The sequence below is a fragment of the Microcella sp. genome, assembly GCF_030645145.1.
Lineage (GTDB): Bacteria > Actinomycetota > Actinomycetes > Actinomycetales > Microbacteriaceae > Microcella.
Map to the genome: position 1 here is coordinate 1 of NZ_JAUSMI010000087.1, position 53,078 is coordinate 53,078.

50 protein-coding genes and 1 pseudogene are annotated in these 53,078 nt (G+C 71.8%); 27 read left to right on the forward strand and 24 right to left on the reverse strand.

Annotated features, from left to right (window positions below):
* Positions 1-44: 44 nt before the first annotated feature.
* From Q7T15_RS05630 to Q7T15_RS05640, 3 genes are all read right to left on the reverse strand, one after another.
* Entirely contained in the window at positions 45-941 is an 897-nt protein-coding gene (locus tag Q7T15_RS05630; protein ID WP_304694144.1) for a DMT family transporter, read from the reverse strand.
* Between the two features lie 110 nt (positions 942-1,051).
* Positions 1,052-1,477 (reverse strand): hypothetical protein, encoded by a 426-nt coding sequence (locus Q7T15_RS05635; RefSeq protein ID WP_304694146.1) that lies wholly within the window; start codon positions 1,475-1,477, stop codon positions 1,052-1,054.
* Between the two features lie 171 nt (positions 1,478-1,648).
* Positions 1,649-3,028, reverse strand: coding sequence for a deoxyribodipyrimidine photo-lyase (locus Q7T15_RS05640; protein WP_304694148.1), 1,380 nt, complete (start codon positions 3,026-3,028; stop codon positions 1,649-1,651).
* Positions 3,029-3,076: 48 nt separating this feature from the next.
* Between Q7T15_RS05640 and Q7T15_RS05645 the strand changes: the two genes are divergently transcribed.
* The gene (locus Q7T15_RS05645) at positions 3,077-4,081 is read left to right on the forward strand and encodes a hypothetical protein (RefSeq protein ID WP_304694150.1); all 1,005 of its coding nucleotides are present in this window, start codon (positions 3,077-3,079) and stop codon (positions 4,079-4,081) included.
* On the opposite strand, the gene Q7T15_RS05650 is transcribed toward Q7T15_RS05645, so the two are convergent.
* Positions 4,078-4,506, reverse strand: coding sequence for a MarR family winged helix-turn-helix transcriptional regulator (locus Q7T15_RS05650; RefSeq protein WP_304694152.1), 429 nt, complete (start codon positions 4,504-4,506; stop codon positions 4,078-4,080). The two genes, Q7T15_RS05645 and Q7T15_RS05650, sit on opposite strands and share 4 nt — an antisense overlap.
* Positions 4,507-4,730: 224 nt before the next feature.
* A complete protein-coding gene (locus Q7T15_RS05655) occupies positions 4,731-5,597 on the reverse strand; it encodes a hypothetical protein (protein WP_304694154.1) in 867 nt (288 codons plus the stop codon).
* A 215-nt stretch (positions 5,598-5,812) separates the two neighbouring features.
* Here Q7T15_RS05655 and Q7T15_RS05660 point away from each other — a divergent pair, with 215 nt between their 5' ends.
* Positions 5,813-7,180 carry an APC family permease gene (locus Q7T15_RS05660; RefSeq protein ID WP_304694156.1) on the forward strand — a complete coding sequence of 456 codons (1,368 nt, stop codon included), beginning with the start codon at positions 5,813-5,815 and terminating at the stop codon, positions 7,178-7,180.
* On the opposite strand, the gene Q7T15_RS05665 is transcribed toward Q7T15_RS05660, so the two are convergent.
* A complete protein-coding gene (locus tag Q7T15_RS05665; RefSeq protein ID WP_304694158.1) occupies positions 7,177-7,869 on the reverse strand; it encodes a winged helix-turn-helix domain-containing protein in 693 nt (230 codons plus the stop codon). The genes Q7T15_RS05660 and Q7T15_RS05665 overlap by 4 nt on opposite strands.
* A 250-nt stretch (positions 7,870-8,119) precedes the next feature.
* Entirely contained in the window at positions 8,120-8,755 is a 636-nt protein-coding gene (upp, locus tag Q7T15_RS05670) for a uracil phosphoribosyltransferase (RefSeq protein ID WP_055896778.1), read from the reverse strand.
* 24 nt (positions 8,756-8,779) lie between these two features.
* Here upp and tadA point away from each other — a divergent pair, with 24 nt between their 5' ends.
* Positions 8,780-9,247, forward strand: coding sequence for a tRNA adenosine(34) deaminase TadA (gene tadA, locus Q7T15_RS05675; RefSeq protein WP_304694163.1), 468 nt, complete (start codon positions 8,780-8,782; stop codon positions 9,245-9,247).
* Between the two features lie 29 nt (positions 9,248-9,276).
* On the opposite strand, the gene Q7T15_RS05680 is transcribed toward tadA, so the two are convergent.
* Both Q7T15_RS05680 and Q7T15_RS05685 read right to left on the reverse strand, forming a co-directional pair.
* Entirely contained in the window at positions 9,277-9,636 is a 360-nt protein-coding gene (locus Q7T15_RS05680) for a hypothetical protein (protein ID WP_304694165.1), read from the reverse strand.
* Between the two features lie 23 nt (positions 9,637-9,659).
* Positions 9,660-10,019, reverse strand: coding sequence for a hypothetical protein (locus tag Q7T15_RS05685; protein ID WP_304694167.1), 360 nt, complete (start codon positions 10,017-10,019; stop codon positions 9,660-9,662).
* Between the two features lie 62 nt (positions 10,020-10,081).
* Here Q7T15_RS05685 and proC point away from each other — a divergent pair, with 62 nt between their 5' ends.
* Positions 10,082-10,909, forward strand: coding sequence for a pyrroline-5-carboxylate reductase (gene proC / locus Q7T15_RS05690; RefSeq protein WP_304694169.1), 828 nt, complete (start codon positions 10,082-10,084; stop codon positions 10,907-10,909).
* A gap of 369 nt (positions 10,910-11,278) precedes the next feature.
* On the opposite strand, the gene Q7T15_RS05695 is transcribed toward proC, so the two are convergent.
* The gene (locus Q7T15_RS05695; protein WP_304694171.1) at positions 11,279-11,950 is read right to left on the reverse strand and encodes a TrkA family potassium uptake protein; all 672 of its coding nucleotides are present in this window, start codon (positions 11,948-11,950) and stop codon (positions 11,279-11,281) included.
* Positions 11,943-13,391 (reverse strand): TrkH family potassium uptake protein, encoded by a 1,449-nt coding sequence (locus tag Q7T15_RS05700; RefSeq protein WP_304694173.1) that lies wholly within the window; start codon positions 13,389-13,391, stop codon positions 11,943-11,945. Before Q7T15_RS05700 ends, Q7T15_RS05695 begins: the two co-directional genes overlap by 8 nt.
* 71 nt (positions 13,392-13,462) lie before the next feature.
* On the opposite strand from Q7T15_RS05700, the gene Q7T15_RS05705 reads away from it, so the two are divergent.
* From Q7T15_RS05705 to Q7T15_RS05715, 3 genes are all read left to right on the forward strand, one after another.
* Entirely contained in the window at positions 13,463-13,963 is a 501-nt protein-coding gene (locus Q7T15_RS05705; RefSeq protein ID WP_304694175.1) for a helix-turn-helix transcriptional regulator, read from the forward strand.
* 106 nt (positions 13,964-14,069) lie between these two features.
* Positions 14,070-14,264 carry a helix-turn-helix domain-containing protein gene (locus tag Q7T15_RS05710; protein ID WP_304694177.1) on the forward strand — a complete coding sequence of 65 codons (195 nt, stop codon included), beginning with the start codon at positions 14,070-14,072 and terminating at the stop codon, positions 14,262-14,264.
* 130 nt (positions 14,265-14,394) lie between these two features.
* Positions 14,395-14,493, forward strand: coding sequence for a 30S ribosomal protein bS22 (locus Q7T15_RS05715; protein WP_003792170.1), 99 nt, complete (start codon positions 14,395-14,397; stop codon positions 14,491-14,493).
* A gap of 76 nt (positions 14,494-14,569) precedes the next feature.
* Here the strand turns inward: Q7T15_RS05715 and Q7T15_RS05720 are convergent, their stop codons facing one another.
* Positions 14,570-15,358: an HAD family phosphatase gene (locus Q7T15_RS05720; protein ID WP_304694179.1), complete on the reverse strand. Its 789-nt coding sequence runs from the start codon at positions 15,356-15,358 to the stop codon at positions 14,570-14,572.
* Between the two features lie 35 nt (positions 15,359-15,393).
* Here Q7T15_RS05720 and Q7T15_RS05725 point away from each other — a divergent pair, with 35 nt between their 5' ends.
* From Q7T15_RS05725 to Q7T15_RS05735, 3 genes are read left to right on the forward strand one after another with little or no spacing between them, the layout of a single operon-like run.
* Entirely contained in the window at positions 15,394-15,645 is a 252-nt protein-coding gene (locus Q7T15_RS05725) for a glutaredoxin family protein (RefSeq protein WP_304694181.1), read from the forward strand.
* Entirely contained in the window at positions 15,642-15,941 is a 300-nt protein-coding gene (locus tag Q7T15_RS05730) for a Dabb family protein (RefSeq protein ID WP_304694183.1), read from the forward strand. The genes Q7T15_RS05725 and Q7T15_RS05730 overlap by 4 nt, the downstream gene beginning before the upstream one ends.
* A gap of 23 nt (positions 15,942-15,964) precedes the next feature.
* Complete coding sequence (locus tag Q7T15_RS05735) at positions 15,965-16,711, forward strand: SOS response-associated peptidase (protein WP_304694185.1); 747 nt, start codon at positions 15,965-15,967, stop codon at positions 16,709-16,711.
* A 226-nt stretch (positions 16,712-16,937) separates the two neighbouring features.
* Here the strand turns inward: Q7T15_RS05735 and Q7T15_RS05740 are convergent, their stop codons facing one another.
* A complete protein-coding gene (locus Q7T15_RS05740; protein ID WP_304694187.1) occupies positions 16,938-17,543 on the reverse strand; it encodes a thermonuclease family protein in 606 nt (201 codons plus the stop codon).
* 67 nt (positions 17,544-17,610) lie between these two features.
* Here Q7T15_RS05740 and Q7T15_RS05745 point away from each other — a divergent pair, with 67 nt between their 5' ends.
* Positions 17,611-18,120 (forward strand): hypothetical protein, encoded by a 510-nt coding sequence (locus Q7T15_RS05745; RefSeq protein WP_304694189.1) that lies wholly within the window; start codon positions 17,611-17,613, stop codon positions 18,118-18,120.
* A gap of 15 nt (positions 18,121-18,135) precedes the next feature.
* On the opposite strand, the gene Q7T15_RS05750 is transcribed toward Q7T15_RS05745, so the two are convergent.
* Genes Q7T15_RS05750 through Q7T15_RS05760 form a run of 3 tightly spaced genes read right to left on the reverse strand, consistent with a single transcriptional unit; the run spans position 18,136 to position 24,236 of the window.
* On the reverse strand, positions 18,136-18,963 hold the full coding sequence (locus Q7T15_RS05750; protein WP_304694191.1) for a DNA-formamidopyrimidine glycosylase family protein: 828 nt from the start codon (positions 18,961-18,963) through the stop codon (positions 18,136-18,138).
* A 23-nt stretch (positions 18,964-18,986) separates the two neighbouring features.
* Entirely contained in the window at positions 18,987-23,543 is a 4,557-nt protein-coding gene (locus Q7T15_RS05755) for a DEAD/DEAH box helicase (RefSeq protein WP_304694194.1), read from the reverse strand.
* 45 nt (positions 23,544-23,588) lie between these two features.
* On the reverse strand, positions 23,589-24,236 hold the full coding sequence (locus Q7T15_RS05760) for an alpha/beta hydrolase (RefSeq protein WP_304694196.1): 648 nt from the start codon (positions 24,234-24,236) through the stop codon (positions 23,589-23,591).
* A gap of 52 nt (positions 24,237-24,288) precedes the next feature.
* Here Q7T15_RS05760 and Q7T15_RS05765 point away from each other — a divergent pair, with 52 nt between their 5' ends.
* Entirely contained in the window at positions 24,289-24,831 is a 543-nt protein-coding gene (locus Q7T15_RS05765) for an NUDIX hydrolase family protein (RefSeq protein WP_055857345.1), read from the forward strand.
* A gap of 31 nt (positions 24,832-24,862) precedes the next feature.
* Here the strand turns inward: Q7T15_RS05765 and Q7T15_RS05770 are convergent, their stop codons facing one another.
* The 6 genes from Q7T15_RS05770 to Q7T15_RS05795 form a co-directional block, all read right to left on the reverse strand.
* The gene (locus tag Q7T15_RS05770) at positions 24,863-25,399 is read right to left on the reverse strand and encodes a GNAT family N-acetyltransferase (RefSeq protein WP_304694200.1); all 537 of its coding nucleotides are present in this window, start codon (positions 25,397-25,399) and stop codon (positions 24,863-24,865) included.
* A gap of 274 nt (positions 25,400-25,673) precedes the next feature.
* Positions 25,674-26,162 carry a GNAT family N-acetyltransferase gene (locus tag Q7T15_RS05775; protein ID WP_304694202.1) on the reverse strand — a complete coding sequence of 163 codons (489 nt, stop codon included), beginning with the start codon at positions 26,160-26,162 and terminating at the stop codon, positions 25,674-25,676.
* Positions 26,163-26,268: 106 nt separating this feature from the next.
* Entirely contained in the window at positions 26,269-27,876 is a 1,608-nt protein-coding gene (locus Q7T15_RS05780) for a DEAD/DEAH box helicase (RefSeq protein ID WP_304694205.1), read from the reverse strand.
* A gap of 376 nt (positions 27,877-28,252) precedes the next feature.
* Positions 28,253-28,876, reverse strand: a complete 624-nt coding sequence (locus Q7T15_RS05785; RefSeq protein WP_304694207.1) for a bifunctional 2-polyprenyl-6-hydroxyphenol methylase/3-demethylubiquinol 3-O-methyltransferase UbiG — start codon at positions 28,874-28,876, stop codon at positions 28,253-28,255.
* On the reverse strand, positions 28,873-29,526 hold the full coding sequence (locus tag Q7T15_RS05790) for a DUF1684 domain-containing protein (protein ID WP_304694209.1): 654 nt from the start codon (positions 29,524-29,526) through the stop codon (positions 28,873-28,875). Before Q7T15_RS05790 ends, Q7T15_RS05785 begins: the two co-directional genes overlap by 4 nt.
* Complete coding sequence (locus tag Q7T15_RS05795; protein WP_304694211.1) at positions 29,523-30,023, reverse strand: hypothetical protein; 501 nt, start codon at positions 30,021-30,023, stop codon at positions 29,523-29,525. The genes Q7T15_RS05790 and Q7T15_RS05795 overlap by 4 nt, the downstream gene beginning before the upstream one ends.
* A gap of 35 nt (positions 30,024-30,058) precedes the next feature.
* Here Q7T15_RS05795 and Q7T15_RS05800 point away from each other — a divergent pair, with 35 nt between their 5' ends.
* Together Q7T15_RS05800 and Q7T15_RS05805 are read left to right on the forward strand one after the other, a co-directional pair.
* On the forward strand, positions 30,059-30,628 hold the full coding sequence (locus Q7T15_RS05800) for a hypothetical protein (RefSeq protein ID WP_304694213.1): 570 nt from the start codon (positions 30,059-30,061) through the stop codon (positions 30,626-30,628).
* 52 nt (positions 30,629-30,680) lie between these two features.
* Positions 30,681-30,983: a DUF427 domain-containing protein gene (locus Q7T15_RS05805; protein ID WP_304694215.1), complete on the forward strand. Its 303-nt coding sequence runs from the start codon at positions 30,681-30,683 to the stop codon at positions 30,981-30,983.
* Positions 30,984-31,017: 34 nt separating this feature from the next.
* Here the strand turns inward: Q7T15_RS05805 and Q7T15_RS05810 are convergent, their stop codons facing one another.
* A complete protein-coding gene (locus Q7T15_RS05810; protein WP_304694217.1) occupies positions 31,018-31,473 on the reverse strand; it encodes a SprT-like domain-containing protein in 456 nt (151 codons plus the stop codon).
* A gap of 181 nt (positions 31,474-31,654) precedes the next feature.
* On the opposite strand from Q7T15_RS05810, the gene Q7T15_RS05815 reads away from it, so the two are divergent.
* A complete protein-coding gene (locus Q7T15_RS05815; protein WP_304694219.1) occupies positions 31,655-32,062 on the forward strand; it encodes a group 1 truncated hemoglobin in 408 nt (135 codons plus the stop codon).
* A gap of 18 nt (positions 32,063-32,080) precedes the next feature.
* Here Q7T15_RS05815 and Q7T15_RS05820 read toward each other — a convergent pair whose 3' ends face one another.
* Complete coding sequence (locus tag Q7T15_RS05820; RefSeq protein ID WP_304694221.1) at positions 32,081-32,941, reverse strand: spermidine synthase; 861 nt, start codon at positions 32,939-32,941, stop codon at positions 32,081-32,083.
* Between the two features lie 292 nt (positions 32,942-33,233).
* Between Q7T15_RS05820 and rpoB the strand changes: the two genes are divergently transcribed.
* From rpoB to Q7T15_RS05880, 12 genes and pseudogenes are all read left to right on the forward strand, one after another.
* Positions 33,234-36,728, forward strand: a complete 3,495-nt coding sequence (rpoB, locus tag Q7T15_RS05825; RefSeq protein WP_304694223.1) for a DNA-directed RNA polymerase subunit beta — start codon at positions 33,234-33,236, stop codon at positions 36,726-36,728.
* 51 nt (positions 36,729-36,779) lie between these two features.
* The gene (rpoC, locus tag Q7T15_RS05830; RefSeq protein WP_304694225.1) at positions 36,780-40,628 is read left to right on the forward strand and encodes a DNA-directed RNA polymerase subunit beta'; all 3,849 of its coding nucleotides are present in this window, start codon (positions 36,780-36,782) and stop codon (positions 40,626-40,628) included.
* Between the two features lie 118 nt (positions 40,629-40,746).
* A complete protein-coding gene (locus Q7T15_RS05835; RefSeq protein WP_304694226.1) occupies positions 40,747-41,979 on the forward strand; it encodes an RDD family protein in 1,233 nt (410 codons plus the stop codon).
* A gap of 70 nt (positions 41,980-42,049) precedes the next feature.
* Positions 42,050-46,537, forward strand: coding sequence for an FtsK/SpoIIIE domain-containing protein (locus Q7T15_RS05840; protein ID WP_304694228.1), 4,488 nt, complete (start codon positions 42,050-42,052; stop codon positions 46,535-46,537).
* Between the two features lie 105 nt (positions 46,538-46,642).
* Positions 46,643-46,930, forward strand: coding sequence for a WXG100 family type VII secretion target (locus Q7T15_RS05845; protein ID WP_304694230.1), 288 nt, complete (start codon positions 46,643-46,645; stop codon positions 46,928-46,930).
* A 100-nt stretch (positions 46,931-47,030) separates the two neighbouring features.
* Positions 47,031-47,360 carry a hypothetical protein gene (locus Q7T15_RS05850; protein WP_304694232.1) on the forward strand — a complete coding sequence of 110 codons (330 nt, stop codon included), beginning with the start codon at positions 47,031-47,033 and terminating at the stop codon, positions 47,358-47,360.
* Between the two features lie 15 nt (positions 47,361-47,375).
* Entirely contained in the window at positions 47,376-48,716 is a 1,341-nt protein-coding gene (locus tag Q7T15_RS05855) for a hypothetical protein (protein WP_304694234.1), read from the forward strand.
* Positions 48,713-49,315 carry a hypothetical protein gene (locus Q7T15_RS05860; RefSeq protein WP_304694236.1) on the forward strand — a complete coding sequence of 201 codons (603 nt, stop codon included), beginning with the start codon at positions 48,713-48,715 and terminating at the stop codon, positions 49,313-49,315. Before Q7T15_RS05855 ends, Q7T15_RS05860 begins: the two co-directional genes overlap by 4 nt.
* On the forward strand, positions 49,312-49,860 hold the full coding sequence (locus Q7T15_RS05865) for a hypothetical protein (RefSeq protein ID WP_304694238.1): 549 nt from the start codon (positions 49,312-49,314) through the stop codon (positions 49,858-49,860). The genes Q7T15_RS05860 and Q7T15_RS05865 overlap by 4 nt, the downstream gene beginning before the upstream one ends.
* Positions 49,857-50,732 (forward strand): hypothetical protein, encoded by an 876-nt coding sequence (locus Q7T15_RS05870; protein ID WP_304694240.1) that lies wholly within the window; start codon positions 49,857-49,859, stop codon positions 50,730-50,732. The genes Q7T15_RS05865 and Q7T15_RS05870 overlap by 4 nt, the downstream gene beginning before the upstream one ends.
* 173 nt (positions 50,733-50,905) lie before the next feature.
* Entirely contained in the window at positions 50,906-52,639 is a 1,734-nt protein-coding gene (locus Q7T15_RS05875; RefSeq protein ID WP_304694242.1) for a GspE/PulE family protein, read from the forward strand.
* A gap of 40 nt (positions 52,640-52,679) precedes the next feature.
* A pseudogene (locus tag Q7T15_RS05880) lies at positions 52,680-53,078 on the forward strand (hypothetical protein); the annotation flags it as partial.

Genomic DNA, 53,078 nt, shown 5'->3' on the forward strand with positions numbered 1-53,078 from the left:
CGACTTTCCGCCTCAGCCGCGGCCGGCTCGGGCCGAGGGGTCGCCTACCGTCGCTGCGCCGACGCGACCGCGCCCGCGCTCGCCGCGATGACGAGAGCGATCGCGGCGAGCTGCATGAACGACAGCAGCTGCCCGAGCACGATGAGCCCCGCGAGGGCGGCGACGACGGGCCCGAGGCTCGAGAGCACGCCGAACACTCGCGTCGGCATGGTCTTGAGCGCGATGAACTCGAGCGCGTACGGCAGCGCCGACGTCATGAGCGCGATGCCGGCGAAGACCGCGAGCAGCACCGGTTCCGCCACGACGGCCGCCGTCGCCGATCCCGCCCCGAACGGCACGACGATCACGGCCGCCACGACCATCGCGACGGCGAGCCCGTCGACTCCGCGCACGCTCGTGGCCCCGAGCCTGGCTGAGGCGAGGATGTAGAGGGCCCAGAAGGCGGCGGCCCCCGCGGCGAGGACGATGCCCGCGATCGCGACGGCACCCTGCGAGTCGAGGGCGAGCATCCCGACCCCGATGCCCGCGAGCACGACCCACAGCAGGTCGCGCGGTCGGCGCGTGCCGGCGACGGCGACGGCGAGCGGGCCGAGCAGCTCGACCGCGACGGCCACGCCGATCGGCACGCGCTCGATCGCGAGGTAGATGAGGCTGTTCATGCCCGCGAGACCGATGCCGAGGGCGACGACGCCGATCCACACGCGGCGGGTCCAGCCGCGCACCGAGGGTCGCAGGACGACGAGGAGGATCCCCGCCGCGAAGAGCAGGCGAAGGGATGCGGCGCCGAGGGCGCCGACCTCGGCGAACGTCGTGCCGGCGACGGCGTTGCCGAACTGCACCGAGACGATCGCGGCGATGGCGAGCGGCAGCGGGCCGATGCGCGGGCGTCGCGCGTGCGGGGCGGTCGCGCCCGGAGCGGTCGCGGCGGCGTCGGGGGTCACTCGTCGAGTATGCCGCCCGCGCGCAGAACCGCCCCGCTCCGTGAGGGAGCGGGGCGGTTCCGGGGTGCGTCGGCGACGCCCGAATCGCGCCGACGCGGGTCAGGCGGCGACTAGTCGGAGCTGCCCGGGGAGGCGACCGAGGCGGCCGAGGCGACCGACGCGGGCGAGGCGGGCGACACCGGCGACGCGACCGAGACCGGCGAGGCCGGGCTCACGGGCGAGGCGGGCGACACGGGCGACGGCACGCTCACCGGCGAGGCGACCGAGGCGGGCGACACGGGGGTCGCGGGCGAGATCGGCGAGACGGGGCTCGCGGTCGTCGCGGGCGAGGGGGTGACGATGCTGTCGCTCGAGATGTCGAAGGTGACGTCGGCACCGGGCGTCGCGGCCGACGAGCCGGGGCTCGTGAGTCCGGGGACGGACGTGTCGTCGCTCGTGAGGCCCATCTCGCTGGCGGTCGCGACGGCTCCACCGGCGATGACGCCGAGGCCGAGGGCCGAAGCGGCGCTGACGGCGATCCAGGTCTTCTTCTGCATGATGCTCTCCTTCATTCGGTTCGGGTCTGTGGGGGGAGGGGGCTGGCCTCCCGATGACTCAAGACTCGGGGCCGCGAATGAGACGCGAAGGAGACGCGGGTGAGAGGGTTCTCATCCACGGGACGCGGTCGCCGACCGTCGCGCGCCGTCAGCGCAGGGCGTCGCGCGCCGTCAGCGCAGGGCGTCCCGCGCCTGCTTGGCGGCCTTGACGGACTCGTACGCGTCGAGCGCCGCCTGCCGCGACTCGCGCAGGTCGACCATCGGCTCGGCGTAGTCCTCCGTGCCGGCCTCCGGAACCCACCGGTGCACGTACTCGCCGCGCGGATCGAACTTCTTCGCCTGCAGTTCGGGGTTGAACACGCGGAAGTACGGCGCCGCATCGGCCCCCGACCCCGCGACCCATTGCCACGACGCGGCGTTGCTCGCCTCATCGGCGTCGACGAGCGTGTCCCAGAACCACTCCTCGCCCGTGCGCCAGTCGACCTGCAGGTTCTTCGTGAGGAAGCTCGCGGTGATCATCCGCACCCGGTTGTGCATCCAGCCCGTGCGCCACAGCTGCCGCATCCCCGCGTCGACGATCGGGATGCCCGTCCGCCCGTGCCGCCACCGGTCGAGCTCGTCGTCCCCGGGCGTCGTCCACGGGAACGCGTCGAAGTCCGCCCGGTAGTTGCGCGTCGCGAGGTCGGGGTGGTGGAAGAGGATGTGGTAGCTGAACTCCCGCCAGCCGATCTCGCTCAGGAACTTGTCGCGGTTCTTCCGCGCCGCCGCGTCGAGACCGCCCCGCATCCGATGGCACACCTCGAAGGGGCTGATCTCGCCGAAGCGCAGGTGCGGGCTGAGCATGCTCGTCGCCCGCAGGCCCGGCTCGTCGCGGCGGTGGTAATCGGCGAGCACGTCCTCGGCGAACTCCTCGAGCCGCGCGTGCCCGCCCGCCGACCCGGGGGTCCAGGTCTCGCGCAGCCCCTCGGCCCAGTCGGGGCGGGTGGGCAGCAGACTCCACGTCTCGAGGTCGTCGCCGCCGGGCGCGAGGCCGTCGATGCGCGTCGGTGCCGGCAGGGGCTCGCGCGGCTCGGGGCGGCTGAGGCACGCCTTCCAGTAGGGGGTGAAGACGCCGTAGGGGCCGCCGGCGCCGGTCGTGATGGTCCACGGCTCGAACAGCAGCGAGGCCAGGAAGCTCGTCGCCTCGAGACCGTCGTCGGTCAGGCGCGACTTGAGAGCGGCATCCGTCTGCTTCGCCGCCCCGTAGCGGCGGTTCCAGTAGACGGCGTCGGCGCCGGTCTCCTCGATCAGCGAGCGGATGCTCGGCTCGGCCGCCCCGCGGCGCAGGGTCAGCGCGCCACCGAGGTCGGCGAGCTCCTCGCCGAGCCGCTCGAGCGAATGGTGCAGCCACCACCGGCTCGCGCCGCCGAGCGGGCGCACGCCGGGCGACTCCTCGTCGAGGAGGTAGAGCACGATGACGGGCCGGTCGCGCTCGACGGCCGCCGTGAGCGCCGGGTTGTCGGCGATGCGGAGGTCGTCGCGCAGCCACACGATGCTCGGTGCGCCTGACATGGTGATCAGGCTAGGGGGATGCAGGATAGCCTCACTGAGAGGTCACCGATGGTTTCACAGACACCGCCCTCCCCGGGCGCTTCCGCCGACGAGCGGCCGCCGAGCGAGCCGCATCCCGGCGCCGCGGAGCAGGCGGAGCCGGGGCGCGGCGCCCGCGGCCCCGACGTCTACCGGTATCCGGAGCCCGACACCGCGGAGCTCGCGGCGCGGCATGCGTGCATGACCGAGGTGGTCGACCTCATCGACGAGCTGGGCATCCGCGCCCTGCTCGCCGGGAACATCGTCTTCCCGCCGAACGGCTTCGGCGCCCCGGTGCTGCGGGCGGCCTTCAATCTCGTCGTCGATCCCGCGACGTGCCTCGAGCTCGCGGAGGCGCTCCTCGCCCGCGGATGGGTGGCCGCGCGCGTCCGCTGGTTCGGCATCCTGCCGCCTGCCGTCATCGCCCTGCAGGAGCCGCGCTCGGGCACGCTCCTGAACCTCTTCCCCCTCATCCCGGGGTTCTTCACCGACCCGCAGACGGTCTTCGAGCACGCGTGGGGGTACCGCTGCGAGATGATCGTCTTCGATCGCCGCGTGCCGATCACCGACCGCCTGCTGACGATGGTGCTCTCGGTGCACGACAACCTCGGCCCGCGCGCCGCGGCGCCGAGACCGGAGTCGGAGACCGGCCCGCTCATCGATCGGTTCGCCGCGCTCATCACGAACGACGAACTCGAGCGACTGCCGCGCCTCGTCCGCGGCGTCGGGGCGGAGGGCGTCATGCGCCGGCTCTTCGACGGGCTCGGCCTCCCGCCCGCGGCGACGCGACTGCCGTCGCGGAACTACGCGCGCGCCCGGTACGGGATCCCGGGCGCGGGAGTGCTTTCCCGCCTCCTGCTGCGCGCGATCGAGTCGAGCCCGGGGTACCCGGGCCTCGTGACGCGCGACGTCTGGATGGCGCGGCGATGGGCGCTGCTGCGGCTGCCGAGCGAGATCGCGGGCGCCGCGGTGTTCATCGCTCGGGCGCGACGCGCGCGACGCCGCCTCCTGCGCTCGCGCCTCGTCGCGGGCTAGCCCCGCAGTCGGCGGCAGAGGTCGGCGAGCTGCGCGAGCTCGCCGGGAGCGAGCGATGCGCCCACGCGGCGCGCGATCGAGTCGGCGTGGACGACGGCGACGCGCTTGAAGAGCTCCCACCCCTCGTCGGTGAGCGCGACGATCGTGCCGCGCGCGTCCGACTCGTCGGGCAGCTTCTGGACGAGCCCGCGCACGGCGAGCCGGTCGATGAGCCGCGAGACGCTCGGCTGGCTCAGCAGGAGGTGGGGGATGAGGTCGCGGATGCGCATCCGGCGCTCGGGGGCGCGGCTGAGATTGAGCAGCACGTCGTACTCGGTGAACGAGATCTCGGTGGTCGGGAACTCCGCGGTGAGCTGCCGCAGCACCGAGACCTGGGCGCGGAAGAGCGCCTCCCAGGCGTCGATGGCGAGCGACTTGTCGGTCATGGCTCAACTCTATGCACACGCATGCTCGTGCGGGTCGACGACATGACAAAGGCCCGGCCGCCGAGGCGAGCGACCGGGCCTTTCCCTTGCACCAAGAGTGTCCTGCAATCACATTCCGCGGTAGCTGCCACAGCAAACAACTAACGCTCGATCAATGTATAACGGTGAGGTAACGGTGTCTAGTTATCTGTTCGTTATTTTTCTGCGAGATTACCCAGAGCGGCTCAGGGGCGCTGCGTCGGGGTGGTCGGGTCGACCGGGGGGAGCTTCTGCGTCGGCTCGGCGGCGCCGGTCGTCGTCGGGCGCGTGGCCGTCGTACCGGTGGCCGAGCGCGGCGGAGTCGAGCTGCTCGACGAGCCGGAGCGGACCTCGTCGGCCTTCGCGCGCAGCTGCTCCTTGGCGCTCGGGCTCGAGCTCGCCTCCTCCTTGATGCGGGGCGCCTCGGCCTCGGCCTTCGACAGCCAGCCCTCCCAGCGCGCCTGCATCGGCTTGATGAGGCCGCCGCCGGCGCCGACGATGATGACGCCGCCGATGATCGCGAGCACCGTGATGAGCACGGGCGTCGTGACCGTCGTGGCGATCTCGACCTGGTTGAGCGCGGCCGTGATGCCGAGGAAGAGGATGAAGATGCTCGCGATGTTCGCGATGACCTTCCCGTACGAGAGCCCGCCGAGCATCCCCTGGATCAGGGTCTTCGCGCCGGCCGCGATGGCGGCCGCGACGATGATGATGATGATCGCGACGATCACGCGCGGCAGGAAGGCGATGATGCCCTCGAGCAGGTCGCTCACCGGGTTCGGCCCGAAGACGCCGAAGGCGAACTGCAGGACGAAGAGGACGAGCGTGTAGTAGACGATCTTCGCGATGATGTCGCTCGCGTCGAACTTGGATCGGTCGAGCGCCTTCTTCACGCCCCCGCGCTCGACGAGGCGATCGAACCCGACCCGCTCGAGCAGCTTCTCGAGGCCCTTCGCGATGAGCTTCGCGACGATGAGGCCGACGACGAGGATGATGATGAAGAGGAGGAGCTTGGGCAGGAAGTCGATGACATTCGCGAGCCCGTCTCTGACGATGACGTTGACGTCGTTCATGGAGGAAGCCTTTCGATGAGTGCTGTGCTCATCGAGAGTGCCCCTCGGCCGGGGGTGCGGTCAGGGGCTTGCGCTCCGGCTCGGAGTGGCTCACTATTGCGCGCGCGCCGCGGCTGCTGCTTCCCGGAGAGTGCGGCTGAGCGAGACGGCTAACCCACGCTCGCGGTCGGGTCAAGCCCATGCCGTGGCGCCTCGCGCCCTTTTACCGTGCTCGAATGCCCACCACCCCTGCCTCATTCGAGATCGACGACCAGAGCGGCCTCCCAGCCACACGACTGCGCCGGGCGATCACCGGTCCGCTGCTCTTCCTCTTCATCCTCGGCGACGTGCTCGGCGCCGGCATCTACGCGCTCACGGGGGTCCTCGCGAGCGAGGTCGGCGGCGTCATGTGGGCCTCGCTGCTCATCGCCCTCGCTCTCGCGCTCCTGACCGCCGGCTCGTACGCCGAGCTCGTGACGAAGTATCCGCGCGCCGGTGGCGCAGCGGTCTTCGCCGAGCGCGCCTTCGGTCGCCCCGTGGTGTCGTTCCTCATCGGCTTCTGCATGCTCGCGGCCGGCGTGACGAGCGCGGCCGGGCTGTCCCTCGCCTTCGCCGGCGAGTACCTGCAGGAGTTCGTGCCGGTTCCTGCGTGGATCACGGCCCCGCTCTTCCTCATCCTGGTCGCGCTCCTCAACGCGCGCGGCATCCGCGAGTCCCTCCGCTCGAACGCCGTCATGACCGTGATCGAGCTCACGGGTCTCCTCATCGTGATCGTCGCGGGCGCCGTCCTCCTCGGCGGCGGCGGGGGCGACCCCGCGCGACTCACCGAGTTCCCCGACGGCACGATCCCCGGGCTCGCCCTGCTCGGCGGCGCGATCATCGCGTTCTACTCCTTCGTCGGCTTCGAAGTGTCCGCCAACGTCGCCGAGGAGATGCGGAACCCGCGCCGCGACTATCCCCGCGCCCTCTTCGGAGCCCTCGCCACGGCCGGCGTCGTCTACGTCCTCGTCGCCGTCGCCGCGGGGGTCGCCACCCCGCCGAGCGAGCTCGCGGGCTCCACCGCCCCGCTCCTCGACGTCGTCGAGGCGACGGGATTCGGGATCCCCTCCTGGCTCTTCAGCGCGATCGCCCTCGTCGCGGTGGCGAACGGCGCGCTCCTCACGATGATCATGACGAGCCGGCTGGCCTACGGGATGTCCGAGCAGCGTCTGCTTCCGGGCTCGCTCTCGCGAGTGCTCCCGCAGCGGCGCACCCCCTGGGTCGCCATCATCGCGACGACGGCGGTCGCGATCGTGCTCACGCTCATCGGCGACCTCGCACTGCTCGCCGAGACGGTGGTGCTCCTCCTGCTCGTGGTGTTCATCTCGACGAACGTCTCCGTGCTGGTCCTCCGCCGTGAGCGCGTCGAGCACGAGCACTTCCGCGTCTGGACCCCCGTGCCCGTCCTCGGCATCCTGTCGTGCGTGCTGCTCATGACGCAGCAGGCGCCGCGAGTCTGGCTCACGGCGGGCATCCTGCTCGCCATCGGCGCACTGCTGCACCTCGGCGCCCGAGTCGCCGCACGTCGTCGCCCGGCACCGTCCGACGACGACGCGCGGCGCTAGAAGAAATCGGGCGAGGGCGTCGAGGAGTAGGTGATCGACACGTCGGCGTGGCGGTCGAAGCGGTAGCCGGCACCGCGGACCGTCCGCACGATGTCCTCGTAGCCGCCGAGCTTCGAGCGCAGGCGGCGGACGTGCACGTCGATCGTGCGCTCGTTCGGCACGTCGCCGTCGTCATCGGCGCCCTCCGCCCACAGCGACGAGATGAGCTCGCTGCGGTCGATCGTGCGGCCCTCGCGCAGCACGAGGTACTGCAGGAGCTCGAACTCCTTGTACGTGAGCGGAGCGGTCTCGCCGTCGAGGACGACGCGCTTGCGCGAGATGTCGATGACGACGCCGGGGACGACGCGCTCGGCTGGCGCGTCGCTGCGGCGGTAGCGCGCGAGTGCCGCAGGGTCCTGAAGGGCCAGTCGCACGACGTCGACGTCGCGACCGCCCGCACCGGTCGGAGCGAGGGCGACGGCCGCGTGGGTCTCGGAGCCCGGGGCGAGCTCGGCCGTCACGCGCTTGAGCTCGCTGACGAGACGCCCGAGCTCGATGCCGGCGGCGGCGGCCTTGCGCTCGTCGAGGCCCACGTAGAGCACGAAGCCGCGGGCCTCGCTGCCTGAGGGCATCGCGCGCGGCCGCGCACCCTCACCGGTTGCGGGCCGGGCGGTCTCGGCGGAGTCGAAGGGCTCGTGCGTGTCGGTCATCGGATTCCGATGCGGGAGTCGATCAGCGGACGGTGGTCGGCGGTCACGCGCGCGGTCGACGCGGATCGTCCGTGCGCGGCGGCATCATGCCGGCGTTCCCGAGGGCCTCGAGGGAGGTCAGGGGCAGCGCGTGGACGGTCATGCCCGCCAGTATCCTCGCCGCGCTCGCGCGCGGTCAAGGCGCCCCGCCGCCGCGCGACACACGCCGACACACGCGAACCTGGTTCGCGATCGAGGGGGCGGAAGGCGCTCAGCCGACCGTTCCGTAGAGGCGGTCGCCGGCATCCCCGAGCCCGGGAACGATGTAGCCGTGCTCGTTCAGCCGCTCGTCGAGAGCGCCGAGCACGATCGTCACGTCGCGGCCCTCGACGGCCTTCTCGATCGCGGCGAGGCCCTCGGGGGCGGCGAGCAGGCAGATCGCGGTGACGTCCTGCGCGCCGCGGTCGAAGAGGTACTCGATCGCCGAGAGCAGCGAGCCGCCCGTGGCGAGCATCGGGTCGAGCACGAAGCACTGACGGTTCGACAGGTCGTCGGGCAGGCGCTCGGCGTAGACGCTCGGCTCAAGGGTCTCCTCGTTGCGCACCATGCCGAGGAAGCCGACCTCGGCGCTCGGCACGAGCTTGACCATGCCGTCGAGCATGCCGAGACCCGCGCGCAGGATCGGCACGATGAGCGGGCGCGGCTCGGCGATCGCGAGGCCGACTGTCTGCGTCACCGGCGTCGTGATCGTGACCTCCTCGACGCGCACGTCGCGCGTGGCCTCGTAGGCGAGGAGCGTGACGAGCTCCTCCGTCAGCGCGCGGAAGGTCGGCGAGGGCGTGCGCTCGTCGCGGAGCACCGTGAGCTTGTGGGTGATCAGAGGGTGGTCGGCTACGTGCACTCGCATAGGCTCAATCTAACGGAGGTGGCGATGACCGCAGTGCCCGAGCGCGACCGCGAGGCGATGCGCGAGGCGCTCGCCGAGGCCCGCGCGGCTCTCGACTCCGCGGACGTGCCCGTCGGCGCCGTCGTGCTCGACGCGCAGGGCCGCATCATTGGTCGGGGGCGGAACGAGCGCGAGCGACTCGCCGACCCGACCGCCCATGCGGAGATCGTCGCCCTGCGGGAGGCGGCCACGGCATCCGGCGACTGGCAATTGAGCGGATGCACGCTCGTGGTCAGTCTCGAGCCCTGCGTGATGTGCGCCGGGGCCATCCTGTCGGCGCGCATCCCGCGCGTCGTGTTCGGCGCGTGGGACGACAAAGCCGGTGCGGCCGGGAGCGTGCTCGACGTGTTGCGCGACCGCAGCCTGCCGATCCGCGTCGACGAGGTCGTCGGGGGAGTCCTCGCCGACGAGAGCGCCGAGCTGCTCGGCGAGTTCTTCCGGGCGAGGCGCTGAGCCGGCTCGCGCCGTTCAGCGCCCGTCGGTCACCAGAAGACGGCGAGGATGACGTTGACGAGCGCGAGCCCGCCCGCGGCGTGGAAGAACGGCTTGATGTCCCGGTCGTTCGCGCCCTTCCGGGCACGCATCCACCCCAGAAGCGCCGCAGCGAAGACGCCGATCGCGATGACGAGCTTGACGGCGATCTTCACGTAGTCGATGTCTCTGTCGAGGGGTTCGGCAAGGCCCATCATGCCGATCCCCGTGACGAGCTGCGTGATCGCGCCGTAGAACATGGATGTGATCGCGAAGTTCTCGTTCGCCCGCATCTGCAGGAGGAACGGACCGACGATCGCGGCGAGGCCGATGAAGTGGCCTACGAGGAGGATCGAAAACGCAATGTCCATGGCCGCATCCTGGCAGAGAAGTGCTAGTCGGCGCCTCTGATGACGATGACGTCGGTCGGCGTGTCCATGTCGTCGCGCGGGCCCGCGATGTCGGGCTCGAGCACGATCGCCGAGATGCTGGGCATGGCGGCGCGGATGCCCGCCTTCACCTCGCGCAGGACGGCCACGACATCGGTGACGGGCGTCGAGGGGCCGAACCCGAGCACGGCCGTGACGAGCGACTCGGCGCCGTGCCGGTGGATGACGACCTCGCCGACGCTCTGCACGCCCGGCGTGAGCACGAGCACCTCGCGGATCGCGGCGGCCTCGCGCGGATCGACGCCCGCCGATCCCGCCGCCGGCGCTCCCGGCGTCGTGCTCGTGGTGTCTCCGGTCGCGCTCATGCCTTCGCCCTCCATCGGTCGATCCGCCGCTTGCCGTTGACCCTCCAACCTACACTCGTGGCATGAGCTCGCCACTGCCGTCCACCGCTATTCTGGGAACCGGCTCGATGGGAGGCGCGATCCTCGCCGGTCTCCGCCGGCCCGAGGTCGCGGTCGAGGGCGTGCGCGTCACGACGCGCACCGAGGCCTCCGCCGCCGCGCTCCGCGCACAGGGCGTCGAGGCCCGTGCCATCGAGCACGACAGCGCGGCGAACGCGTGGGCGGTCGAGGGCGCCCGCGTCGTCGTCCTGGGCGTGAAGCCCGTGCAGATCACCGACCTGCTCGCCGAGGTCGGGCCGGCTCTCGACCCCGAGGCGCTCGTCGTGAGCGTGGCCGCGGGCGTGACGACCGCCTCGATGGAGGACGTCGTCGACAACCCCGTCGTGCGGGCCATGCCGAACACCCCCTCGCTCATCGGCCGCGGAGTGACGGGGATCAGCGCGGGCTCGCGCGCCGATCGCTCGGAGCTCGCCCTCGCGACCGCGCTCTTCCGCACCGTCGGGACCGTCATCGAGCTGCCCGAGTCCCAGATCGACGCGCTCTCGACGGTCTCGGGGTCGGGCCCCGCCTACGTCTTCCTGCTCATGGAGGAGCTCACGCGGGCGGCGCAGTCGCTCGGCTTCGACGACGACGTGGCGCGGCTCATGGTGCAGGAGACCTTCCTCGGGGCGACGCTCCTCCTCGAGTCGACGGGCGCCGACCCCGAGGAGCTGCGCCGCCGCGGCACGAGCCCCAAGGGCACGACCGAGCGCGCGATCGCGGTCATGCAGGAGGCCGACCTCGGCGAGATGTTCGAGCGGGCGACCGCCGCGGCGCTCGCTCGGGCCCGCGAGCTCGCCGCCGGCGCGTAGCCGGCGAGCCCGCGCCGCCGCGCCGTGCGCGCCGTGGCCAGAGCGGCCATGGCGGCCGGGTAGCCGGCGAATAGGGACTCGCGCCCGTCTATCGGTCAGTTGTTGCGACGGCTTCAGGTGCGAGCGGTAACGAGTGACCGACAGGCGTGTCCGCGGGCGCCGCGACGAGACCGCCGCGCACCGGCTGGCTCCCGCCGCGCACCGCTGAACGTCTCCGCGCACCGGCTGGCTCCCGCCGCGCACCGCTGAACGTCTCCGCGCACCGCTGAACGTCTCCGCGCACCGCTGAACGTCTCCGCGCACCGCAGAAAGCCCTCCGTCGCCGGCCACGCAGCGGACCGCCTCGGTGGGAGGCGCTCCAGACCGGCCCTAGTTGTCGAGCGAGGCGAAGCGGTCGATGTCGGCCTCGGTGCCCGACACGATGATGAGGTCGTGGTTCGAGACGACCGTCTGCTCGGTCGCGTAGGTGAAGGGCTTGCCCGGGCTCTTCACGCCCACGACGGTGATGCGGTACTTCGAGCGCACCTGCGACTCGGTGAGCGAGAGGCCGCGAATGGGCTTCGGCGGGTACATCTTCACGAGCACGAAGTCGTCGTCGAACTCGATGAAGTCGATCATGCGACCCGAGACGAGGTGCGCGACGCGCTCGCCGGCCTCGGCCTCGGGGTAGATGACGTGGTTCGCGCCGATGCGGGCGAGGATCTTGCCGTGCGACTGGCTGATGGCCTTCGCCCAGATCTGCGGGATCTTGAGGTCGACGAGGTTCGCGGTGATGAGCACGCTCGACTCGATCGACGAGCCGGTCGCGACGACCGCGATCGAGAAGTCCTGCGCGCCGATCTGCCGGAGGGCGTCGATCGATCGGGCGTCGGCCTGCACGGCGTGGGTGATGCGGTCGGCCCACTTCTGCACGAGGTTCGGATCCTCGTCGACCGCGAGCACCTCGCGACCGAGCCGCTGCAGCTGCCCCGCGGTCGCGGCGCCGAAGCGGCCGAGCCCGATCACGAGGACGGGGGCGTCGTGGCGGATGCGCTCAACCAACGATGGGCCTCTCTTCGGGGCGACGGAACAGCTGACGCCGCTGGCTCGCGGCGAGGGCCGCCGCGAGGGTCACTGTACCAACGCGCCCCGCCCACATCGTGGCCGCGAGGACGTACTTCGCCGACTCCTCGAGCTCGGGCCCGGTGAGACCCGTCGACAGGCCGCACGTCGCGAAGGCCGAGATGACGTCGAACAGCACCTGATCGAGCGGTGCCTTGGTGATGTGCAGCACGATGACGGTCGCCGTCGAGACGATCGTCGCGCCCCACAGCACGACGCTGACGGCGAGGCGGAGGACGTCGACAGGGATCCGGCGCTCGAACGCCTCCATGTCTTTCACACCACGGGCCTCGGCGAAGGCGGCGAGGAAGAGCACCGCGAGCGTCGTGACCTTGATGCCGCCCGCGGTCGAGGCCGAGCCTCCGCCGACGAACATCAGCATGTCCATGACGAGCAGCGTCGAACCGTGCATCTCGCCCACGTCGACCGTCGCGAGACCGCCCGAGCGCGTCATCATCGACATGAACCCGGCGGTGAGCGGGCGGTTCCACGGATCCTGCGCGCCGAGCGTGCGCGTGTTGCTCCACTCGAGCAGGCCGATCGCGATCCAGCCGATCGCGAGCAGCACGAGCGTCGTGAAGAGAGTCAGGCGCGCATGCACCGAGAGGCGCGCGCGGCTCTTGACCCAGCGGGCGAGCGCGAAGATCACGGGGAAGCCGATGGCGCCGAGGAAGACGGCGATCGACAGCACCGTGAGCATCCAGATGTCGCTCGCGAACAGCTCCATGCCCTGCGGGAACGGGACGAAGCCCGTGTTCGTGAAGGCCGAGAGCGACAGGTAGAAGCCCATCCAGATGGCCGACCACACGTCGAAGCCCTCAAGGAGCAGTCGCGGCACGACCAGTGCGGTGATGGCGAGCTCGATGATGATCGCGCTCAGCGCGACGGTGGCGAGCAGGGTGCCGATCTCGCCGAGGCGCACGGCCTGCGACTCGGAGACGGGCCCGGCGTGCACGCGCGAGGGGTTCGTGTCGGAGGCCGCGACGAGCTTCGCGCGCAGCCCCATGCGCTTGGCGACGACGAGACCGAGGATGCTCGCCATCGTCAGCACGCCGATGCCGCCGATCTGCATCGCCAGGATGATGACGACATTGCCGAAGACCGACCAGTGCGACGACATGTCGACCACCGTGAGGCCCGTCACGCAGATGGCCGAGACGGCGGTGAAGAGCGCGTCGACGAGCGGAGTCCACTCCCGCTCGCCCGCGCGGGCGATCGGGAGGGTGAGCAGGAGCGTCGTGATGAGGATGAGGCCCGAGAAGACGACGATCGCGAAGCGCGCGGGGGATGTCGTGGTCACGTTGGCGACCGCATTGCGCGCGCGGCGCAGCGGGCCGATTCCGTCATCGCGGCGCACGCCGGGCCGGGTGGCAGTGGACATGCAGTGGTCTCCCCTCGGCCCGCGGGCCGCTGTCATGGTACTCCCGCCCGCGGCTGAACTAGGTTTGACCCATGGCCGACATCTTCGACGTGATCGCCGACGCCACGCGTCGTGAGCTGCTGGAGCACCTTCGCGAGGCGGCGCTCGCCTCGACGAGCGGCGAGCTGAGCGTGGGGGAGCTCGTCGAGCGCATGGATGCGACGCAGCCGACCGTGTCAAAGCACCTCAAGGTGCTGCGCGACCACGGCCTCGTCCACGTGCGCGACGAGGGTCAGCACCGCTACTACCGCATCGACGTCGAGCCGCTCGAGGAGGTCGAGGACTTCCTGCTCCCGTTCCTCGCGCTCGACGACGCCCAGTCGGGGGCGAGCATCCCGATCTTCGCCGCGTGGGCGGGCGCCGACGTCGAGCACGCGGGCAGCACGATGGGTCGCGCCGCCGCCGACGCCTCCTACCGCGCGCGCTCGGCGATCCAGGGCGCCCAGGGTCGCTTCGCCGACGTGCAGGAGCAGCTGCACGAGGTGCAGGAGAAGGTCTCGCGCCGCTTCCCGTGGCGCCGCGACGAGCCCTGAGACAGCCCCCGTTCGGGCGGCTTTACACCCGTCACACCAGCCCCTACAGTTTCAACGCGCGGCCCCGTCATCCCGACGGTCGGCGCGCGGACGAAGGACTCAGCGGATGACCCGGGATCTCTCAGAGGTGCGCTTCCTCACCGTGGCCGAGGTGGCCGACATGATGCGCGTCTCGACCATGACGGTCTACCGCCTCGTGCACGCCGGCGAGCTTCCGGCGATCCGCTTCGGGCGCTCGTTCCGCATCCCCGAGTCCGCCGTCGCCGAGGCCGTCCGCCCGCCCGTCGCCGACGTCGGCTGAACGCCGCCCCGTCCCGCCCGCAGCGGCACCTCTCGCACGGCGCGCCTGGCGCCTGCGCTAGACTTCTGCGGTACATGACCGGGTCTGAACGGGCCACCGGTTCGTTCAGGCTGAAGATCAGAGGTTTTTCATGGGTTCTGTCATCAAGAAGCGCCGCAAGCGGATGGCGAAGAAGAAGCACCGCAAGCTGCTGCGCAAGACGCGTCACCAGCGTCGCAACAAGAAGTAGAGCATCCGCTCACCGCAAGCGCTCGGCCCTCGGGTCGGGCGCTTTCGCGTTGCCGGCCACGAGATCGGCCGCGTCGTCAGCGCTGCTGATCGCGGCGGCCCGAGCGGAGAACGGCCCTCGCCTCGCGGCGGATCCGCTTGCGCGCCGCGCGCACGCTCGCCGCACCGGCCGTGAGGATCGGCCAGGCGTGCGCCCGCGCGTGCCGCGAGAGCGCGTGGTCGGGGTTCACGACGACGCGGTTGCCGACGAGCGCGAGCAGCGGGATGTCGTTGCGGCTGTCGCTGTACGCCCAGCAGTCGGAGAGCTTCGCGCCGCGCTCGGCCGCGAGCGCCTCCGCGACCTCGGCCTTGCGCTCGCCGTGCATGATCGCTCCGTCGAGCTCCCCGGTGAAGACCCCGCCCCGGCTGCGGATGCGCGTGCCGACCGCCCCGGTCAGGCCCAGCCGCTGCGCCATGACGCTCGCCATCGCATCCGGAGTCGCACTGAGCAGCCACACCTCGTGGCCCTTCGCGCGGTGCTCGCGCGCGAGCGCGACCGTCTCGGGGATGAGCCGCTGGTGGATGGAGCGCTCGTAGCTGTCGACCGCGAGTCGCGAGAGCTCGCCCTCGGTTCGGCCCGCGACGAGAGCGAGCGCCCTCTCGCGGACCGACAGCTGGTGCTGGGTGTTCTCGCCGACGGCGATGAACCGCGCCTGCGCCCACGCGAAGCCGAGGACGTCGCGGAGGCGGATGAAGCCCTCGCGCCACGCGGCGGTGCCGATGTGGAAGATGCTCGCGCCGCGCATGAGCGTGTTGTCGATGTCGAAGAAGGCGAGGATCGGCGTCGTCGACGGGGTGTCGGCGGCGCTGCCGTGCGTGGTGGACATCACCGACAGCATACGTGCGGTCGTAGGCTGACCCCGTGCCCGCGACGACCGTGACGCTGCTCAGCCGACCCGGCTGCCACCTGTGCGACGACGCGCGCGCGATCGCGACGCGGGTCGTCGGCGAGGTCGGCGGCGTCGCGTTCGAGGAGCGCAGCATCCTCGACGACGCATCGCTGCTCGAGCGCTACCGCGACGAGATCCCGGTCGTGCTCATCGACGGCGCCGTGCACACCATCTGGCGGGTCGACGAGGCCCGTCTCCGTTCCGCACTTCTGGAGGATCAGTGATCAGGCACATCGTCTCGTGGACCCTGCAGGCTCCCGACGCGGAGGGCAAGGCCGCCGCGATCGAGGGAATGCGCGAACGGCTCGAGCCGCTCGTCGGGGTGATCCCGGGGCTGATGTCGCTCGTCGTGCGCGGCGACATCGGCCAGGTCGAGGCGAACTGGGATGTCGTGCTCGTCTCGGAGCACGAGAGCGCCGAGGCGCTCGCCGCCTACCAGGTGCACCCCGACCACGTCGCCGTGGCGCCGTTCGTGCGCAGCGTCGTCGTCGACAAGTCGTGCGTCGACTACGAGCTCTGACGCTCTGCTGACGGGGGTTCGCGATGTGCGGTCGGTACGCCAACACCAAGAGCGGTGAGGAGCTCGGCCGCTACTTCGTGGCCGACGAGGTCGACGAGGTGCGGCTGTCGCCGAGCTGGAACATCGCGCCGACGCAGCGGATCCACGTCGTCGTCGACACGGTGCCGAAGGATCTCGCCGGTTCGGGCGCCGATGCTCCCGTCACCCGCCGCGTGACGACGGCGCGCTGGTCGCTCGTGCCGCGGTTCCAGAAGGAGCTCGCCTCGAAGTACCCGACGTTCAACGCGCGCAGCGAGACCGCGGCCGAGAAGCCGACCTTCCGCTCGTCGGTCGTGCGCAGCCGCGCGCTCGTCCCGGCCGACGGGTACTACGAGTGGCTCACGGTCGGAAAGATCAAGACGCCCTACTTCGTCACCGACCCGGAGGAGGGCGAGCTCGCGTTCGCCGGGCTGTACTCGTGGTGGCGGCCGCCGGTGGCGGCCGGGTCGGACGGGGCTGAGGGCATCGAGCCGGAGCCGTGGGTGCTGACCGCGACGATCCTGACGCGGGCGGCCGCGGGGCCGGCGGCGCGCATCCACGATCGGATCCCCGTGATGCTGCCCCGCGCGGAGTGGGACACGTGGCTCGACCCGACGATCGCCGGCGACCACGCGCTCGTGCAGCACGCCGTCGCGGCGTCGCAGACGGTGATCGAGCGGCTCGCCGTGCACGAGGTCGCGCCGCTGCGCGGCGACGGGCCCGAGCTGATCGCGCCGCTCAACCCGCTGTAGCGCGGGCGCCGCCGCCGCGGCCGCCGCCGTCCCCGGCTCCGAGGTCAGCAGGCTCGACCACGTTTCGCGTCTATCGGTCAGTCGTTGCGCGTCACGAGACACCCGCCCGCAACGAGTGCCCGATAGACGCGGACCGGTGCCTGCGCGTCAGCAAATATGCGCTGGACAACGCCGCGCTCGTGGTCGTCACTGCCTTGGGGCCGCGGCACCTGGCGGGCCGGCCCGACTAGGGGGCGGGGCAGCTGCCCCACAGGCCGCGGCCGGCATCGCGGGCCGCGCGCTCGGCCGCCTGCAGCTCGGGCCAGTAGCGGTCGTTGGGCTCGACCCGGATGGCCTCGGCGTAGCCCTGCGCGACGAGCTCGAGGTTGATGAGGGTGCCGTCGGCGGCGTAGAGGTACATGAGCTCGCGCTCGTAGCGGTCCTGCGGGTCGCGGTCGTAGGCGTATCCGACCTCGCTGCCGACGGGTGCGAGGGCCTCGAGCGCTGCGGACGCCTCAGGCCCGAAGCACTCGAGCGGGTCCCGCACCTCCGGAGTGTCGAGCCCGATGAGCCGCACGCGCAGCTCGTCGCCGCCGATGCGCAGGCGCACGGTGTCGCCGTCCGTGATCGACGCGATCGTGCCCGTGCCGGTCGGCTCGCCGAGAGAGCCGCTGTCCGAGCCCGATCCCGATCCTGATCCCGAGCCGCCGCCCGAGCCGCCGCCCGACCCCGTGTCCGGTTCGCCCGGCACTCCGCGGTCCGGCTCGCGCAGCTCGACCGGGAGGAGCGAGCAGCCGGCGGCCGCGCCGAGCACGAGCAGCGCGGCGAGCGCGAGGGCGGGGGAGCGGGGCACGCTGCGAGGCTACCCGGGAGCATCCGAGGCTGCCGGTCGTATGCTGACGCCGACGGAAGGACCCGCCGTGACCGACGACCGCTCACCCGGAATCGACCCGCGATTCCCCGAGGTCTACCAGCGCGCCGGAGCCGACGCGCCGATGACCGCCCCGGTCCGCCGCGCGCCGGCCCGACCCTCCGACCCCCGCCCCGTGATCGATGAGGGGATGGCGGCGCCGAGCGCCGCTCCCGGCCCGCGTGGGCCGGCGGCGCCGAGCGTCGCGGCGCGCGCCGAGAAGCCGGAGCGCTCGCTCGAGCTCGTCGTCGTCGGCAACCCGTGGCTACGCGCGCTGTGGGTCGTCGGCGGTGCCACGCTGCTGCTCGGCATCGGCGCGATCCTCTACGCGCAGAACGCGTTCCTCGACGCGAGCACCTCGGGCTTCGACCGCGCCGCGCTCGTGCTGCCGACGATCGCGAGCGAGCTCTCCGGCCCGCTCGTGACCGGCGGCGTGCTCGCTCTCGTCGCCGCGACGTGCCTGCGCATCGCCGCGTGGCGGCCGAAGGGGTACCGCACCCTCGAGCCCGACGGCCAGTAGCAGCCCAGCAGCAGCTCAGCGCTGACAGGTCGGGCAGACGAAGGTCTGCCGCTCGGTCAGGGCGTCGTCGCCGAGCATCCCCATGCGGATGCGCGTGCCGCACCGTCGGCAGGGCTCGTGCTCGCGGTGCGCGACCCACACCCGCTTGCCGCGCCGGGTGTCGCCCGTCGTGACGCGCTCGACGCGATCGCGGTTGGCGCGGATGAGACGCACGGCGAGGTCGAGGACGGCCGCCGCATCCGTCTGCCCGATCGGGGTCTCGGGCAGGATTCCGCGGAGGAACAGCACCTCGTTGCGGTAGTCGTTGCCGAGGCCCGCGACGTTCCGCTGGTCGAGGAGGGCGAGACCGATCGGCCGCTCGGGGTCGGCGGTCAGGCGGCGCAGCGCCTCGTCGCGGTCGAACGTCGGCCCGAGCGGATCGGGGCCGAGGTAGCCGATGATCGACTCCTCGTCGCGAGTGGGCACGAGCTCGAGCTCGCCGAGGGCGAAGCCGACGGCCTGCCAGCCGGTCTCGTCGCGGCCATCATCCGTGCCGGTGTCGCCGCCGTCGGGCGCGGCGCCGACCTCGAGCACCATGCGCGCCTCGAACGCCGGTCGTCGCCACTTGCTGCCGGGCCGGTAGACGTGCCACGAGCCCTCCATCTTGAGGTGCGAGTGCACGGTCGTCTCGTCGATGCGCATGAGCAGGTGCTTGCCGATGGCGACGACCTCGTGCACGGTCTGCCCGCTGAGGTCGACCGTCGCGAACGCCGGCACGCGGATGTCGCACCGCGTCACCTCGCGCCCCGCGAGCACCTCGTTCAGGCGCCGCGCGGCGCGGTGGACGGTATCGCCCTCGGGCATCGCGCCTCCTCCCCCGCCTCGGCCTAGATCCGCAGCCGCAGGCCCTGCGGCGTCGCGACGAAGCCGGCCTCCTGCAGCGCCTCGGCGAACGCGGTGCCGAAGACGCTCGCGCCGTTGACGCGCTCGATGCGGAGCGAGCGCAGGCGGGCGCGCACGACGGTGGCGAGCTCGGTCGCGGCCGCGGCGAGCTCGGCGGAGTCGTCGGTGAAGGTGAGCGCGCTCTTGCCGCCGCGCTCGAGGTACGCGACGAGGTGCCCGTCGACGAGGGCGACGAGGGCTCCGGCCTTGCGCCCCGGCCGGTGCGCGGGCGTGCCGACGACGGGGTCGTCCGCGGCGCCCGGCCACGGCAGGGCCGCGCCGTAGGGGTTCGCGGGGTCGGTCGCGGCGAGGACGAGCGGCGCCAGGGCGGGGGCCGCATCCTGATCGCGAACGAAGGTGCGCAGCCGGTCGACCGTCGCGGGGGTGCCGAACTGCGCGGCGCCGAGGTGCTCGACGAAGTAGCCGCGGCGCACGCGCCCGGCCTCCTCCATGCGCGCGAGCACCTTGTACATGAGCGCGAAGCCGCCGCGCACGTTCTCGGCCTGCACGGCTCCGCGCGTGACGACGCCGTACCGCTCGAGCAGGCTGTCGGCGAGGTGCGCGCCGCGGCGCGTCGGGTCGAGGTCGCGCTCGGGCAGGAGCGACCAGCGCCCGGCGGTCGACGGCGGGCCCGAGCGGGCGGGCATCGTCGGGCGGGCGTAGCCGCGGTACGCGCGCGGCCGCGGTGCCCGAGCGGCGCTCGATCGCTTCGAGCCGCCGAGCATCGCGCGCACGGGCGCGAACGTGTCGTTCGTGATGAGCCCCGCCCAGACGAGCTGCCACAGGTCGTCGGCGAGGCGCGCGTCGTCGGTCGCGCCGGTCGCGTCGGCGAGCTGGCGGAAGAAGAACCCGCCGCCGCCTGCGAGCACCGAGAGGATGCCCTCCTGCCGTTCGGCCGCGCCGGCGTCGGCCTCGAGGGCGGCCGGCTCGGCGAGGCTCAGAGGCGCGAGGTGCGGCAGGTGGATGCTCAGCCAGCCGTCGCTGCCCGGCAGCGACCCGCCGCCGGACCAGACGAGCTCGCCGCTCGCCATGAGCTCGTCGAGCCACGCCGGCGAGTAGTCGCGCACGCGGCTCGGCAGCACCAGGGTCTCCCACGCCGAGGCCGGAAGCGCGACGCCCTGCAGCTGCTCGGCGGCCTGCAGAACGCCGTCGATGCCCCGCAGCGCGCCGCCGCCCGCGCTGGCGCCGCCCGAGCCGGCCCCGCGGCCGACGTGCTGCCACGCGGGCAGGAAGCGGCCGAGGGCGCCCGCGCTCACGGGCTCGATCTCGGCGCGGAGGGCGGCGAGGCTGCGGCTCCGGAGGCGGCGGAGCACCTCGGCGTCGACCCACTCGGTGCCGCTCGCCCCGGGCCGGAACTCGCCCTCGATGACGCGGCGGTCGCTCGCGAGCCGGCGCAGGGCATCCGTCACGACCGCGATGCCCAGCCCCAGCCGGTCGGCGACGTCGTGCGCCGTGAACGGCCCGTGCGTGCGGGCGAAGCGGGCGACGAGGTCGCCGAGCGGGTCGGGCACCGGATCGAGAAAGGCACTTGGCACGCCGTGGGGGGTGGGCGTGCCGAGGGCGTCGCGGAGGCGCGCGGCGTCCTCGACCACGGCCCAGCGCTCGACGCTCGCGCCGGCCGCGTCGCGCACGGCGAAGCGGAAGACGCGGTTGGTGCGCGCGAGGGCGACGAGCCACTCCTCGACTCTCGCGCCGTCGACCGCGCGCGCGGCGAGCTCGTCGACGGAGTGCGGGCCGAGGATGCGCAGCAGGTCGACGACGCCCTCGTCGTCCTTCGCGCGGCGGTCGGGGGCGAGGCGCTGCAGCTCGGCCTCGGTCTGCGCGATGACCTCGGGGTCGAGGATCTCGCGCAGCTCGGCGCGGCCCAGCAGCTCGGCGAGGAGGGTCGAGTCGATGCTGAGGGCGGCCGCGCGGCGCTCGGCGAGCGGGCTGTCGCCCTCGTAGAGGAAGGCCGCGACGTAGCCGAACAGCAGCGACCGCGCGAAGGGCGAGGGGCTCGGGGTCTCGACCTCGATGATGCGCAGCTCGCGCTGGTCGATCGCCGTCGCGATCGCCGTGAGTCCTGGCAGGTCGTAGACGTCGCTCAGCACCTCGCGGATCGTCTCGAGCACGATCGGGAAGCTCGGGAACTCGCGCGCGACCTCGAGCAGCTGGCTCGCGCGCTGGCGCTGCTGCCACAGCGGCGAGCGCTGCGAGGGGTTGCGGCGCGGCAGCAGGAGGGCGCGCTGCGCGCACTCGCGGAAGCGCGCGGCGAAGACGGCCGAGCCGCCGACCTCGCTCGTCACGAGCGCGTCGAGCTCGGCCGGGTCGAAGAGGAACAGCTCGGCCCCGGGCGCCTCCGCCTCCGTGTCGGGCAGCCGCACGACGATGCCGTCGTCGGCCGCGATCGCCGCGCCGTCGAAGCCGTGCCGCTCGCGCAGCCGCGCCGAGATCGCGAGCGCCCACGGCGCGTGCACGCCGAGCCCGAAGGGGGAGTGCAGGATGACCCGCCAGTCGCCGAGCTCGTCGCGGAACCGCTCGATCACGAGAGTCGAATCGGTCGGCAGCTGGCCGGTCGCCGCGACCTGCTCGGTGAGCAGCGCGTCGAGATTCATGATGGCGCGATCGTCGAGACCGGCGGCGCGCAGGCGGTCTCGCCGGGCATCCGGCGAGGCGGCGGCGAGCTCGCGGGTCGTCGCTCCGAGCGCGCGGCCCAGCTCGGCCGGGCGCCCGAGGCCGTCGCCCTTCCAGAACGGAACCTTGCCGGGCTGGCCGAACGCGGGGGTGACGACGACGCGGTCATGCGTGATCTCCTCGATCCGCCAGCTCGTCGCGCCGAGGGCGAAGACGTCGCCGACGCGGGACTCGTAGACCATCTCCTCGTCGAGCTCGCCGACGCGTGACTTTCGCTCGCCCACGAGGAAGACGCCGAACAGCCCGCGGTCCGGGATGGTGCCGCCGCTCGTGACGGCGAGCCGCTGCGCGCCGGGGCGGCCGGAGAGCTGACCGCTCACGCGATCCCACACGATGCGCGGGCGCAGCTCGGCGAAGCGATCGCTCGGGTAGCGGCCGCTCAGCAGGTCGAGCACCGCCTCGTAGGCCGAGCGCGGCAGGGTCGCGAAGGGGGCGCTGCGGCGCACGGCGTCGAACCATTCGTCGATGTCGGCGGGCTCGAGGGCGACGTGCGCGACGGTCTGCTGGGCGAGCACGTCGAGCGGGTTCGCCGGGACGCTCAGCTGCTCGATCTGCCCGGCGAGCATGCGCTCGCTCGCGACCGTCGCGTGCAGCACGTCGGCGCGGTGCTTGGGCACGATGACGCCGCGGCTGATCTCGCCCACCTGGTGCCCGGCGCGGCCGAGGCGCTGCAGGCCGCTCGCGACGCTCGGCGGCGACTCCACCTGGATCACGAGGTCGACCGCGCCCATGTCGATGCCGAGCTCGAGGCTGCTCGTCGCGACGACGCACCGCAGGCGGCCTGACTTCAGGGCGTCCTCGATCTCGGCGCGCTGATCCTTCGAGACCGAGCCGTGGTGCGCGCGGGCGAGCAGCTCGGCGCCATCGCCGAGCCTTTCGGCGTAGATCTCGTTGAGCCGCGCCGTCAGCCGCTCGGCGAGCCGCCGCGAGTTCGCGAACACGATCGTCGACCGGTTGGCGAGCACGCGGTCGACGATGTCCTCCTCGACGTGCGGCCAGATCGACGGGTTCGCCGCCCCGCCCGCGGCCGAGCCCTCGTCGTCGACGGGGCCGACGGGCGGCGGCTGCGTCATGTCGTCGACGGGCACGACGACGCGCAGGTCGAAGGTCTTCGCCGCGGGCGGCTGCACGACCGTGACGGGCGCCTGCCCGCCGAGGAACCGCGCGACCTCCTCGACCGGCCGCACCGTCGCCGAGAGCCCGATGCGCTGCACGGGGCGCGCGAGTCGCGCGTCGAGCCGCTCGAGGCTCAGCGCGAGGTGCGCGCCGCGCTTCGTGCCGGCGACGGCGTGCACCTCGTCGACGATCACGGTCGTCACCGCGTCGAGCGTCTCGCGCGCGCTCGACGTGAGCATGAGATACAGGCTCTCGGGGGTCGTGATGAGGACGTCCGGGGGCGTCCTCTGCAGCGCCCGCCGCTCCGCCGAGGGCGTGTCGCCCGATCGCACGCCCACCGTGATCGTCGGAGCCGGGTGGCCCAGCCGCGCCGCGGTCTGCGTCACGCCGATGAGCGGCGAGCGCAGGTTGCGCTCCACGTCGACGCCGAGGGCCTTGAGGGGGGAGATGTAGAGGACGCGCGTGCGCCGCGGCTCGTCGGCGCTCGCTGGAGTCGCCGCCGGCTCGGCGATGAGTCGGTCGATCGACCAGAGGAACGCCGCGAGCGTCTTGCCCGAGCCCGTCGGCGCGACGACGAGGGCGTTCGATCCGCTCGAGATGGCCTCCCACGCCCCGAGCTGCGCGGGCGTCGGCGCCGGGAACGCCCCCTCGAACCACGTGCGCGTCGCCGGGGCGAACCGGCCGAGCACGCGATCGAGGTCGGGGGAGGTCATCCGTTCATCATGCACGCGACGGCCGACAGCACCCCTTGCCGGTTCTCAGCGCGCGGTCGGGTCGGAGGGCGCGGCGTAGAACGGGCGCAGGAAGCCGAGGACGTCGCTGAGCTCGGCCTCGCTCACGGCGTGGCCGAGGCCCTCGTAGATGCGGTCGGTGACGGCCGCGTGACGCGGCAGCCAGTCGTGGGTGTGCTCGATGAGGGCGGGCGCGATGACCTGGTCGAGGGTTCCGCGGCCCCAGAAGACGGGAGGCTTCTGGTCGAGCATCCGGTCGTCGGCGGGGGCGGGGCCGGGGACGACGAATCCGGCGAGGCTGACGGCGAAGTCGAAGCGCTCGGGCGCGTGGCGCAGCAGCTGGATCGCCATCGACCCGCCCTGGCTGAAGCCGAGCAGGCCTACGCTCGCGGCGGGCTGCCGGTCGAGCCAGTGCAGGATGCCGCGCGCGGCGGCGTCGGCCTGCGGGCCGCGGTCGTCGGTGATGTCGTACCAGGCGTACCCGAGTCCGGAGCGCAGCGGGCCGCGCAGGCTCGCGATGACGGGCTGCAGCGGCAGGTACTGCGAGAGGCCGAAGAGGTCGCCCTCGTGCGAGCCGTAGCCGTGCATGAGGACGAGCAGGGGGCGCTCGGCGCGCTCGTGCTCGGGGGCCGACCACATGATCGCGGAGTCGTCGATGAGCTGCATCCCGGTCATGCCTCGAGTCAACACCACCGGCCTCTTCGCCCGCCTGGGGTAAGAATGAGGCATGGCCAACACGCGCACGCCCGACCCCAACCCCGGCTGGCTGTCGGACGACGAGCTCGAGCAGATCCGTCGCCGACTGCCGCTGCTGTACGTCGAGGCCGTGCCGGTGCGCGTCGACGGCATGGGGCAGGTGACCGAGGTGGGCGTGCTGCTGCGCGTCAACACGTCGGGATCGATGACCCGCACGCTCGTGTCGGGCCGCGTGATGTACGGCGAGACGCTGCGCGACGCGCTCTTCCGCCACCTCGAGAAGGATCTCGGGCCGATGGCCTTCCCGCAGCTGCCGGCGTCGCCGAACCCGTTCCACGTCGCCGAGTACTTCCCGCTGCCCGGCGTCTCGCGCTTCAGCGACGACCGTCAGCACGCGGTCGCGCTCGCCTACGTCGTCCCCGTCACGGGAACCTGCGACCCGCGGCAGGACGCCCTCGAGCTCACGTGGCTCACGCCCGAGGAGGCCGCGTCGGAGCGCGTCTCGGCCGAGATGGAGGGCGGGCGCGGTGTGCTGCTGCGGGCCGCGCTCGCGTCGGTGGGCGTGCTGCCGTAGGTCCCGTCCCGCCGCGTCGCGCGGTGCGCTCTCAGCGCACCATGCGCGAGCAGTGGGCGTCGTCCCAGGGCGAGTACGGATGCCCGAGGCCGTCGAGCGCGAATCCGTGCTTCTCGTAGAAGCGGCGCGCCCGCTCGTTCGCGGTGACGATCCACGCGTAGGCGGGTCGGCCGTCGAGCACGCCGTCGAGCAGGCGCGCGCCGAGCCCCGAGCCGTGCGTGCTCACGAGCGTGTAGAGCGAGTCGAGCTTCGTCGGGCGCGGAGCCTCGGGGTCGTCGCTCGGGGCGCTCCGCGCGAAGCCGACGGGCTCGGGCGGCTCGCTGCGCGACGCGGCCGAGCTCGGGTCGTGCCGCTCGGCGACGAGCACGATCGAGCCCGGAACGGTGGCGTCGGCCGAGCCCGCGGCGAGCATCCCGGCCCATTCGTCGGCGAGCGATTCGGCGCTCGCCGCGGCGAGGAATCGGTCGCTCAGGACCCCGGCGTAGGTCTCGAGCCAGCACGCCCGGTGCAGGCGGCCGAGCGCGGGGGCGTCGGCGAGCGTCGCGGGGCGGATGCGGAACTCGAGCACCCCGAGAGCCTAGAACCTGCGCGCCCCGCGCCCGCTCAGGGCCGTGAGCTCTGCGGGAATGCTGCCCGCCGCCTCCGCCCTACCGTTGTTGAGGAGTGACGTAATTCGATTTCGACACTCCTCGACAACGGTAGGGCGGCGATCGACGGCGATGGTCGCCAGCCGCATGACCCGACTTTCGCAGCGCTCACGATGTGGAGGAGTGTCGAAACGCGATTACGTCACTCCTCCACATCCTGAGTGCGCACGCCGGGGAGGTGTTTGGCGCGCGGGCTCAGCGCACCAGGCGGATCTCGACGAGGTTCTCGAAGCGCGGCAGCAGCTCGGTCGTGCCGTCGGGGGCGAATCCGTTGCGCTCGTAGAACGCGCGCGCCCGCGGGTTGCGCTCGAGCACCCACAGTGACGCCGGCCGGTCGCCGAGCGCCGCATCGAGCAGGCGCTGACCGAGTCCCGATCCGTAGGCGGATGCTCGGACGTAGATCGCGTAGAGCTCGAGCTCGCGCGGCGGAGCCTCACCGCGACCCGGCCCCGAGCTCGCGAACCCGACGAGCTCTCCGTCCTCCTCCGCGAGCAGCAGCGTGCCGCCATCGCTCGCGAGGCGCGGAATCGTGATCGCCCAGCGCTCGGCGCTCGACTCGGGCGTCGCGCGCTCGAAGAATTCGGCGCTCAGCAGGTCTCCGTACGCCTCGCGCCAGCACGCCATGTGCAGGCTGCCGAGCGCGTCGGCGTCCTGCACGGTCGCGGGGCGCAGCAGAGTCGTCATCCGACCACGGTAGAGGATTCGTCAGCACCCGGCCGCCGCCGGCAACGCGAACGCGCCCGCCCCCCGGTGGGGGGGACGGGCGCGTGCGACGCGTGGTGCTGCGGGGTTATCGGCCGCGGCGCTGCCCGCCCGAGCTGTTCGAGCGGACGACCTGGCCGACGCGGATGCCGCCGGCGGCGCCGCCGCTGCTCGGAGCCGAGGCGCGGCGCGAGCCCTGGCGGGTGCGAGGCGCGGCCGGAGCGTCGGTGTGACGGATGGCATCGGAGCGGTGCGGGGCGGCGTCGGTGCGCGGGCGATCGGTGCGGACGCGAGTGCCTCCACCGGTCGGCGCGGCGCTCGACGCCGTCGAGCCGGCGGCGCCGGAGCGACCGCCGCGACGGCTGGAGCCCGAACCCGAGCCCGAGCGGCCCGACTCGGAGCGGCCCGCTCCCGAGCCCTCGCGGGTCGAGCGCTTGCGCTGCGCGTTGGCGCCCTGCGAGCGGCCCCCGCCCTGGACGGGCGGACGCAGCACGGCCGGGAGCGCGTCGGAAGCGACGCGGGGCGCGACGTCGCCGATGAGGCGCGTCACGGCATCCGAGCCCGAGGTCACCTGCTGCGGCTGGACCGAGATCGCGGCCTTCTTGAGAAGCGCGGCGGTGTCGCGACGCTGCTCGGGAAGAACGAGGGTGACGACGTCGCCCTCGGCGCCGGCACGGGCGGTGCGGCCCGAGCGGTGGAGGTACGCCTTGTGCTCCATGGGCGGGTCGACGTGGATGACGAGCTCGATGTCGTCGACGTGCACACCGCGGGCGGCGACGTCGGTCGCGACGAGCACGCGCACGCTGCCGTCGCCGAACGCGGCGAGGTTGCGGTCGCGGGCCGGCTGCGACAGGTTGCCGTGCAGGTCGACGGCGGGGATGCCCTCGGCCGTGAGCGCCTTCGCGAGCTTCTTGGCCTGGTGCTTGGTGCGCATGAAGAGGATGCGGCGGCCGCTGCCCGAGGCGAGCGCCGACACGAGGCGCTTCTTCTCGTCCACGCCCGAGACCTCGAAGACGTGGTGGGTCATCGCGGCGACGGGCGAGTTCGCCTCGTCGACCGAGTGCGTGGCCGGGTTGTGCAGGAACTGCTTGACGAGCTTGTCCACGCCGTTGTCGAGCGTCGCGCTGAACAGGAGGCGCTGGCCGTCGGCCGGCGTCGCCTTCATGATGCGCGTGACGCCCGGCAGGAAGCCGAGGTCGGCCATGTGGTCGGCCTCGTCGAGCACGGTGATCTCGACGGCGTCGAGGGAGACGAACTTCTGCTGCATGAGGTCCTCGAGGCGGCCGGGGCACGCGACGATGATGTCGACGCCGGCGCGCAGCGCGCTGACCTGACGGCTCTGCGAGACGCCGCCGAAGATCGTGGTCGTCGTGAGGCCGTAGGCCTTCGCGAGCGGCTCGAGGACGGCGTTGATCTGCGTCGCGAGCTCGCGCGTCGGGGCGAGGACCATGCCGAGCGGGCGGCCCGGGCGTCGGGGTCCGCCGGCGAGGCGCGTGCCGAGGCGCGCGATCATCGGGATCGAGAACGCCAGGGTCTTGCCCGAGCCGGTCTTGCCGCGGCCGAGCACGTCGCGCCCGCCGAGGGTGTCGGGCAGGGTGTCGACCTGGATGGGGAACGCCTCGGTCTTGCCCTGAGCGGTCAGAACCTCGACGAGGGGGTACGGCACGCCGAGCGCGCTGAAGGTGGTTTCGGTCATGGGGTGGTGCCTTTCGAGCATGCGCGATTTCCGGCATCCGCGACCGAGCGGTCAGGATGCGGGGCGCGCGCCGTGGGCGCACGCAGTCGGGAATCGAAGTGGCGACGGCGGCAGTGGCCGACATCGTTCGCCGTGAGAAAGTATCGAACCGCGGTGCGCGAGTCGGTGCGCGAGGTGCGGGATGAGTAAGCGTTCTACGACGCAGGCTGACCATCAGTGGCCGTGCCTATGCAACAACCGTAGCAGGTCGGGTTCCTGACCCGCCGCGGGGGCGCTCTGCGACGCCCGATGGGGCCCGCGCGACTGGCCTTCCAGAACTACGGAACGGGTGAACCGGATTCAGGCGATCCGTAGTTCTGGAAGGACGCCGCCGATGCTAGCGAACCGCCCGCAGCACGAGGTCATGCGCGGTCGCCGTCCGACCGGCGCGATCGAGCTCGGCCCGCGAGCGCAGCTCGACGTGCACGGACGCGAAACCGTCGGCATGCGCGCGCAGGGCATCCGCATCGAGCATGGTCTCAGCGGGCGGGCGCGCGATGCCCAGTTCGAGGTCGCGCGCATCGTGAAGGACGAGCAGAAGGACCCCGCCGGGCCGCACGGCCGCGGCCAGACCTCGGTAGAGAGGGTCGCGCTGCGCGGGAATCACATGCAGGTACTGCCCCGATACGAGATCGTGGACCTCCTCTGGAGGCTTCGAGGCGAGATCCCGCTGCTCGAACGACGAGACGTCGGCGAGCCTGAGGCGCTCCGACTCGGCTCGCGCTCGGTTGACCGCCACGGCGGAGAGGTCGTATCCGAGGACCGTCCACCCACGGCGCGCGAGCCACAGGCTGTCGCCGCCCTCGCCGCAGCCCGCATCGATCGCGCGACCGGTGACCAGATGCGCGGCCTCCGCTTCGAGCACGGGGTTCACCCGCCCGCTCCAGAGACGCTCGCTCGCGCCGTAGCGCGCGTCCCAGATCTCGGCGAGCTCGTCCGCATCGCGCGCGGCTCCCGTCACTGCAGCACCGCCCGCCCGTCCCCGTAGCGCTCGCCGACCGGGATCTCGACGTCGACCGTGTTGCCGGGCGGCGCGAGCGGGCACGCCCACGCGGGGTCGTACGCGCACGACGGGTTGTAGGCGAAGTTGAAGTCGATCACGAGAGACCCGGGCTCGCGCCCCGGCCCGAGGTCGGCGCCCTTGACGGTGTCGAGGAGGTAGCGTCCGCCGCCGTAGGTGCCGCCCTCGGCGCGCGACAGCGCGTCCTTCACGGGCACGAAGAGCCCGCCCCCGTACGACCTCAGCCGCCAGACATCGAGAGGGCCGACTCCGGGCACGTCGACGAGCCCGATGCGCTCGAACGGCACGACCCCGTCGGTGCCGGTCGGCACGTCGAGCGAGGCGGGAGGAGCATCCGCGATCACGCACTCGAACCGCCACGCGCGGTCGTAGGGCCTCACGCGCAGCCCCGTGAAGCGCTCGCGATCGGCGGGCAGGAGGGGCGAGGCGGGGTGCTCGAGGAAGAGCCGGTCGCGCTCGCGACGCCACAGGTCGTGGGCGGCCTCGAGGTCGGTCGCGCGCCGCACCTTCTCGTACAGGCGGAACACCGCGCGGCGCCAGCTCACTGTGTCGAGCGCTACGTCCGCGGCCGAGAGCGTGCCGGCGCTCACGGGCGGCTCGCGAACTGCGTGCGCCAGCCGGGGGCGAGGCGCTTGATCTTCCGGGCGCGCAGCTGCCAGAAGGCCCAGAAGCCGATCATGACGACGGGGGTGAGGAAGCCCGCGCCGACGTCGAGCCGGTCGCGGAAGAGCGTCCTCCCGCCCGGGGCGACCGAGATCGCCATGCGGTGGTGCCACGATCGCACGACGCGCATCGGCCCGGAGACCGGCCCGCCCGCGTCGTGCACGATGCGCTCGGTCGAGCCGTCGGAGAGCATCCGCGACTCATCGCTCAGCCTGATGACCTGCACGCCCATCGGGACGACGCCCAGCAGCTTCAGGCGCACGCGGTGCTCGCCCCCCGGCCACCGCTCGGGGAAGCCGCCGGGCTCGAGCGACTCGACCGTCGTCCAGGGCCCGGACACCGCCCGGAACACGCTCGGCGCGTGCACGGCCTCCCACGCCGCGTCGGGCGGGCAGTCGAGAACGAGATCGAGCGTCACAGGCATGCGCCCAGTCTCCACCTCGTGGCTACCATCGACCTGTGACCGACCGCCCGAGCACCGAACCCGCCGACCCCGCCGCCCAGGAGCGCTACCAGGTCCGCTTCGACATGGGGCTCGACGGCGCTCGCCGCATCGGCGGATCGGCCCACCTCCTCGTCTGGTGCGACGCGATCGCGACCGAGCCCGTGCCGGTGGATGCCCTGCCCCACCGCCTCGAGGTCGTCGACGCCCGTCTCGGTGCGGCCTCCGCGATCGCCCAGCGCCTCCTGGAGCTGCAGGCCGCGCGCGGCGAGCGCACGATGGTCGCCGTCGTCGCCGCGGGCGCCCCGCTCGAGAGCCCCGACGGCTTCCCCGTGGAGGACGTCCTGCTGGCCGGAGCGATCGTCGACGCGCTCGGAGCGGTCGGCATCGACGCGACGAGCCCCGAGGCCGCCGCTGCGGCCGCCGCCTTCCAGGGACTCCGCGGCGCGGTCGGCCACATGCTGACCGCGTCGGTCGCCGGTCGTGCGCTCGCCGAGACCTCGGGCGCGGATGCCCTTCCCGCCGCCCGCGCGCGGCTCGAGCAGGCCGAGCTCGTCGTCCTGCGGGAATTCAGCCACTCGGCATAGCGTTCCTCCTGGTCAGAGATCCACGTCTGGCATCGAACCGGGAGGACCCCCCATGAAGGCGCACGTCAACGGCACCGTCATCGCCGAGGCTCCGGAGGAGCAGCTCGTCAAGATCGAGGGCAACTGGTACTTCCCGCCGTCGAGCGTGAAGAGCGAGTTCCTCGAGAAGAGCCCGACGCCGTACACCTGCCCGTGGAAGGGCGAGTGCCAGTACTTCAGCGTCGTCGTCGACGGCGAGAAGCTGCAGGACCGCGCATGGAGCTACCCGAACCCGTACCCGGCCTCCTTCGACCGCGTCGGCACCGACTACTCGAACTACGTCGCCTTCTGGAAAGAGGTGCAGGTCTCCGCGTAGCGGACCACCTCGCCGCCGCGCCGCACCGTGGCCTTCAGGCCGCGCGCTGGTCGACCCAGTCGATCAGGTGCCGCGGGCTGAAGCCGCGCGCGCACTGACCGCACGAGAGCGGCTTCGCGGGCTTCCGGAACCGCACGAACTCGTGCCCGTTGGGGCACCGGCCGCGCCAGCGCGCGCGCTCGTCGGCGATCGGGCCGTCGTGCGTGCGGCCGCCCTCGTAGCCGAGCCCGCGGGCGAGCGCGCGCCACACGGGGCCGTGCCCGGTGCCGGGGCCCGCGAGCGCGTGCGCGACCTCGTGCAGCAGGATCTGGTGGATCTCGTCGTCCTCGAAGCGCGCCGCCAGGTGGCGCGAGACCGTGATGCGGCGATCGGTATAGTTGCACAGGCCCGCGCGCCGCGTCGCGTTGTCGAACCCGAAGCTCCACGACGGGTCGAGGTGCAGGCGCAGCAGGGCCTCGGCCCACACGCGCACCCGCTCCAGCTCGCTCACCCCTCCAGGCTAAGAGCCGCCGCCGACACCGCCGCGCCGACACCCGCGGGCGACGGCCCGGCGCGCCGCGCCTCGCGCGATGTTCGTTTAGCGAACACTGTTCACGGTGCGACCGACCGTTCCAGGGGTGCGGCATGAACAGTGCTCGGATACAGTCGCGCTGAGCGTGAGGAGGTGTCACATGTCGCTGATCCGCCGACTCGGTGGTGACGAGGGCGTCGCCGCGCTCGTCGACCAGCTCTCCGTGCGCGTCAGGACCGACCCGATCATGGGCCCGTACTTCCGCGACGTCGACGAGGAGGCCCTCAACCGCCACCGCACGATGTTCCTCTCCGCACTGCTCGGGGGCGCGCACTCCTACACCGGCAAGACGCTCGCCGACGCTCATGGCCCGTTCCGACTCGGCGACCGCGAGTTCGACGCCTTCCTGCGCGTCATGCGCGAGACGCTCGAAGCCGCTGACGTCGCCCTCCTCGACCGGCAGTCCATCGTCCGGCGGCTCTCCCGCCTCCGCAACGACGTCGTGAGCCGCGGAGTCTCGGTCGCTCCCGGCGCCCCGATCTTCGGCGGCCCCGAGGCGCGCGACTGACCGACTCCGCAGCGCCGCTTAGTCGCGTCGCGCGAAGAGCCCCGACGTCGGCTCGGGCGAGCGCACGGCCGTCGCGTCCGTCGCGACCGGGGCGCCCGCGATCCAGTTGACGAGATCGCGACCGCTCGTGACCGTCGCCGGATGCGGACCGCGCGCCATGAGCCGCGGCATCCAGTCGAGCTGCAGCTCGCTCGTCGAGGCGATGAGCACGACGTTCCCGAAGCGGCGCCCCTTCAGGATGCCCGTCTCCGCGAGCGCGGCGACGTCGCGGTACGCCATGCGCAGCGTCGCCGCCTGGGCTCGGGCGAAGGCGAGCCCAGGCCCGTCGGCCACGTTGACCGCGACGATGCCGCCCGGAGCGAGGAAGCGCCGCACCTCCTCGTAGAACTCGAGGCTCGTGACGTGGGCGGGGATGCGCGCGCCGCTGAAGACGTCGACCACGATCATGTCGACCGCGCCGTGGAGCGCGGCGGGGAGGCGTGCGAGCGTCGCTCGAGCATCCCCGTACCGGACCCGGATACTCGCGCGACGCGGCAGCGGGAGGTGCTCGCGGACGAAGGCGATGAGCTCCTCCTCGAGCTCGACGACCTGCTGCCGGGAGCCCGGCCGCGTCACCTCGATGTAGCGGGGGAGGGTGAGTGCGCCGGCGCCGAGATGCAGGGCCGTCATCGGCTGGCCGGGGTCGCCCCACTCGTCGATCACGTGGCCGATGCGCTGCACGTACTCGAAGAACAAGCGGCTCGGGTCGTCGAGGTCGACGTGCGACTGCGGCGTGCCGTCGACCACGAGGGTCCAGCTGCCGGGCGACCATTTGTCGGGCTCGATGACCGCGCGCATGCCGTTCGAGAGCTGCCGCGAGACGGCGACGGGGGAGGGCATGACCGCTAGCGTGCCACAGCCCGCGAGGGGGCGTCGCCGCGGTTATAGCGCAGGAGCCCAGATCGGTCAAGATTCCGACTGGACACGACGGCGCGGGCGCGCCTAGTATTGAGGTTTGCGCTCCCCGACAACTTCAGCCGTCAAATGGCGGTCGGCTGACGTGCCCCGAGTATAGCGGCGGGGTGGGCCCGAGCACGGGCCCTCAATGGGTTTCTGGCGTGATCACTCGACCGTGTTCATCTGTCGCTCCGGCGACGGTATTAGGGCTTCGACGCCCACGGAGGTTAGTTCGTTGGCTGCTTCGCGCACCGCTAAGAATTCCCAGTCCCCCCAGAACGGCCGGAACGCATCCCGGCTCTCGTTCGCCAAGATCAGCGACACGCTCACCGTCCCCGACCTGCTGGCTCTGCAGACCGAGAGCTTCGACTGGCTCGTCGGCAACGACGCCTGGAAGGCGCGCGTGACCGAGGCCGAGGCCGCCGGTCGCACCGACGTCCCGGGCCGCAGCGGTCTCGAGGAGATCTTCGAGGAGATCAGTCCCATCGAGGACCTCGGCGAGACGATGCAGCTCTCGTTCACGAACCCGTACCTCGAAGAGCAGAAGTACTCGATCGACGAGTGCAAGGAGCGCGGCAAGACCTACGCCGCCCCGCTCTACGTCGAGGCCGAGTTCATGAACCACATGACCGGCGAGATCAAGACGCAGACGGTCTTCATGGGCGACTTCCCGCTCATGACCGAGCGCGGCACATTCATCATCAACGGCACCGAGCGCGTCGTCGTGTCGCAGCTCGTCCGCAGCCCGGGCGTCTACTTCGAGCGCACGCTCGAGAAGCTCTCGGACAAGGACATCTACACCGCGCGCATCATCCCCAGCCGCGGCGCCTGGCTCGAGTTCGAGATCGACAAGCGGGACCAGGTGGGCGTGCGCATCGACCGCAAGCGCAAGCAGTCGGTCACCGTGTTCCTCAAGGCCCTCGGCATGACGACCGAGGAGATCCGCGAGGCCTTCGCCGGCTTCGACTCGATCGAGCAGACCCTCGAGAAGGACGCCGTCCTGACGAAGGAAGAGGCGCTCAAGGACATCTACCGCAAGCTGCGCCCGGGCGAGCAGGTCGCCGCCGAGGCCGCGCGCGCGCTCCTCGACAACTTCTACTTCAACCCCAAGCGCTACGACCTCGCGAAGGTCGGCCGCTACAAGGTCAACCGCAAGCTCGGCGTCGACGCCCCGCTGTCGGACTCGGTGCTGACGGTCGAGGACATCGTCGCGACCATCCGCTACATGGTCTCGATGCACGAGGGCCGCACTACGATGCCCGGCCAGCGCGACGGCAAGCCCGTCGAGCTGCGCCTCGACGTGGACGACATCGACCACTTCGGCAACCGCCGCATCCGCGCGGTCGGCGAGCTCATCCAGAACCAGGTCCGCACCGGTCTGTCGCGCATGGAGCGCGTCGTCCGCGAGCGCATGACCACTCAGGACATCGAGGCGATCACGCCGCAGACCCTGATCAACGTGCGCCCCGTCGTCGCCGCAATCAAGGAGTTCTTCGGAACCTCGCAGCTGTCGCAGTTCATGGACCAGAACAACCCGCTCGCGGGCCTGACCCACAAGCGCCGGCTCTCGGCCCTCGGCCCCGGCGGCCTGAGCCGCGAGCGCGCCGGCGTCGAGGTGCGCGACGTGCACCCCTCGCACTACGGCCGCATGTGCCCCATCGAGACCCCGGAAGGCCCGAACATCGGCCTCATCGGCTCGCTCGCGTCGTTCGCGCGCATCAACGCGTTCGGCTTCATCGAGACGCCGTACCGCCGCGTGGTCAAGGGCAAGGTCACCGAGCACATCGACTACCTGACCGCGAGCGAGGAGGACGAGTTCGTCGTCGCCCAGGCGGGAGCGCCCCTCAAGAAGGACGGCTCGTTCGCCGAGGAGCGCGTGCTCATCCGCAAGAAGGGCGGCGAGGTCGAGCTCGTGCCCTCCGCCCAGGTGGACTACATGGACGTCTCACCGCGCCAGATGGTGTCGGTCGCGACCTCGCTCATCCCGTTCCTCGAGCACGACGACGCGAACCGCGCGCTCATGGGCGCCAACATGCAGCGTCAGGCGGTGCCGCTTCTCCGCTCGGAGTCGCCGCTCGTCGGCACCGGCATGGAGGGCTTCGCCGCGATCGACGCGGGCGACGTCATCACGGCCGAGAAGCCGGGCGTCGTCGCGGAGGTCTCGGCCGACGCTGTGACCGTCCAGCTCGACGAGGGCGGGACCCAGCAGTACTTCCTGCGGAAGTTCGACCGCTCGAACCAGGGCACGAACTACAACCACCGCGTCATCGTCAACGCGGGCGACCGCGTCGAGGCCGGCGAGGTCATCGCCGACGGCCCCGCGACGGAGAACGGCGAGCTCGCGCTCGGCAAGAACCTCCTCGTGGCGTTCATGTCGTGGGAGGGCCACAACTTCGAGGACGCGATCATCCTCAGCCAGAACCTCGTGAAGGACGACACGCTCTCGTCGATCCACATCGAGGAGTACGAGGTCGACGCCCGCGACACGAAGCTCGGCAAGGAGGAGATCACCCGCGACCTCCCCAACGTCAGCCCCGAGCTGCTCGCCGACCTCGACGAGCGCGGCATCATCCGCATCGGCGCCGAGGTCCGCCCCGGCGACATCCTCGTCGGCAAGGTCACGCCCAAGGGCGAGACCGAGCTCTCGGCCGAGGAGCGCCTGCTGCGCGCGATCTTCAACGAGAAGTCGCGCGAGGTGCGCGACACCTCGCTCAAGGTCCCCCACGGCGAGCAGGGCACCATCATCGGCGTCAAGGTCTTCGACGCGCAGGACGGCGACGACGAGCTCGGCTCGGGCGTCAACCAGCGCGTGGTCGTCTACATCGCCCAGAAGCGCAAGATCTCCGAGGGCGACAAGCTCGCCGGCCGCCACGGCAACAAGGGCGTCATCTCGAAGATCCTGCCCGTCGAGGACATGCCGTTCCTCGAGGACGGCACGCCCGTCGACATCGTGCTCAACCCGCTCGGCGTCCCCGGCCGCATGAACTTCGGCCAGGTCCTCGAGATCCACATGGGGTGGGCGGCGTCGCGCGGCTGGAAGATCGACGGCAGCCCCGCGTGGGCCGAGGGCATCCCCGCCAACGCTCGCGAGGCCGTTCCCGGCACCAAGATCGCGACCCCGGTGTTCGACGGTGCGCGCGAGGACGAGATCGCGGGTCTGCTCGACTCGACGATCCCGAACCGCGACGGCGTCCGGATGATCGACTCGACCGGAAAGGCCCGTCTCTTCGACGGCCGATCGGGCGAGCCCTTCCCCGACCCCATCTCGGTCGGCTACATGTACATCCTGAAGCTCCACCACCTCGTCGACGACAAGATCCACGCGCGCTCGACGGGCCCCTACTCGATGATCACCCAGCAGCCGCTCGGCGGTAAGGCCCAGTTCGGCGGCCAGCGCTTCGGTGAGATGGAGGTGTGGGCGCTCGAGGCCTACGGCGCGGCCTACGCGCTGCAGGAGCTCCTGACGATCAAGTCCGACGACATCCTGGGCCGCGTGAAGGTCTACGAGGCGATCGTCAAGGGCGAGAACATCCAGGAGCCGGGGATCCCCGAGAGCTTCAAGGTCCTCATCAAGGAGATGCAGTCGCTGTGCCTGAACGTCGAGGTCCTCTCGGCCGACGGCACCGCGGTGAGCCTCAAGGACACGGATGACGAGGTCTTCCGCGCCGCGGAGGAGCTCGGCATCAACATCTCCTCCCGCTTCGAGTCCTCGTCGATCGACGAGATCTGATCCGGGTCTCTCCAGAGACACTGACGACTGTTTACGAAAGAGAAGAATCAATTGCTCGACGCAACCACTTTCGATGAGCTCCGGATCGGCCTCGCGACCGCTGACGACATCCGTCGCTGGTCCCACGGCGAGGTCAAGAAGCCCGAGACGATCAACTACCGCACCCTCAAGCCCGAGAAGGACGGTCTGTTCGGTGAGCAGATCTTCGGCCCCTCGCGCGACTGGGAGTGCTCCTGCGGCAAGTACAAGCGGGTCCGCTTCAAGGGCATCGTCTGCGAGCGCTGCGGTGTCGAGGTCACGAAGTCGTCTGTGCGCCGTGAGCGCATGGGCCACATCGAGCTCGCCGCCCCGGTCACGCACATCTGGTACTTCAAGGGCGTGCCCAGCCGTCTTGGCTACCTGCTCGACATGGCGCCGAAGGACCTCGAGAAGGTCATCTACTTCGCCGCGTACATGGTCATCTCGGTCGACGAGGAGGGTCGCCACGCCGACCTCCCCGGTCTCGAGAACGAGCTGCGCCTCGAGGTCAAGACCCTCGAGGGCCAGCGCGACTCGATGATCGCCGACCGCCTGCAGCGCCTCGAGGGCGAGCTCGCCGAGCTCGAGGCCGAGGGCGCCAAGGCCGACCAGAAGCGCAAGGTCAAGGATGCCGGCGAGAAGGAGATGTCGCAGGTCCGCAAGTCGTTCGACGAGCAGATCGCGCAGCTCGAGCGCGTGTGGGAGGACTTCCGCACCCTCAAGGTCGGCGACCTCAAGCCGGAGGACTCCGTCTTCCAGGAGCTCCAGGACCGCTACGGCCTGTACTTCGAGGCGCACATGGGCGCCGAGGCGATCAAGAAGCGCCTCGAGGCCTTCGACCTCGCCGCCGAGAGCGAGCTGCTCCTCGAGCAGATCGCGACCGGCAAGGGTCAGAAGAAGATCCGTGCGATCAAGCGCCTCAAGGTCGTCAACTCGTTCCTGCAGACGGGCAACTCGCCCGCCGCGATGGTCCTCGACGTCGTCCCGGTGATCCCGCCGGAGCTGCGCCCGATGGTCCAGCTCGACGGCGGCCGCTTCGCCACGAGCGACCTGAACGACCTGTACCGCCGCGTGATCAACCGCAACAACCGCCTCCGCCGCCTTCTCGACCTCGGGGCGCCCGAGATCATCGTCAACAACGAGAAGCGCATGCTCCAGGAGGCCGTCGACGCGCTGTTCGACAATGGTCGCCGCGGTCGTCCCGTCACGGGCACCGGCAACCGCGCCCTGAAGTCCCTGAGCGACATGCTCAAGGGCAAGCAGGGTCGCTTCCGCCAGAACCTGCTCGGCAAGCGCGTCGACTACTCGGGCCGCTCGGTCATCGTCGTCGGCCCGCAGCTCAAGCTGCACCAGTGCGGTCTGCCGAAGCTCATGGCGCTCGAGCTGTTCAAGCCGTTCGTCATCAAGCGCCTGATCGACCTGGGCCACGCCCAGAACATCAAGAGCGCCAAGCGCATGGTCGAGCGCTCGCGCCCGCAGGTGTGGGATGTCCTCGAGGAGATCATCCGCGAGCGCCCCGTCCTGCTGAACCGCGCGCCCACCCTGCACCGTCTCGGCATCCAGGCCTTCGAGCCCCAGCTCGTCGAGGGCAAGGCGATCCAGCTGCACCCGCTCGTCTGCGCCGCGTTCAACGCGGACTTCGACGGCGACCAGATGGCCGTCCACCTGCCGCTGTCGGTCGAGGCGCAGGCCGAGGCCCGCATCCTCATGCTCGCGTCGAACAACATCCTCAAGCCGTCCGACGGCCGCCCGGTGACCGTTCCCACGCAGGACATGATCATCGGCCTCCACCACCTCACGACCGTCCGCGAGGGCGCCGAGGGCGAAGGCCGCGCGTTCTCCTCGGTCTCCGAGGCGATCATGGCCATGGACCAGCACTCGCTGCACCTCAACGCGACCGTGCGCATCCGCCTCTTCGGCGACAAGTTCGAGGGTGGCCGCGAGCTCAAGGAGACCACGCTCGGTCGTGCGCTCTTCAACGAGCTCCTGCCCGAGGACTACCCGTTCATGGAGAAGGTCGCCGACAAGGGCGCCATCTCGCAGCTCGTGAACGACCTCGCCGAGCGCTACCCGAAGGTCGTCGTCGCGGCGACCCTCGACAAGGTGAAGGACGCCGGCTTCTACTGGGCGACCCGCTCGGGAGTGACCGTCGCGCTGAGCGACGTCCTCACCCCGCCGCGCAAGAAGGAGATCGTCGCCGGCTACGAGAAGCAGGCGGCGAAGATCCAGGTCCAGTTCGAGAAGGGTCTCATCACCGACGACGAGCGTCGTCGCGAGCTCGTCGCGCTCTGGAGCGAGGGCACCAAGGAGGTCAACGCCGAGATGCGCGCGAACTTCCCGACCGACAACACGATCAACCGCATGGTCACGTCGGGCGCCCGAGGCAACTGGCTGCAGGTCGGAAACATCGCGGGTATGCGAGGCCTCGTCTCGAACCCGCGCGGTGAGATCATCGCCCGCCCGATCATCAACTCGTACCGCGAGGGCCTGTCGGTGGCCGAGTACTTCATCGCCACCCACGGTGCCCGCAAGGGTCTCGCCGACACCGCGCTCCGCACGGCCGACTCGGGCTACCTGACGCGTCGACTGGTCGACGTCGCTCAGGACGTCATCATCCGCGAGGACGACTGCGGCACGACCAAGGGTCTCGAGTTCCCGATCGCCCACGAGGTCGACGGCACGTGGGTCCGCGACGAGAACGTCGAGAACCTCGTGTTCGCGCGCACTCTCGCGGCCGACGCCGTCAGCGCCTCGGGCGAGGTCGTCGCGGCGGCCGGCTCCGACGTCGGCGACGTGCTCATCAACGAGCTCGTCGCGGCCGGCGTCAGCACGATCAAGGTCCGCTCGGTCCTGACGTGCGAGTCGGCGGTCGGCGTCTGCGCCGCCTGCTACGGCCGCTCGCTCGCGACCGGAACGCGCGTCGACCTCGGTGAGGCCGTCGGCATCATCGCGGCCCAGTCGATCGGCGAGCCCGGCACGCAGCTCACGATGCGCACCTTCCACACCGGTGGCTCGGCCTCGGCCGACGACATCACGCAGGGTCTTCCCCGCGTGACCGAGCTCTTCGAGGCCCGCACCCCGAAGAGCGCGAGCCCCATCGCCGAGAGCGCCGGTCGCATCGTCGTGGAGGACGCGGAGAAGCAGCGCCGCGTCATCCTCACCCCCGACAACGGGGACGAGGAGGTCGTGTACGTCGTCTCGAAGCGCTCGCAGCTGCTCGTCGAGGACGGTCAGCACGTCGAGCTCGGCCAGCAGATCTTCGAGGGTCCCGTGGACCCGAAGGAGGTCCTGCGGGTCAAGGGCGTCCGCGCCGTGCAGCAGCACCTCGTCGAGGGCGTCCAGGGCGTCTACCGCTCGCAGGGCGTGCCGATCCACGACAAGCACATCGAGGTCATCGTCCGTCAGATGCTCCGCAAGGTGACCGTCGTCGACCACGGCGAGACCGACCTGCTCCCCGGCGAGCTCGTCGACCGCTCGAAGTACAACGACATCAACCGCGCCGCGCTGTCCGAGGGCAAGAAGACCGCCTCGGCCCGCCAGGAGGTCATGGGAATCACCAAGGCCTCGCTCGCGACCGAGTCGTGGCTGTCGGCCGCGTCCTTCCAGGAGACGACCCGCGTGCTCACGCAGGCCGCCATGGAGGGCAAGCGCGACCCGCTGCTGGGCCTCAAGGAGAACGTGATCATCGGAAAGCTGATCCCGGCCGGCACGGGCCTGCCCGCGTACCGGAACGTCTCGGTCGAGGCGACGGAGGAGGCGAAGGCCGAGCGGTACCCCAACCGCATCTTCGCCGACGACTCGTCGTTCAGCGAGGCCGACCTGTCGTTCGTCGACTTCGACTCGTTCTCGAGCGACGACTTCACCCCGGGCACCTACAACTAGGTCGCATCGCTCGACCCGAACGGCCCTCGTCGCGAGACGGGGGCCGTTCGGCGTCTCCCGGGCCATGGTGAGGGCTCCCCATCGCGGGGGAGTCGAGCCGGACTCTACGATGAGGCCCGTGCGTGATGATCGATTCGACCGGGGCGGCGGGGAGAGCCCTCTCGCTCGACCCCCGATCACGCTGCAGACCGACGATGAACCGACGCCGGGGATCCGCGACGACGGCTCGCCCGATCCCGAGTACGCCGCCTCCCTCGGCCTCCGACCCGCTGGAGCGGGCCGTCGTTCCGCCGCGTTCGCGATCGACGCGGTCATCTGGCTGATCCTCGCGACGCCGACGGTCGTCGGCGTGCTGATCGCCGCGACGCCGCTGCTCGCGGGGGCCCCGCTCGACGCGGTCGACCCGATCGCGATCGTGCTCGTCCTCGTCGGGCTCGCGGTCACGAGCGTCTTCGGGCTGGTCCAGCTGGTCCTCCACGGTCTCCGGGGGGTCACCATCGGTAAGGCGGCGCTCGGGCTCCGATCCGTCAACGTTGCGACCTTCGCGCGTCCCGGCTTCTGGCGCGTCGTCCTGCGCGCCCTCGTCCTCCAGGCCTCGACCGCGGTGCTCGTCGTCGTCGGCCCGGGTCTGCTGTTCCTCAGCGCGGGCCTCGATCCCGAGCGACGCGGCCGCAGCTGGCTCGACCGCGTCGCGCGGGCCTGGGTCCTGGACGTCCGGCGGGGGCTCGATCCCTTCGACGCGCGGGCCCTTCGTCACGCGCGCAAGGCGATCCTGCCGTCGTCGCGAGAGGTCCGCGCACCGCTGCCCTCCCTCGGCAGCGCCGGCCCGTCGCGCGCCTTCGTCCCGGCCGAGCGATCGAGCGCCGGCGTCGTCTCCGGGCTGCCGGGGTCGGGGTCGTGGACTCCGCCCGAGCTGATCGACCCGCGCGCGCCCGAGCCGTCGACGGCGGCCGTGCCCCTCCCCGTGTCCGCACCGCCGCTCGTGCCCGCCTCCGTCGGATCGGCGGCGGCACCGGGGCCCCGCGTCGTGCGCCTGCGCTTCGACGACGGGACGATGGTCCCCGTCCCCGCATCCGCGCTCCTCGGTCGCGACCCCGAGCCGCGCCCCGGCGAGCGCGTCGCGCTCCTCCTGCCGCTCGCCGACCCGACGATGCAGCTGTCGAAGACGCACGCCGAGTTCGGCGTCGACGAGGAGGGGGGCTTCTGGATGCTCGACCGCGGCTCCTCCAACGGCACCGTCGCGGTGACCCCGGCGGGCGAGCTCGCACTGCCGCCCGGCGAGCGCACGAGCATCCCCCTCGAGAGCACCGTCGAGATCGGCGGCCGCAGCTTCCGGGTGACCGCGGGATGACCCCCAACCTCGTGCGCTCGGCGCATCGATCTCCTCATGCCCACCCGCACGACCGGACGAGAGACCACGGATGAAGCTCAAGCTGGCCCTGCGACGCTCCGGCGACCGGGCGACGGACGTCGTGATCACGGCCGACGCGACCGCGACCGTCGCCGATCTGGCGCGCACGATCGCGGCGACCGACCCGGGCGGAGCCCACGTCCGCCACCTCCTGGACGGACCCCTGACGCTCGCCATCGCGCCCCCGGTCGGAAGCGAGCTCGTCGCGCTCGACCCCGCCCTCCTCCTGGCCGACGCGCCCATCGGCAGCGGGTTCCACGCCGCGATCGCCCCCCACGCGCCCACCGCGCGCTCGCGCTCCGCGGCCGCCGTGATGCGCGTGCTCTCCGGCCCCGACGCCGGTCGTGAGTTCCCGCTCGCGCGCGGCCACAGCGTCATCGGCCGCGACGCCTCGACGACGGTGACGCTCTCGGACCCTCTCGTGTCGAAGCGGCACGCGCGGGTGGAGGTCGACTCGCGCATCGAGCTCGTCGACCTGAACTCCGCCAACGGCCTCGTGATCGATGGCGGCCGCGTGCCGCGTCTCGCGGTGCAGCCCGGTCAGGTGATCACGCTCGGCGACACCGACGTCGCCTTCACCCTTCTCGACGCGGGCGACGATGAGCGGCGGGATGCCGTGCTCGAGCGCGGCGGATCCCTCCTGTTCAACCGCTCCCCGCGCGTCGAAGTGAGGTACCCGGGCACCGAGTTCCCCCACCCGGCCGTGCCGTCGGAGTCGGACCCGCGTCTCTTCCCCTGGCCGATGATCATCGCCCCGATCCTGCTCGGGCTCGGCATCTACTTCGCGACCGGCCGCGCGCTCGCGCTGCTCATGGTCGCGATGGCGCCGATCATGCTGCTCGGCAACTTCCTCGGCCAGCGCCGCCAGCAGGGCATCAAGCTGCGGCAGGAGATCCAGACCTTCGAGGAGCAGATCGAGCAGCTCGAGGATGACCTCGCCGAGCAGGAGCTCATCGAGCGCGAGCGACGGCACGCGGAGGCGCCCCCGACCGCCTCCGTCTACGAGGAGGCCATGCGTCTCGGCCCGCTGCTGTGGACGCGGCGCCCGGAGCACTGGAGCTTCCTCGCCCTGCGTCTCGGCGCCGGTCGGGCCCGGAGCCGCAACTCGATCGCGGCGAGCACAGATTCCAAGGGCATCGCCCAGTACTCGCGCCAGGTGCAGGTGCTGCGCGATCGCCACGAGTTCATCGACGACGTGCCGCTCGTCGAGCTGCTGCCGAGCTCCGGCGCCCTCGGCATCGCCGGGCCGAGCGCGCTCGCGGCGGACGCGCTCCGCGGGCTGGGCGTGCAGCTCTTCGGCCTCCACGCCCCGAACGAGGTCGTCACCGCGGCCATCGTCAACCCCGCGTGGACGCGCGAGCTCGAGTGGCTCAAGTGGCTGCCGCACACCTCGACGCCGCGGTCGCCGTTCGCCGAACTCGCTCTCGCGGACAGCCCCTCCGCGGGCACAGCACTGCTGAGCGCGCTCGAGGAGATCGTGCTCCAGCGCTCGAGCGGCACGCCGAGCCGCCGGGGCCCGCTGCGGGAGGACGACTCCTCGCTCGCGCTCGGCTCGCGCGTCGGCGAGGGCCTGCCGCGCGAGCTCGCCGTGCCGAGCGATCTCGCGATCGTCCTCGTCGTCACGGGCGACGCGCCCGTCGACCGCGCCCGACTGACGCAGGTCATCGAGCGCGGCGCCGACGTGGGCGTCTACACGATCTTCCTCGCGCCCGCGGTCGAGGCCCTGCCCGCCGCGTGCCGCACCTTCGTCGACGTCACCGACGGCCTCGACTCCGCCCGGGTCGGCTACGTGCGCGCGGGGGAGGTGTACGAGCCCGTCGCCGTTGAGGGCGTCTCGCAGGCGCACGCCCAGGTCTTCGCCCAGCGCATGGCGCCGGTCGTCGACGCGAGCAGCATCACCGACGACACGAGCGATCTGCCCCGCAGCGTGTCGATGCTGAGCCTGCTCGGGAGCGACCTCGCCGCCCAGCCCGCGGCCGCGATCGAGCGGTGGCACCAGAACGGCTCGGTGCTCGATCGACGCCGCGGAGCCACGCGGCCTCGCCTCAAACGGGCGGGCACGCTCGCCGCCTTCGTCGGCCAGGGAAGCCCCGACGCCATGACGCTCGACCTCCGGACGCAGGGCCCTCACGCTCTCGTCGGCGGCACCACGGGCTCGGGCAAGAGCGAGTTCCTGCAGGCCTGGGTGCTCGGCATGGCCGCCGAGTACAGCCCCGATCGCGTGACGTTCCTCTTCGTCGACTACAAGGGCGGATCCGCCTTCGCCGACTGCGTCGAGCTGCCGCACTGCGTCGGTCTCGTCACCGACCTGAGCCCGCACCTCGTCCGTCGCGCCCTCACGAGCCTCCGGGCCGAGCTGCACCACCGCGAGCACCTCTTCAATCGCAAGAAGGCGAAGGACCTCCTCGAGCTGGAGAAGCGTCAGGACCCGGATACTCCTCCCGCTCTCGTGCTCGTCATCGACGAGTTCGCGGCGCTCGCGGGCGACGTGCCGGAGTTCGTCGACGGCGTGGTCGACATCGCCCAGCGCGGGCGGTCGCTCGGCATCCACCTGATCATGGCCACCCAGCGCCCGGCGGGCGTCATCAAGGACAACCTGCGGGCGAACACGAACCTCCGCGTCGCGCTCCGCATGGCCGACGAGAGCGACTCGAAGGACGTCGTCGGCGATCCCGTCGCCGGCACCTTCGACCCGTCCATCCCCGGGCGCGGCATCGCCAAGACGGGACCGGGCCGTCTCGTGCCGTTCCAGTCCGGCTACGCCGGCGGCTGGACGAGCGACGCGCCCGCCGCGGCACAGGTGCGCGTCGCCGAGCTGCGCTTCGGTGCCCCGACCGTCTGGGAGGCCGAGGGCGGCCCCGAGTCGCTCGAGGAGGACGGCGACCCCGGGCCGAACGATCAGAAGCGGCTCGTGCAGACGCTCGTCGCGGCGGCGACGACGGCGGGCATCCCCGCCCCGCGTCGGCCGTGGCTCGACGACCTCCCCGCGACGGTCGACCTGCGCGCGCTCCCGCTCGACGGCGACGCGCGCATCCCGATCGGCCTCGCCGACATCCCCGAGCGCCAGCTGCAGGCTCCGGTGTTCTTCGAGCCCGACACCGACGGTCACATGCTCGTCTACGGCACGTCGGGCTCAGGCAAGTCGACCGCGCTGCGCTCTCTCGCGATCGCCGCGGGCGCTCGACCGGAGGCCGGCCGCTGCATCGTCTACGGCGCCGACTTCGGCACGGGGTCGCTGCGCTCGCTCGAGGCCCTCCCTCACGTGGGCTCGATCGTCGCGGGCGACGACGCCGAGCGCGTGCAGCGCCTGCTCCGCACGCTGCGATCGATGCTGGATGACCGTTCCCGCCGCTTCTCGGAGGCCAACGCCGCGAGCCTCACCGAGTACCGGCAGCTCACCGGCCGCGTCGACGAGCCGCGCATCCTCCTCCTCATCGACGGCTTCGGAGCCTTCAAGCAGGAGTGGGAGGCGACGACGGCGCGCGCTCCGTTCTACGGCATCCTCATGCGCGCGCTCGGCGAGGGCCGCCCGCTCGGCATCCACGTCATCGCGTCCGCCGACCGCTACGGCGCCGTCCCGACCGCGGTGAGCGCCAACGTCAGCAAGCGCATCGTGCTGCGTCTGAGCGACGACAGCGCCTACGGCATGCTCGGCGTGCCGAAGGACGTCCTCGACGAGCGCAGCGCCCCGGGACGCGCGATCGTCGACGGCGTCGAGACGCAGATCGCGTCGATGGGCGGCACCGTCAACGTCGCCGAGCAGTCGACGGCGACTGAGGCCCTCGCGGCCGAACTGCGCCGACGGGGGGCGACGGATGCTCCCGCCATCGGCGCGCTGCCCACCGAGCTGAGCGCCGCCGAGCTGCCGGACCGGGTCGGCGGGCTCCCCGTCATCGGCGTCGCGGACGACGAGCTCGGCCCCACGGGCTTCGAGCCCATCGGCACCTTCGTCGTCGCCGGGCCGCCGCGCAGCGGCAAGACCTCGGCCCTCCGCGCGCTGGTGCAGGCGATCGAGCGCGCGGAGCCGGAGACCGAGTTCTTCCACATCGGCGGCCGACGGGCCGCTCTGAAGGACGAGCGGACGTGGGCGGGCGCAGCCTCGAGCATCGACGACGTGCGCGCTCTCGCGAAGCAGCTCGTTCCTCTCGTCGCCGCGGAAGGGGCATCCGCCCGCATGGTGGTCGTGGTCGAGAACGTGCCGGAGTTCGGCGACACCGATGCCGAGCGGCCCCTCAAGGAGCTCATGCAGGCGATCAACCGCAGCGAGCACCTGCTGCTCGGCGAGGGCGACGTCAGCCTCATGGCGGGCGGTTACGGGCTCATCGGCGAGCTCAAGGCGGGCCGTCGCGGCATCGTGCTCAAGCCCGAGACCTACGACGGCGACTCGATCTTCAAGGTGCCCTTCCCGCGCGTGCAGCGGCACGAGTTCCCGCCGGGCCGCGGCATCTTCGTCGAGAACGGGCGGGCCGTCACGGTGCAGCTGCCGCTCGTGCCGTGACGCGGAAGTGGGGAGGGCTCCCCATCGACGTGAGGAAAACTGCGACGTTAGCGTAGGCGCATCACCGGCTCTCCTCGAGCCACCGACATAGAGAGAAGGATGACCATGGCTGACTTCAAGGCCACCTACAGCGAGATGGAGCGCATGTCGAGCCGCCTGGAGGCCGGCCGCGAGGACATCGCCGAGATCCTCCGCCGCCTCCAGAGCCAGGTGACGACGCTCACGAACGACGAGTTCCGCACGCAGCAGGCCTCCGGCAAGTTCAACGACGGCTACCAGGACCTCACCGAGGGCCTCTCGACCGCGATCGACGGCATCCGCGAGATGGGCGAGTCGCTCACGCGCATGATGCGCGCCATCCAGGACACCGACTCCGCGCTCGCCGGCAACTGAGCCGCGAGCCCTCGGGCCGAACGAGCCGGGCGGCCAGCGCCGCCCGGCTCGCTCCGGCTGAACCGCCTTCCGACCAGCACCGCATCAAGGAGAAGAGCCCATGGCCGATGTGATGATCAGCGTGTCGACGCTGAGCGCACTGAACTCCGCGCTCAAGCGGATCCTCGTCGAGTTCGACGAGGTCGGCTCGCGGACGGGCGAGCTGCAGGAGGCGATCGACCGCCCCGCGGGCCGCTCGGGGCTGTGCGACCGCACTCGCGAGTTCGAGTCGGGCTGGGATGACCGCCGCGCCGCGCTCGTCGAGAAGCTCACGGCGATCCAGGCCTCGGTCGAATCGACCTGCACGGGGTGGACGGACTTCGACGCCGAGCTCGCGAACAACCTCACTCTCGACTCCGCCGGCACGGCGACGCCGCCGGCCGACCTCTGACACCGGAGAGCTGACATGACGGATCTGCGCACGCACTCGGGTCGACGCGTCGAGGTGCTCGACGGCGACGCCGCGAAGATCATCGAGCGCGGGGAGGCCATCGAGGCCCTCGGCGCCCAGATGGAAGGAGCCTCCCGCGTCCTCCGCGACATCGGCGACGGGGCCGAGGAGCAGAGGGGGCGCTCGATCGAGCGCATCCAGGAGGAAGTCGGGGACGTCCACGAGGAGCTCCACCTCGCCGCCGAGCGCTACACCCCGACCGGTCGCGTGATGAAGACCTACGGGCAGGCGCTCGACTCCGTCCAGGTGGAGATGACCCGCATCGTGTCCGACGCGGAGGCCGCTCGCGCCGTGCTCGTGCAGCGGCAGGCGCAGGCCGCCGCCGCGGCATCCGCTCTCGACCGCTTCGAGCCCGACGCCGACGACCCCTCCGCGACCGCGACGGCCGACCGGCTCGCCGACGGCGCGAGCGCCGCGGCGGGGCTCGCGGACGCCGCGCGGGAGGACCTCGACGACGCCCTGCGCGCCTACGACATCCAGTTCGACATGTGGGACGAGGCCTACGAGGCGGCGCTCGAGGGCATCGAGGACGCCACCAAGGGCAACATCACCGATCACTGGACGGACAACCTCGCCGGCGTCGTCGAGGTCATCCTCACCGTGCTGCAGGTCGCCGGGGTGATCCTCGCGCTCGCCGCGCTGATCATCGGCGGGCCGCTCTTCGCCGCCCTCGCCGCCATCGCCGGCGTGCTCGCTCTGCTCGGCACGCTGTACCTCGCGGCGAAGGGCCGCCGCAACGGCGGCGACGTCGCGTGGGCGGTCGTGGGGGTCCTCCCGTTCGGGAAGCTCGGCAAGCTGTTCCAGTCCGGCAAGCGCATGACAGGGCTGCGCGAGTTCGCCACCGCGCCCGTCATGGACATCGTCACGCCGGTGCGGCGCATCGTCGCCCTGCGTCGCCTCCCGTCCGCCGAGGTGATCCGCCAGGGTGGAGGTATGGGCAGCCGGGCGGCACAGGGTCTTGCCCAGCGCATTCGCACAGACTTCACGCTGTTCAGCGGAGGGGGCCCTTCCGGCATCGTCACTCGCATCACGCAAGGCTCCAGCCGGACGTGGCAGAACGGGATGGCCGACGCATTCGCCTCGCTCACGCCGCACCACCAGCGCCTCGTGAGTCCGCATCTCGGAGCGCTGCAGAGCGTCGTAGCCCGCTCGGAGGTATCGATGCCCGAGATGGCCATCAACGTGGTCGAGTTCGGGATCAAGCGGACCAACATGGTCCTCGGCCGCTCCTCCGACATCATGACGGCGATGAACGAGCGACCGGTCGACGCGTGGTCGGCCGAGCTGAGCCGATGACGCCGGAGTCCCTCGCCGAGCTCGCGATCCCCCCGTACCGGCTCGTTCTCCCCCAGGGGTGGGAGGAGGCGCCCGCCTCGTCGGCGACCGCCCAGCTCCTCATCGCGCAGGGCAGCGAGGTCATGAAGCGCGCACACCGGCCCGACCTCGACGTCGAGTTCCGGTCGCTCGTCCGCCGCGGGTTCGCTCAGCTCTCCGCCGCCGGCGCCGTCTCGGTGTACCTGCAGAGCAACGTCCCTCCCGAGCAGGTCATGCCCGTCTCGATCGTCGTCTCCGTGCGGCGCGCGCCCGAGGGCGGCACGCTCGATCCGGAGGTGACGGCGATGCTCCGTGAGGGCGGGGCCGGGTTCCTCCGCGACGACCGCGCGATCGTCCGGATGGAGGCCGATCGGGCGGTCGACGGCGTCGGGGGAGGGGTGCGGACGCGCCAGATCGCCTACGTCATCGCCGTGCCCGGGTCGGGGAGGACGATCGCGCTGCAGTTCACGACGGCCATCCCGTACCCCGTAGACGGTGACGGGGACGTCGAGCGCATGGTCGACGAGATGGTCGCGCTCAGCAACGTCTGCATGAGCACCTTCGCGTGGGAGGCCGCATGAGCGGGTACGAGCTGCAGTACGACGCGGGCCTCTGGTACCCGCTGCCCGATTCCGGCGACTCTCGGGCGTTCGCCGAGGGACTGGCCGCGGCGCTCGAGGCCGAGCGGCCCGACATCACCGCGAGCGAGCTCGACGACCTGCGCGCGGTCGCCGAGACGGCCGTCGCGACGCGGCCGCCGGACGCCTCCGAGTCGTTCCTGTTCCTCCCCGCTGACGTCGGCGCTCTCGGGATCGTCCACTTCGTGATCATCGTCGCGGCGCCGGGCGAGGTCTACTCGGCCGACGACCTGCTCGCCGCCTCGGCCGACGCCCTGCTGTCGCCCGTGCGCACCGACCTCGAGCTCGACGGCCTCGGGTCGGGGTCGCGCATCCTGTCCGTCACCCCGGGGGCAGGGGAGCTCCCGACGGCGCGCATCGAGTACCTCTTCGCGGAGGGTCCCGCCGTGCTCATGGCGTCGGCGCTCGCCCGCTCGATGCGCGACGCCGGCATCATGACGGCTGCGCTCGACGAGATGCTCGGCGGCTTCCGCTGGATGAGCGAGTGACCGCGGCGGAACTCGCCTCGAGCATCCCCGTGTCGGCAGGGGAGACCCTGTCGGCGGCGCGCGTCCTCGAGGACGCGGCCCTCGCGTCGGCTGCCCCGCAGGTCCGAGCTCGACTGAGGGCGATCGACCGCGACCACGACCGAGCGATCGCCGCTCTCCGCGCCCGCTATCGCGAGCGAGAGAGCGCGTACGACGAGGACTGGCCCGACCCGCCGCGCGACATCTGGGGGCTCGACGCGGCGGCGCTCGTCATCACCGCGATCGCGCTCGCCGTCGTCATCGCGAGCGCGCGATTCGCCGATCGATGGGATGCTCCCTCCGCAGCCGCGCTCTGCGCCGGGCTGATCGTGCTCGCCACCGTCCTCCACCTCGTCGGGGCGCTCCGCTCCCGGTCGAGCGCGGGCGTCAGCAACCAGCGCGCGAGCTCGGTGATCGGCTTCGACGCGGTCGCCGCGGTCGCCGGCGCCGGGCTCATCATCTGGCGCGCGAACGGGGCCCGCGGTGGTGCCCCGTTCGACGCGATCATCGCACCGGTCGTGGTCAGCGCGCTCTGCGGGCTGCTCCTCGCGATCGTCTGGGTCGACGCCCGCCGTCGCGGAGCGCCCGAGCGAGCCCGCGTCGCCCGTTACCGGGTCGCCGAGGCGTCCTGGCGCGAGGATCTCGACGCCGAGGCGAGCGAGCTCGCCGACCGCTCACGCGCGGCGGCGCTCGCCGTCGTGCAGGCGCTCGACGCCGAGAGCCGTGCCGCCGTCGAGACCGACCTCGCGGAGGCCGCGCTCGTTCTGAAGCGCCGCGACGACGTGCCGCCGGGGTTCGCCTCCGCGATCGCCGATTCGCCGTTCGGCGCTCTCCGCTACGACGACCGGGTCTGATCACCGCGCCTCGTGCCCCGCGGGAGCGCCCGCGGGGCGCGTGTTGCTCGTGGGGGAGGAGTCGCGTCCCCGAAAGGGGGACTACTCATCGCTGAGAGCGTGTCATAACGTCCCGGTGGGGGGCGGCAACGGTATTGGCGTCCCTGCGATCGCGCATGAGGGGGGAGCCGGCAGTGCCGTCATTGACCGAGGTGCTCATCATTCGCGGCATCATGCCCATCGAGACGCTCGATGTGATGAGCGACGATCCGCTGGCCGAGGCCCACATCATCCAGATGTTCATGGATGAGGGCCGCGTGACGCCGGGCCAGATCGCGTCCGCTCGCGCCGAGGTCATGGGCCTGTCGTTCGTCGAGCTCTCCGAGTACCCGATCGACCGCACGGCCGTCGCGCTCGTGCCCGCAGCCCTGTGCAAGCGGCACAAGGTGCTGCCCATCCACATCGCCGGCGAGATGCTCACGCTCGCCATGGTCAACCCCGACGACGTCTTCGCGCTCGACGACGTGCGCGCCGCCACCCGCATGCGCATCGTGCCGATCGTCGCGGAGGAGACCGACCTCGTCGAGGCGGTCGAGAAGTTCCACCGCGCCGACAGCGAGCTCAACGAGCTCTCGAACGTGCTCGAGGAGGAGAACAGGCCGGAGGACCTGTCGGCGGTCGCGCTGCGCGATGCCGACGCGGACGATGCGCCGATCGTGCGATTCGTGAACCTCATCATCGGCCAGGCGATCCAGGACAACGCGTCGGACATCCACATCGAACCGGGCGAGCACGAGCTGCGCGTGCGGTACCGCATCGACGGCGTCCTCCACGAGATGCAGGCCGCGCCCCGCTCGGTCACGAACGGCGTCATCTCGCGCCTGAAGATCATGAGCGACATCGACATCGCCGAGCGCCGCAAGCCGCAGGACGGCCGCATGTCGGTCAGCCATGGCGGCCGCCAGATCGACCTTCGCGTCGCGACCCTGCCGACGGTGTACGGCGAGAAGGTCGTCATGCGAATCCTCGACAACAACGCCACGCGCCGCGATATGAGCGAGCTGCAGCTGCTCGAGTACAACTTCGACGTCTTCAAGCAGTCGTACACGAAGCCGTACGGCATGATCCTCGTCACCGGGCCGACCGGTTCGGGCAAGTCGACGACCCTGTACACGACCCTCCACGCGGTCGCGAAGCCCGAGATCAACGTCATCACCGTCGAGGACCCGGTCGAGTACCGCATGGCTGGCATCAACCAGGTGCAGGTGAACCCGAAGGCGGGCCTCACGTTCGCGAGCGCGCTGCGCAGCATCCTGCGATCCGACCCGGATGTCGTGCTCCTCGGTGAGATCCGCGACAAGGAGACCGCGCAGATCGCCATCGAGGCCTCGCTCACGGGTCACCTCGTGCTGTCGACCCTGCACACCAACGACGCGCCGAGCGCGATCACCCGTCTCATCGAGATGGACATCGAGCCCTTCCTCGTCGGTTCGGCCCTCGACTGCGTCGTCGCCCAGCGCCTCGCGCGCCGCCTCTGCGACCGGTGCAAGGCGCCGTACCAGGGCGACACCGAGCAGATGGCGTTCGGCGTGAGCCTCGCGCAGGCCTTCGGCGAGACCGGCTTCACGACCGAGGACGGCGAGGAGCGCTCGGCGGGCACGGCGCTCGCGTTCGCCTCCGGCCCTACGCTCTACAAGCCCGTCGGATGCTCGGCCTGCTCGAACACCGGCTACCGCGGTCGCCTCGCCCTGCACGAGGTCATGGCCGTCACGGAGGAGATCGAGCGCCTCGCCGTGGCGCGCGCCTCCGCCGCCGAGATCCAGAAGGTCGCGCTCGCCCAGGGCATGCGCACCCTCCGCCAGGACGGCTGGGAGAAGGCCAAGCTCGGCCTCACCTCCGTCGACGAGATCATGCGCGTGGTCGCGTGACGCCCGCAGCACCGACCCGACGCCGCCGTAAGGAGCACTCATGACCGACCGACCGATCCACGAGATCCCCATGGACCCCGAGGACTCCGACCTGTCGTTCCTGCGCCGCGCCGCGGCGTCCGATGGTCGCGTCTCGCCCGCCGACTGGGATGCCCTGGCCGCCGCCGCGGGAGCCGCCCCGCCGGCCGCCCCGAGCGCGGTGCCGAGCGCCGCCGACGTCGTCGCCTCGGCGACCGCCCTCCCGCTCAACGTCACGCAGACGGGGATGCCCGGGGTGCCACCGAGCGCGCCGCCCACGATGCCGCCGCCCGGCTCCTCCGCTCCGTACAACGCCCCGCCGCCCGCGAGCGCGCCGCTCAACGCGCCGCCGCCGGTGGCGTCGGCGCCTCTCGCGTCGTCATCGTTCTCGGCCCCGCCTCCGGTCGGCGGCACGCCGCTG

Coding starts and splice junctions, on each gene's coding strand:
- Q7T15_RS05640 (WP_304694148.1), bottom strand. CDS start 3,028: ATGTCAGGCGCACCGAGCATCGTGTGGCTGCGCGACGACCTCCGCATC.
- Q7T15_RS05855 (WP_304694234.1), top strand. CDS start 47,376: ATGACGGATCTGCGCACGCACTCGGGTCGACGCGTCGAGGTGCTCGAC.
- Q7T15_RS05700 (WP_304694173.1), bottom strand. CDS start 13,391: ATGTCCACTGCCACCCGGCCCGGCGTGCGCCGCGATGACGGAATCGGC.
- Q7T15_RS05660 (WP_304694156.1), top strand. CDS start 5,813: ATGCCCACCACCCCTGCCTCATTCGAGATCGACGACCAGAGCGGCCTC.
- Q7T15_RS05635 (WP_304694146.1), bottom strand. CDS start 1,477: ATGCAGAAGAAGACCTGGATCGCCGTCAGCGCCGCTTCGGCCCTCGGC.
- Q7T15_RS05860 (WP_304694236.1), top strand. CDS start 48,713: ATGACGCCGGAGTCCCTCGCCGAGCTCGCGATCCCCCCGTACCGGCTC.
- Q7T15_RS05650 (WP_304694152.1), bottom strand. CDS start 4,506: ATGACCGACAAGTCGCTCGCCATCGACGCCTGGGAGGCGCTCTTCCGC.
- Q7T15_RS05705 (WP_304694175.1), top strand. CDS start 13,463: ATGGCCGACATCTTCGACGTGATCGCCGACGCCACGCGTCGTGAGCTG.
- Q7T15_RS05665 (WP_304694158.1), bottom strand. CDS start 7,869: ATGACCGACACGCACGAGCCCTTCGACTCCGCCGAGACCGCCCGGCCC.
- proC (WP_304694169.1), top strand. CDS start 10,082: ATGAGCTCGCCACTGCCGTCCACCGCTATTCTGGGAACCGGCTCGATG.
- Q7T15_RS05795 (WP_304694211.1), bottom strand. CDS start 30,023: ATGCCTGTGACGCTCGATCTCGTTCTCGACTGCCCGCCCGACGCGGCG.
- Q7T15_RS05685 (WP_304694167.1), bottom strand. CDS start 10,019: ATGAGCGCGACCGGAGACACCACGAGCACGACGCCGGGAGCGCCGGCG.
- Q7T15_RS05720 (WP_304694179.1), bottom strand. CDS start 15,358: ATGTCCACCACGCACGGCAGCGCCGCCGACACCCCGTCGACGACGCCG.
- Q7T15_RS05805 (WP_304694215.1), top strand. CDS start 30,681: ATGAAGGCGCACGTCAACGGCACCGTCATCGCCGAGGCTCCGGAGGAG.
- Q7T15_RS05755 (WP_304694194.1), bottom strand. CDS start 23,543: ATGACCTCCCCCGACCTCGATCGCGTGCTCGGCCGGTTCGCCCCGGCG.
- Q7T15_RS05710 (WP_304694177.1), top strand. CDS start 14,070: ATGACCCGGGATCTCTCAGAGGTGCGCTTCCTCACCGTGGCCGAGGTG.
- Q7T15_RS05780 (WP_304694205.1), bottom strand. CDS start 27,876: ATGACCGAAACCACCTTCAGCGCGCTCGGCGTGCCGTACCCCCTCGTC.
- Q7T15_RS05850 (WP_304694232.1), top strand. CDS start 47,031: ATGGCCGATGTGATGATCAGCGTGTCGACGCTGAGCGCACTGAACTCC.
- Q7T15_RS05820 (WP_304694221.1), bottom strand. CDS start 32,941: ATGCCCTCCCCCGTCGCCGTCTCGCGGCAGCTCTCGAACGGCATGCGC.
- tadA (WP_304694163.1), top strand. CDS start 8,780: ATGACCGCAGTGCCCGAGCGCGACCGCGAGGCGATGCGCGAGGCGCTC.
- Q7T15_RS05865 (WP_304694238.1), top strand. CDS start 49,312: ATGAGCGGGTACGAGCTGCAGTACGACGCGGGCCTCTGGTACCCGCTG.
- Q7T15_RS05840 (WP_304694228.1), top strand. CDS start 42,050: ATGAAGCTCAAGCTGGCCCTGCGACGCTCCGGCGACCGGGCGACGGAC.
- upp (WP_055896778.1), bottom strand. CDS start 8,755: ATGCGAGTGCACGTAGCCGACCACCCTCTGATCACCCACAAGCTCACG.
- Q7T15_RS05715 (WP_003792170.1), top strand. CDS start 14,395: ATGGGTTCTGTCATCAAGAAGCGCCGCAAGCGGATGGCGAAGAAGAAG.
- Q7T15_RS05750 (WP_304694191.1), bottom strand. CDS start 18,963: ATGCCCGAGGGCGATACCGTCCACCGCGCCGCGCGGCGCCTGAACGAG.
- Q7T15_RS05765 (WP_055857345.1), top strand. CDS start 24,289: ATGGCCAACACGCGCACGCCCGACCCCAACCCCGGCTGGCTGTCGGAC.
- Q7T15_RS05680 (WP_304694165.1), bottom strand. CDS start 9,636: ATGGACATTGCGTTTTCGATCCTCCTCGTAGGCCACTTCATCGGCCTC.
- Q7T15_RS05645 (WP_304694150.1), top strand. CDS start 3,077: ATGGTTTCACAGACACCGCCCTCCCCGGGCGCTTCCGCCGACGAGCGG.
- Q7T15_RS05775 (WP_304694202.1), bottom strand. CDS start 26,162: ATGACGACTCTGCTGCGCCCCGCGACCGTGCAGGACGCCGACGCGCTC.
- Q7T15_RS05655 (WP_304694154.1), bottom strand. CDS start 5,597: ATGAACGACGTCAACGTCATCGTCAGAGACGGGCTCGCGAATGTCATC.
- Q7T15_RS05815 (WP_304694219.1), top strand. CDS start 31,655: ATGTCGCTGATCCGCCGACTCGGTGGTGACGAGGGCGTCGCCGCGCTC.
- Q7T15_RS05845 (WP_304694230.1), top strand. CDS start 46,643: ATGGCTGACTTCAAGGCCACCTACAGCGAGATGGAGCGCATGTCGAGC.
- Q7T15_RS05735 (WP_304694185.1), top strand. CDS start 15,965: ATGTGCGGTCGGTACGCCAACACCAAGAGCGGTGAGGAGCTCGGCCGC.
- Q7T15_RS05760 (WP_304694196.1), bottom strand. CDS start 24,236: ATGACCGGGATGCAGCTCATCGACGACTCCGCGATCATGTGGTCGGCC.